Here is a 40,951-nt window from a genome sequence, read left to right as displayed (position 1 = left end):
CAGCGCGACTCGCGGAAGCCCACAGCGCGACTCGCGGAAGCCCACAGCGCGACTCGCGGGTGGGTCAGGTGTCCCAGCCGTAGAAGACGCGCTCGACCACGGCGCGGGCGCGGCGGGTGGTGCGGCGGTAGTCGTCGAGGAACTGCCCGGGATCGCCGCCGGCCGGGTAACCGAGGGCCGCGGCGACGGCCGCCAGCTCCCGGCCCGAGCGGGGCAGCTGGTCCCCCGGTTTGCCCTTGACCAGCATGATCGCGTTCCGCGCCCGGGTCGCGGTCTCCCAGCCGGCCTTCAGCTCCGCGGCGTCCTCCCCGGTGATCAGGCCCGCCTCGGTGGCCTCGCGCAGCCCCTCGAGCGTGGAGGTGGTGCGCAGCTCCGGGAGGTCGCCGGCGTGCTGCAGCTGCAGCAGCTGGACGGTCCACTCGACGTCGGCGAGCCCGCCGTGGCCGAGCTTGGTGTGGGTGGAGCGGTCGGCCCCGCGCGGGAGCCGCTCGTCGTCGACCCGGGCCTTGATCCGCCGGATCTCGGTCACCTGCGCCGGGGTCAGTCCGTCGGCCGGGTAGCGGATCGGCTCGATCAGCTCCGTGAACCGCCGGCCCAGCTCGGGATCGCCGGCGACCGGCCGGGCCCGCAGCAGCGCCTGCGCCTCCCACACCTCGGCCCAGCGGGCGTAGTACTCCCGGTAGGAGTGCAGGGTCCGCACCAGCGGGCCGGAGCGCCCCTCGGGCCGCAGGTCCGCGTCGACCTGCAGCGCCGGGTCCGGGCTCGGGGCGCCGAGCCGACGCCGCACGACCTCGACGACGGTCGTCGCGAACCTGACCGCCTCGGCGTCCGGGATCGACTCGTCGGCCGGCTCGCACACGAACAGCACGTCCGCGTCCGAGGAGTAGGCGAGCTCGGCGCCGCCGAGCCGGCCCATCCCGATCACCGCGATCCGGGCCTTCGGCGGCTCGCCCGCGGCGATCTCCCTGACCGTGGCGTCGAGCGTCGCGCGCAGCACCGCGACCCACACCGTGGACAGCGCCTCGCACACCTCGGCGACGGTGAGCGCGCCGAGCAGGTCGGCGCACGCCACCCGCAACATCTCGTGCCGGCGCATCGAGCGCGCGGAGGCCACCGCGGAGGTCAGGTCCGGCTGGCGGGCGACGGCGGCGAGCAGCCACTGCCCGACGGCGGCCGGGTCGCGCTGCAGCTCGTCGCGTTGACCGGGATTGGGTGCGGCGAGCACGCGCAGGATCTCCGGCGCGCGCACGAGCAGGTCCGGCACCAGCGCGGACGTCCCCAGCAGGCGCATGAGCCGGTCGGCGACGAGGCCCTCGTCGCGCAGCAGCCGCAGGTACCACGGCGTGTTCGCGAGCGCCTCGGACACCTGCCGGTAGGCCAGCAGGCCGCGGTCCGGGTCCGGCGTGGCCGCCAGCACCTCCAGCAGCACCGGGAGCAGCGTCTGCTGGATCGACGCCGCCCGGGACACCCCGCCGGTCAACGCGCGCAGGTGCCCGAGCGCACCCTCCGGCGACGCCCAGCCCAGCGCCTTGAGCCGGGCCGCCGCGGCCTTCTCCGACAGCCGGGTGGCCTCGGCCGGCAGCCGCGACACGGTCTCCAGCAGCGGCCGGTAGAACAGCTTCTCGTGCAGCCGGCGAACCCGCCGGGCGTTGCGCGACCACTCCGCCAGCAGCACCCCGACGACGTCGTGCCGGCCGTCCGGCCGTAGCCGCGCGGCCCGGGCGAGCCGGCGCAGCGCATCCGTGTCGTCCTTCGCCGGGAGCAGGTGGGTGCGGCGCATCCGCTGCAGCTGCAGGCGGTGCTCCAGCAGCCGCAGGAAGCGGTAGGAGGCGGCGAGGTTGGCGCCGTCGTCCCGCCCGACGTACCCGCCGTCGGCGAGCGCGGCCAGCGCCTCGAGCGTCGACGGCGAGCGCAGCGACTCGTCCGTCCGGCCGTGCACCAGCTGCAACAGCTGCACCGCGAACTCCACGTCCCTCAGCCCGCCGCGGCCCAGCTTGAGCTCCCGCTCGGCGTGGTCCGGCCGCACGTGCTCCTCGACGCGGCGGCGCATCGCCTGCACGTCCTGCACGAAGTCGTCCCGGCTGGCCGCGTTCCACACCATCGGCGCGACGGCCTCGGCGTACGCGGCGCCCAGCTGCTCGTCGCCGGCGATCGGCCGCGCCTTGAGCAGCGCCTGGAACTCCCAGGTCTTGGCCCAGCGCTTGTAGTAGGTGACGTGCCCGTCGAGCGTGCGGACCAGCGCGCCCTGCCGCCCCTCCGGCCGCAGGTTGGCGTCGACCTGGAAGCAGGCCTCCCCCGCGATCCGCATCAGCCGGCTCGCCAGCCGGGACGCGGCCTGCGTGTCCCCCTCGGCCACGAAGATCACGTCGACGTCGCTGACGTAGTTGAGCTCGTGCCCGCCGCACTTGCCCATGCCGATCACGGCGAGCCGGACGTCGTCGGGCGGGTCCACCTCCTCCAGCGCGACGGCCAGCGCGGCGCGGAGGGCGGCGGCGGCCAGGTCGGCGAGCTGGGCGGCGACCTCGTCGACCTCCATCACGGGCAGGGAGGTCTCCCCGACGGCGGCGAGATCGGCGCCGGCGAGCCCGAGCAGCTCGTCGCGGTACGCCGTGCGCAGCGCGGTGACCGCGGCCGCCCCGGTGATCTGGGCGCGGGCCCCGCCCGGGCCGCCCGACGCGGGCGCGTCGGGATCGGCGCCGACGGCGCGGAGCAGGTTGGCGGTGCGGCGGGCGAGATCCGGCGGCGGGTTCCCGCGGTCCGGACCGTCGGCGAGCAGCTGCCAGCGGTCGGGGTGGGTGACGAGGTGGTCGCCGAGCGCCGTCGAGGCGCCGAGCAGCGCCAGCATCCGGCCGCGCAGCCCGAGGTCGGTGCGCAGCTCGGCGTCGACGGTCTTCCAGTCCCCCGCGGCCTTGGCGAACCGCTCGACCTGGCGCAACGCCAGATCGGGGTCGGGCGAGCGGGCCAGCGCCCACATGATCGGCTCGGCGCCCTCCACCGGCCGGTCCTCGGCCCACCAGCCGAGTTCGGCGAGGGTCAGTTCCGCCCACGGCTCGGTCAGACCGAGGCGGGCGAGCGAGGTCCGGGTGCGTTCCGCCACGGCCACCGATCCTGCCCTATCGCGGCCCGGTTCCGGGCACCGTGCCCGTCGGTCAGGCGTCGGGGTAGAGATCGGGATCGTCGAGCGGCGCGCCGAGCCAGCCGAGCAGGGCCGCGATCTCCCGGTAGGCCGCGAGGCGCGCCTCGTCCGTCCCCTCCGCCTCGGCGCGGCGGACGGGCTCGCGCAGCCGCTGGACCATCGCCGGGCCGAGTTCGAGCAGCCCGCCCGACCCCGTCGTCGCGAAGCGGGCGAGGACATACCGGGCCAGCGCGCCGATCGGGATCCCCGTGTGCGTGCTGAGCCCCTGGAGCGTGCGCAGCGGGTCGAGGCGGCCGTAGTCGGCCACCTCGGCCTTGAAGTTGGCATCCGGGTCGTCCGGTTCCCAGGGCCCGTCGTAGCGATCGAGCCGGACCCAGTCCGATCGCATCAGGGAACCATGACGTCGAGATCGACCCTCGACGTCGTCGTCATGGTTCCCTGAGGCGTCATCGCCGGTCAGAGGACGGGCAGGTAGGTCGCCAGCTCGTACGGGGTGACGTTGCGCCGGTAGTTGTCCCACTCCGCCCGCTTGTTGCGCAGGAAGAAGTCGAACACGTGCTCGCCGAGGATCTCGGCGACGAGCTCGGAGTGCTCCATGGCGCCGAGGGCCTCGGTGAGGTTCTGCGGCAGGGCCTCGTAGCCGAGGGCCCGGCGCTCGGTGTCGGTCAGCGACCAGACGTCGTCCTCGGTGGCCGCGGGCAGCTCGTAGCCCTTCTGCACGCCCTGCAGGCCGGCGCCGAGGATCACCGCGAACGCCAGGTACGGGTTGCAGGCGCTGTCGAGCGTGCGGATCTCCACCCGCCGGGTCGACGACTTGCCCGGCGAGTACATCGGCACCCGGACCAGCGCGGACCGGTTCGCGTGTCCCCAGGACACGGCCGTGGGCGCCTCGCCGCCGGTGATCAGCCGCTTGTAGGAGTTGACCCACTGGTTGGTGACGGCGCTCATCTCGCGCGCATGCCGCAGCACCCCGGCGACGAACGCCTTGCCCGTCTCGGACAGCTCGTAGGGGTCGTCCGGGTCGTGGAAGGCGTTGCGGTCGCCCTCGAAGAGCGAGAAGTGGGTGTGCATGGCCGACCCGGGGTGGTCGGTGAAGGGCTTGGGCATGAACGACGCCCGCACGCCCTGGGTCAGCGCCACCTCCTTCACCACGTACCGGAAGGTCATGATGTTGTCGGCCATGGTCAGCGCGTCGGCGTAGCGCAGGTCGATCTCCTGCTGGCCGGGCCCGCCCTCGTGGTGGCTGAACTCCACCGAGATGCCCATCGACTCCAGCGTCTCGATCGCGTTGCGCCGGAAGTGCGGGGCCACGTCGTGGCTGGCCTGGTCGAAGTAGCCGCCGGAGTCCGCGGCGACCGGCGGCGAGCCGTCCGCCGGCAGGTCGCGCAGCAGGTAGAACTCGATCTCGGGGTGGACGTAGCAGGTGAAGCCGGCCTCGCCGGCGCGGGACAGGGCACGCCGCAGGACGTGCCGCGGGTCGGCCCACGAGGGCGAGCCGTCCGGCATCGCGATGTCGCAGAACATGCGCGCCGAGTAGTGCTCGCCGTTGGCGGTCTCCCAGGGCAGCACCTGGAAGGTGGAGGGGTCGGGGCGGGCGACCATGTCCGACTCGTAGACCCGCGCGAAGCCCTCGATCGCCGAGCCGTCGAACCCGATGCCCTCCGCGAACGCCCCCTCGAGCTCGGCGGGGGCCACCGCCACCGACTTGAGATAGCCGAGCACGTCGGTGAACCACAGCCGCACGAAGCGGATGTCGCGTTCCTCGAGCGTGCGCAGCACGAATTCCTGCTGGCGGTCCATGGCGGTCAGGCTAGGAACAGCGTGTTACGCGGATGTTTCGTGGCTGCTCATGGTGTGCGACACCCCACCGCGAACGGGTGACGTCACTCCCCACCGCCCCTGGCCTCACTGGGCCGGCAGCGTGCACTCCGCGCCCTCCTCCGGCAGCGTGCCGTCGACCAGGTACGCCGTGAGCTTGTCGTCGATGCACGCGTTGCCCTGGTAGCCGGCCGTGTGCTGGTTGCCCTCGACCTTCAGCAGCCGCCCGTTCAGGTCCTCGGCCAGGTCGACGCCGGCCTGGTACGGCGTGGCCGGGTCGCCCGTCACCGAGACGACGACGACCGGCGCCAGGCCGTCGACCTGCGGCCGGTGCGGCTCCATCGTGGGCGGGACGGGCCAGAACGCGCAGGTGTCCTTGGCGTTGACCGCGCCGCGGCCGGTCGCGGTGAACGGGGCCGCGCCGACCACGCCCTCGTTGAGCTTCGCGACCTGCGCCGGGTCCGTGATCCGCACGTTGTCCATGCAGGTGATGGCCTGGAACGCCTCGAGCGAGTTGTCGTAGGAGCCGTCGACGCGCTTGTAGTAGAAGTCCGCCAGCGTCAGCAGCACCGAGCCGTCCCCGGTGGCCAGCCGGGAGATGCCCAGCGACAGCGCCGGCCACAGCGTGCGCAGGTACAGGGCCTGCTGCACCCCGGTGATCGCGTCGGAGAAGGACAGCGTGCGGGTCGGGTCCGCGGTGGGGACGGGGTCGTCGATCAACGGCTGCACGATCTTCTGCCAGGTCGCGGTGACGGCGCTCGGGTCCGTCCCGAGCGGGCAGTTCGGCTGGGTGGTGCACCAGGCGCCGTAGGCGTCGAAGGCCTGCTGGAAGCCCGCGCTCTGCTCGATGTTGCTCTCGACCGTGTCCTGGGTCGGGTCGACCGCGCCGTCGAGCACCATCGCCCGGACGCGGGCGGGGAAGGTCTCGGCGTAGGTCGAGCCGATCGACGTCCCGTACGAGTAGCCGTAGTAGGTCAGCTCGTCGTCGCCGAGGGCGGCGCGCAGCACGTCGAGGTCCCGCACCACCTCGCGGGTGCCCAAGTGGGCGAGCACGTCCGCACCCATGCGGGCGGTGCAGCGGTCCGCGTACTCCTTGTTGTGCGCCTCCAGCGCGGCCACCCCGGCCGGTGAGGGGTCGGCGTAGACGGTGGCCCGGTACTGGTCCTGCTCGGCGTCGGTCAGGCAGTCGATCGCGGGCTCGCTCACCCCGACCCCGCGCGGGTCGAAGCCGACGATGTCGAAGCGGGCCTGGACCGGGGAGTTCTCCGTGGAGGTGACGGTGGCCGGCACGAGCTGGGTGCCGGAGACCCCGGGGCCGCCGGGGTTGAGCACCAGCGAGCCGATCCGGTTCGCCTGGTCCGTCGCCCTCGACCGCATGACGGCGACCCTGACCGTCCCGCCGTCGGGCTGCGCGTAGTCGAGCGGGACCTCGAGCGTGGCGCACTCGTACCGCGGGTCGGCGTAGCTCGGGGCGACGTCGGGCGAGGCCGCGTAGCCGTCGCAGGAACCCCACTGCAGGCGTTGGTCGTAGAACCGGGCCAGGGCCGGATCCTGCGCGGGATCCCCCGCCGGGGTGGTCGTGGCGGCGGTCGGCGTCGTCGTGGCCGGGGCCGAGCAGGCGACGAGGGCGACCGCGACCGGAACCGCGAGCAGCGCGCCCAGCGCGCGGCCGGGCCGCCCTGCCGACGGGAACGGAGAGCGACGGCGCGACGACACGGAGCCAGACACCGGCTCAGCATGACACCGGCGCCGCCCGGCGCCACCGGGGGTGCGGCGAGCGGGACCCGGGCCGTGCCGCGCCCCACCGTGTGAGGTGCGTCGCCGGGCCGTGCGCGCAGCGCTCGCCGGGTGACACGCTCTCCACGCCAGACCCAGACGACCCGGGGACCTGCCACGCAGGCCTCGAGGGAGGACGGACGACGATGTCCCGCGACACCACCGACACGCCTGCGCAGGCCCCCGCGGGTTCCGGCCCGACGAGCCCCACCGGTTCCGCCCCCGCGGCGCAGGGCGAGGTGCAGGCGCCCTACCGCAGCGCCGCCCCGCCGAAGCGCACCCGCGTGCACCATCTCGCCGAGATGAAGCGCCGCGGCGAGCGCTGGCCGATGCTGACCGCCTACGACGTCTACTCCGCGGAGATCTTCGACGAGGCCGGTATCCCGGTCCTGCTCGTCGGCGACTCCGCCGGGAACAACGTCCTCGGCTACGACAACACCCTGCCCGTCACCGTCGACGAGCTGATGCCGCTGGTCAAGGCGGTGGTCCGGGGCGCGCCGCACGCCCTCGTGGTGGCCGACCTGCCCTTCGGCAGCTACCAGATCTCCCCGGCGCAGGCCCTGGAGACCTCCTTCCGCTTCATGAAGGAGGGCGGCGCGCACGCCGTGAAGCTCGAGGGCGGCGCCCGCTACGCGCCGCAGGTCGAGGCGCTCACCGCCGCCGGCATCCCGGTCATGGCGCACCTCGGCTTCACCCCGCAGAGCGAGCACGCCCTCGGCGGGTTCCGGATCCAGGGCCGGGGCCAGTCCGCCGAGCAGCGCCTGGTCGACGACGCTCTGGCCCTGCAGGAGGCGGGCGCGTTCGCCGTGGTGCTGGAGATGGTGCCCGGCGAGGTCGCGAAGCGGGTCACCGCGGAACTCACGATCCCGACCGTCGGGATCGGCGCGGGTCCGGACTGCGACGCGCAGGTGCTCGTCTGGTCGGACATGGCGGGGATGAACCGGGGCCGCAAGCCGCGCTTCGTCAAGCCCTACGCCGATCTCGGCGGGATGCTGCTCGAGGCGGCCCGCGCCTACGCCGACGACGTCCGGGGCGGGGCCTACCCCGACGAGGCGCACACCTACCACTGAGGTCCACCTCGGCACGCCTCCGGGCCTCGGTGTGCGTACCGTCCCGGGGCGACGCAGATCGGCGCCCGGAGGGGTACATGGCCGAGATCGGCACGACCCCGCCGGCAGGCAGGTTCCCGGAGCCCGTCCCGGTCCGGCCCGACGCCGCGGAGCTCACCCCGGGCCGCCGCGCAGTGCGGGCGGATCAGCTCAGGAGGGCGTGCCGGGCGAGCATCGCGGCGGCCGGGCACTCGCGCGCCCGCCACCGCTCCCGCAGTGATCCGAGCCGGGCCAGGTCCGCCGGCCGGTCGGCCAGCGCACGCTCGGCCGCGTCGAGCAGGGCCCCGGTGCCCGCGTGCGTCTCCGGGTCCGCCAGCCCCTCCACGGCGACGTGCCGGTGCAGGGCCGCGTCGGGCGTGCGGCGGCGGCCGGGCAGCGAGTCGTCGAGGACCAGGCCGGTGAGCAGGCTGAGCAGCTCGCCGTAGAGCGTCGGGTCCGGGCAGGCGTCGAACGCCTTGAACTCGATCCGCCCGACCTCCGCCGCCAACCGCGCGGGCTGGGTGAGGGAGGGATCGGAGGCGAACGCGTGCGGCGAGCCCGGCTCGAGGAACACCATCGCCGCCGGGCGCAGCCCCGTGCGGACGGCGGTCCGGGCCGACAGCCCGCCCCAGGGAGCGCCGTCGCGGAACGGCGAGGAGAAGGACAGCGGCACGAGCCACGGGCTGTAGTGGGTGAGCTTCGCCCCGGCGTCGACCAGCGCCGCGCCGCCGAGCCCCGCGACCGACAGGTTGAGGTCCGGTCCGTGCGTGACCATGTGCAGGTGCGCGGTCCGCTCCTCGGGCGAGCCGGTGCGATGGGCCCGCTCCCAGGCGTTGAGCTCCGGGACGATCGGGTAGCTGGACCGGTCCGGGTTGAACGCGATCGGGCACGGCTCCAGGCCGCGCGACCGGGCCTCCCGCTCCAGCGCCGCGAGGTCGTCGGCGAGCGCGCGCACGGCCGCCTCGACCGAGCCGTGGATCCGGGTGCGGATCTCGACGCCCTTGGGGTCGCACCGGACCAGCGCGCCCGCCTCGTCGAAGCGCTCGAAGCCCTCGACGTACCACCGCTTGCGTTTGATGCCCTGGTCCCCGATCCGGAGGTCGGGGTAGTCGGCGGGGTCCTCGGGCAGAGCGTCGACGATCCCCTGCAGCTCGTCGAAGGCCGTGTTCGTGAAGTCGGCGAACGCGCCGTCCGGGCGGCGGAACGCCACCTCGTGCTCGATCCCGTACCTGACCTGCGCCACCGTCGACCTCCACCCCGGCGTTCGTGCCGCCGGACGACGCTAGTCCCGCGGCGGCCGTCGCGGTGCGTGTCGGTGCGGACACTCGATCGGGGTTGAGCGGTCGCGGTCAGTCGGGTAAGGCGAACCTGACCCGGCCGGTCGCGGGGTCGGCCTCGACGAGCCGGGCGCGGACGACCGCACCGGGCCGGAGCGCGCCGGCGCACCGCGCGAGGACGGGCGGGTCGGCGAGAAACACCTCGCCCGGCTCCCGGCGCAGCGCGACGACCTCGAACTCCTCCCCCACCCGACCGGCGAGCACCGCCGCCTCGGTCCGATCCGTACAGGCCCGGTCCACCCGCGCCGCCAGCGTGTCCGACGCGCTCATCAGTCCGGGCAGGGCCGGGAGCGCCTCGGCCAGCCAACCCGGCACCTCGCGCCCGGCGGCGAGGGCCAGGCAGACCTCGCTGCCGAACCGGTCGACCAGCCGCCGCAGGGGCGCCGTGACGTGCGTGTACGGCGCGCCGATCCCGCCGTGGCCCGGGTCCTCCGGCGGAGGCCTCCCCGGGCCGAAGGCCTCGTAGGCGGCACCGCGCAGCATGGTCGTGGCGGCCCGCCGCACGGCCAGCACCCGCGGGTCGGCCGCCTCGGTCGCGCCGGCGGGACGCGGCAGCGCGGCGAGCACCCGGGCGGGCGAGTCCCCCTCCGGCCAGTGCAGACCGAGCTCGAGCGCGGTCGCGCGCAGCGCGGTGACCGCCCCGGGATCGGGTGCCGGGAGCGTGCGCAGCAGACCGATCCCGGCGTCGAGCATCATCCGCGCCGCGACCTGCCCGGTGAGCAGCGAGATCTCCGCGTTCCAGTCCTCGACCGGCGTCCGCCGGCGGACCCGCACGGTCCATCCCGCGCCGTTCGGCACGACCTCCTGCTCCGGCAGCTCCAGCTCGATCGCCCCGCGCGCGACGGCCCGGGCCCGGCGCAGCGGGCCGAGCTCGGCCAGGGCGGCGATCGCCGGGTGCGGCCGGCCGGCGTCGACCGCGGCCTGCACGCCGGCGTAGTCCAGCCGGGCCGCCGAGCGCACGAGGGCGCGCCGGACGTCGCCGGAGCGCACCGCGCCGTCGGCGTCGAGCTCGATCCGCCACAGCACGGCCGCGCGGGGCCCGTCGGGGAGCAGGCTCGCGGCGTCCTCGGAGAGGACCGGCGGGTGCAGCGGCACGACGCCGTCCGGCAGGTACAGGGTCTGGCCGCGGCGGCGGACCTCGGAGTCGAGCGGGCCGCCGGGTGCGACGACGGCGCCGAGATCGGCGATGGCGTAGTGCACGGTGAAGCCACGGGACGTGCGGGTGATGCCGACCGCCTGGTCCAGGTCCCTCGACCCGGGCGGATCGATCGTGACCAGCGGGACGTCCGTCGCGTCCACCCGCGGACCCTCCGGACCGACGACGGCGGCCCGCTCGGCCTCCGCCAGCACCGCCGCCGGGAAGCCCGTGCCGTCGGCGGGCAGGCCGAACTCGGCGCGGACGGCGGCGAAGTCCGGGCCCGGGTGGACGGTGGGGCTCACGCGCGCACCCTACGGTCGGCCGGGGCCGACGTGCGCGGCACGGCGTGGGCCGGTGCCGTAGCGTTCGGGGCCCCGGCCCGGACGGAGCCGCCCGTGCGCACTGCGCACTCCAGGCCCTCCGGGTCCACCGGCCCTGCGGTGCCCGGGCCACTTCGCGGACGGACCGGCTCGGCCGGGGGCCCACGGCCGCCTGCCCCCGGGCTGCGCGCCGCGACGGCGGTCCTCGTGGTCGTCGGGCTGGTGTTCGGGCTCTACGCCGCGGTCAGCGGCGCCTCCCTGCGCTCCGCGACCGCGCCCGCGGGAGCGCCGCCCGCCCCGACCCCTGCTGACCCCGCGCACCTCACCTCGAACGGGCGAAGTGGCCGGCCCGCCGCGCAACCCCGCGCAGGCACCGGTGCCGCCGTCCGGGCGAGGCGAAACACGGTCGTCACTCCCCCCACTGGACAACTTCGCGGCGAAGGATCAGCCTGGTACGCAAGCGTTCACCGCTACCACCGGGAGGCGTCATGAGGTTGGGCAGGAAGCTGGCGGAGGGTGTCGCGATCGACCGAGAGGCCGAGCGCCTCGCCGAGACGCGGGAACCCGCACCGCAGGACCACGAGACGGTTCCGATCGTCACCGCCGCCCTGGCGGAGGACGCCCCTGCCGAGCGTCCCGCCCGGGTCTGACACCGGGCCGGATCGGTGGGCGGTCCCTTCGCCCGCAGTCCGCGCGAACACTCCGACGAGCCCCTGCCGGGGTTCAAGCTCGCGTACCCGATGCTCGCCGCCGATGGCGCGAGCTGCGGGTTCAGCGGTGTGACCCTCGGCAGGGCGCACGTCTACCGCGCGGTGGACGACGCCATCTGCGCGCACGGCTCGCGGCACGCCTGCCCGTCGCGCTGGTGCGACTGCGGGTTCTACTGCTTCCACGAACTGGGTGCGGCACGCGATCTGGCCTGCGAGCCGGACCATCGCAGCGCGGTGCTGCTGGAGATCGCCGCGTCCGGCCGGTACCGGCGCTACGAGCGCGGCCTGCGGTACGCGCGCCAGCGTGTCAAGACCGTCCGCATCGGGCGCTGCGACTGTGGCCGCCCGGCCGAGCTGCTGGCCGACTCCGGGGCGGGCAGCGTGGGGTGGCGGCGGCTCCTCCCGGTGTGCCGCAACTGCGCCGCCGACCGCCCCGTGCTCGTCCCGGATCGGTTCGCCGAGCTCGCGGGCGGCGTGCAGGTGCTGCTCGAGGGCCACCCGACCGGCCTCGGCGCCGACGCCGAACCGGCCCCCGGCCTCGCGGTCGCCGCGCCCGCGGCACCCGCCGACGACCCGGGCACGGTCGCCGTCCTCTCCGCGGAGGTCGCGGTGCTGCACGCCCGCCTCGACGAGACCCTCTCCCGGCTGGAGGAGGTGCAGACGCGGCTCGACGAGCTCACCCGCCGCGACCGGCCCTGACCGCCGGGAGGCACGCCCCCGCGGACCGGGGCCACCCGCGAGCCGCCTCGCGCCGGCGCTCGGAGCGTCACAGCCAGGCGGGCAGCTCCGGGACCTGGGTGGGCTCGCCGTCCGGCGTGACCGCCCGGAGGCGGCGCGAGCGGCCGCGCCCCGACACCCACGCCGCCAGGTCGGCGACGGGCGCCCCGACCGAGACGGCGGGCGAGGCGTCGCCGGCCGCCGTCGACCACACCGTGTTCCGATCGCTCGCGACCAGCCGCACGGCCGGCACCCCGGGCCGGGCCGCGAGGTTCGCCGCGACGTCGGCCACGAGCTCGCACAGCATCGGCTGCGGAAAGTCCTCGAAGGAGGCGCCGACGTCGAGGTCCACGGAGTGGATCCACATCTCCCGTGCGCGCATCCACGCGATCTCGGTCGCCGGCACCTCCTGACCCTGCCGGCCGCGGATGGTGCGCGACCAGGCATCCTCGGGCATCGCCTTCACGACCTGGGCGAGCTTGTCCGAGGTCGCGACCACGTCCTCCCGGATCGCGGCGGGTTCCCGCTCGGCCCCCTCGGCGATGTCGGCGTCCCGCCGGGCGTCGTCGGCGTACGCCGGGGTCTCCTCCCCCGTGCGGGCCCAGTGCAGCAGGTTGATCATCGCGTCGGCGTTGCGGGCGACGTGGCTGAGCACGTGCGCGCGGGTCCAGCCGGGAAGCGCCGACGGGGCGCGGAAGGCATCGTCGCCCATGCGGTCCATCAACCCGCGTAGGTGCGCGGCACCGTCGCCGGCCCACGCCAGCGACAGCTCGAGCGTGCGGGTCATTTCGCCGGCCTGCAGACGTTGCGACACTCGCCGATGCCGGCGATCGCGGTGACGAGCTCGGCACCGTCGGTCAGGTAGCGCGGGGGGCGGCGGGCGTGGCCGACGCCGCCCGGTGTGCCGGTGGCGATGACGTCGCCCGGGTTCAGCGTGAGGATCGAGGACAGGTAGACGACCAGGTCGACGGCACCGAAGACGAGCTGGTCGGTGGTCGAGTCCTGCATGACCTCGCCGTCGAGCGTCGAGGAGATCGCCCAGCCGCCCTCGGGCAGCTCGTCCGGCGTGACGAGCTCGGGGCCCAGCGGCGTGGTGTGCTCGAACGTCTTGCCCTGCAGGAACTGCGTGGTGCGGTTCTGGTAGTCCCGCACGCTGACGTCGTTGAGGATGGTGTAGCCGGCGATCGCGGCCGCGGCGGAGGCCTCGTCGGCGTGCCGCACCGGCCGCCCGATCACCACGGCCAGCTCGGCCTCGTAGTCGACCTGCTCGGAGACCGCGGGCAGCTCGATCTCGTCGTGGGCCCCGACGAGCGCGGGCGCGAACTTCGCGAACACCGTCGGGTACTCGGGCAGCTCGTTGCCCATCTCGAGGACGTGGTCGCGGTAGTTCAGCCCGACGCAGATGATCTTCTCCGGCGAGGGCACCAGGGGCGCGTGGTCGAGCCCCTCGACGGGGTGCGACGGGCCGGCCGCGGCGGCCGCGTGCTCGGCCCAGTCCGGGCGGGACAGCAGGGCCCGCAGGTCCGCGTCGCCGGTCTCGGTCGCGGTGGTCGCGTCGACCCGGACGGCACGGGTCCCCGCGGCCGTCCGGATGGTGGCCAGCCTCATCGCGTGCGCTCCACGCTCGCTCCTCGCGTCACGGGCAAGAGTCTGCGCCACCGCCGGCCGCTTTTCAGCCCCGGGGGTGGGTGCCCGGCGCACCCACCCCCGGACGGCCGAACCGGCCCGCCGATCACGCGGCCGTCCGGCCGCCGATCCGGGTTCCGGTCAGATCGCGCCGGACTCGTCCGGCGAGTCACCGCCCCGCAGGGGCAGCCCGCCGAAGACGTCCGCGGGCTCCCGCCAGGGGTCTGCGCCACCCGCTCGGATCGCCCGCCAGATGCGCTCCGGCGTGCACGGCAGGTCGACGTGCCGCACCCCGTAGGGCCGCAGCGCGTCGACGATCGCGTTCTGCACGGCCGGGGTGGACCCGATCGTCGCGGACTCCCCGATCCCCTTCGCACCGAGGACGTTGCGCGGGGTGGGCGTCTCGGTCGTGACGGCCTGGAACGGGAACAGGTCCGCCGCGGTGGGGACGTGGTAGTCGGCCAGGGTCGCGGTGGTCGGGTTGCCGTCCTCGTCGTACAGCACCTCCTCGTAGAGGGCCTGGGCGATGCCCTGGGCGAGCCCGCCGTGCTGCTGCCCCTCCACGAGCAGCGGGTTGAGCACCCGCCCGCAGTCGTCGACCGCGATGTGCGCCCGCGGCCGGACCCGCCCGGTCAGGGTGTCCACCTCGACCACGGACAGGTGCGCGCCGAAGGGGTAGGTCGCGTCGGACTGCTGCTCGTCGACGCCGGCGAAGATCTCGCCCTCGGCCGCGACCTGCTCCCAGGTCACGGTGGCCGACGGCACGCCGGCGACGCCGAACTCCCCGTCGTCGGTCAGCGTGACGTCGTCGGGGTTCGCCTCGAGCAGCGCCGCGGCCCGACGGGTGGCCTCCTCGAGCACGTCGTCCGCCGCGACCCGGACCGCCGACCCGCCCATCTGCAGCGAGCGCGAACCGCCGGTCCCGCCGCCCCGCGGCACGCTGGCGGTGTCGGACTGCTCGTAGGTGATCTTCTCCATCGGGATCCCGAGCCGGTCCGACACGAGCATCGCGAACGACGTCGCGTGCCCCTGCCCGTGCGCCGAGGTCCCCGCCTGCACCGTGGCCGTGCCGTCCGGGTGCACCCGCACCGATCCGTACTCGCTGCCCCCGCCGCCCGCGGTGATCTCCACGTAGACCGACATGCCGATGCCGAGCTGCACCGGGTCGTCGGACTCCCGGCGGGAGGCCTGCTCCTCGCGGAGCTTCTCGTAGTCGGCCAGCCGCAGCGCCTCGCGCAGCGGCAGGTCGTAGTCCCCGACGTCGTAGTTCGCGCCGACCGGCGTGGTCAGCGGGAACGCGGCGGGGTCGAGGAAGTTGCGCCGGCGCAGCTCGGCCGGGTCGAGGTCGAGCTCGGCCGCGGCGATGTCGACCAGGCGCTCCAGGTGCGCCGCCGCCTCCGGCCGGCCCGCCCCGCGGAACGCGCCCATCGGCGTGGTGTTGGTCAGCGCGGCGACGGCGTCGTACCCCACCTTCGGGATGGCGTAGACGCCCGGCGCCATCACGTAGGTCATGTGCAACGGCAACGCGCCGCCGAACCCGGCGTAGGCGCCCGCGTCGCCGACGACCCGGCAGCGCAGCCCGGTCATCCGGCCCTCGCGGGTGAGCCCGAGCTCGTAGTAGGCGACCTGGCCGCGGCCGTGCGGCATCGAGACGAGGTTCTCCGAGCGCGTCTCGACCCACGCGACCGGGCGGCCCAGCGCCCGCGCGGCGCCCACCGTGGCGGTGTGCTCGGCGATCATCCCGGCCTTGCCGCCGAACCCGCCGCCGACGTTGGGCGCGATCACCCGCACCGTGTCGGCCTCCAGTCCGAACAGCCCGGCGAGCTGCGCGCGGAAGCCGTGCGGCATCTGGGTGGAGACGTGCACGACGAGCGCGTGGTCGGAGTCCGTCGGGTCGACGAGAATCGCGTTGCCCTCGAGCGGCACGACCGCGACGCGCTGGTTGACCATGCGCGCGCGGACCACGACCTCGGCGCCGTCGAGCACCGCGGCGCCCTCGGCCGAGCGGAGGCCGCCCGCCACGTTGGACCCGGCGTCGGGGAACTGCAGCGGCGCGTCGGCGGCGAGTGCCGCCTCGGGGTCGACGACGGCGGGCAGCGGGTCGTAGTCGACCTCGACCAGCTCGGCGGCGTCGACCGCCGCGGCCTTGGTCTCGGCGACGACGAGCGCCACGGCCTCCCCGACGAACCGGACCCGGTCCGTGGCCAGCGGGGGGCGGGGCATGTCGGGGTTGAGCACCATCAGCCCGTGGTGCGCGGGGAGCCCGAGGTCCGCGGCGGTGTAGACGGCCACGACGCCCTCGGCCGCCGCGGCCCCGGAGGTGTCGATCCCGGTGACGAGCGCGTGCGCCAGCGGGGAGCGGACGAACGCGGCGTGCAGCACGTCCGTGCGACCGGCGACGACGTTGCCGACGTAGGTGGTGGCTCCGGTGATCAGGTCTGGGTCCTCGATCCGCCGCACGGCGGTCCCGAGAATGGAATGAGGCATGTGACTCACATTACGACGTGCGGGTGGAGAAGCGAGCCCGATCTGTGACGCGGGCCGCCCGGCTCGGGGAGGCTCGCCCGTGCCCCCTCCCACCCGCACCGCGGCCGCCGGTCCGCCCGGCACGCCGTCGGTGTCGCCCGGGTGGCCGGACCGGACGGGGGCCGGTCCGGTCACCCGACCAGCTCCCGGTCGCTCACTGGTGCACCTCAGGCGGCCTCGAGGGCGGCGCTCGCGCCGCGCAGCGGGGCGCGGACGTTGCGCCGCACCCACACCGGGTTCGCGGAGGCGCGCGCCGACTTGCGGGCGACCTCGGAGACGTGCGCCAGCCAGCCCAGCACGGTCAGCACCCGGCCGTCGAGCGGGTCGCCGCCCAGCCGGCGCTGCACACCGGCCCACCGCTGCCCGGCCGTCGCGGGCGGCGCGGCCAGGGTGTCGAGCACCAGCGACCCGAGCTCCCGCCCGCCGCCGTGCATCGCGGCGAACTGGTGCAGGGCGACGACGTCGAGCACCTGCAGCCCCGCCGGGCGCGCCTCGCACCAGTCGACGATCCCGCTGACCCGGCCGTCGGCGTCGGCGAGCAGGTTCACCGGGCTGAAGTCCCCGTGCGCCCAGCCGACGGACACGCTGCGCCCGAGGAGGGCGGCATCGAGCCGGGCGGCGAGGCTGCGGACGTCGTCGTGCAGCGCGCGCGGGACCAGGGTGCGCACCCGGGCCAGCGGCTCGTGCACCCACTCGGCCAGGTCCTCGGGGCCGATCAGGCGGACCCGGCCGGTGTGCCGGTGCAACTCCCCGATCACCTCCCCGGCGTGGTCGACGAGGGTGCGGCCGCGCGCGGGATCGCGCAGCATCGTGAGCCCGCTCTGCCCCGGGAGCAGCGACTCGATCACGCAGTAGCAGTGGCCGATGTCCCCCGCCCCGAGCACGCGTGGCATCAGCGGGTGCAGGTGGCTGATCCGGGGATCGGCGTGCAGCCGGTCGAGGACCTCGGTCTGCCAGACGAGTCCGGCGCGGCTGCGCGGGGTGTCGCAGGCCTTGAGCAGTGCGCCCTCGTCCCGGGCCTGGTCGCGGGCGCCCCGGGGGGCCGTGCCCTGCTCGAGCGCGTCCTGCTCGAGCGCGCCCTGCACGAGGGCGCCCTGGTCGCGCCGGCCGACGGCGTCCTGCTCGGGTGGTCCCGGCTCGCGCAGTCCCTGCCGGGCCGGGCCCGGCTCGGGTGCGTCCTGATCGGGCGTGCCGTGCCGGCGCGTCCCGCCCTCGGGGCCGACCCGGACGATCACCGACTCGGAGCCGCCCTTCAGGCGCTCGCCGACCGTCCAGCCCGCGCTGCCGGGAACGCGCCGCAGCAGCGAACCGGCACCGCCGATCCGGCGGAGCAGCCCGGCCGACCGCAGCGCGTCGACCCGGCGGGCCAGGACCGGCGGCAGCCACCGCGCGGTCACGACCACGATCACGAGCGCCACCAGCGACTGCCCGAGCAGCCACGCCAGACCGGCCCCGAGGATGCCGAGCACCGGCAGCAGCAGCCAGGAGCCGCCGATCACCAGCACGGCGGCCGTCGCGGGCACCGCGAACTGCACGGCCCCGCGGCGCCGGACCCGTGCGGCGCTGACGGTCGCCGAGGTCACGGCGTACGGCACGGCCGCCAGCGCGGTGAGGGCCAGCGCGGCGGCCCCCTCGCGGGCGTACCCGACGCCGAACACGGACAGGATCAGCGGAGCGCCCGCGGCGACGACCAGTGCCCCCGGCAGCACGAGGGTCAGGGAGCGGCGGATCGTCGCGCGGCGTGCCGACTCGACCGCGTCGGGCGCGGCGGCGTCGGCCGCGGAGTGGGCGACCATCGACTGGTTCATCCCGGACGACACCACGAACAGCGCCTGCGCCACCTGCCAGACGATGCCGTAGGCCCCGTTGGCCTCCGGTCCGAGCCGGCCGAGCACCAGGACGGGCATGCCGAACATCGCGGCCTGCTGGAAGATCGCGCCCGCGTAGTCGGCGCGCACGAAGCCCGCGAGGTCGCGCACGGTGACCCGCTCGACGGTGCCCCCGGTCGCCTCCTGCTCGCCGGCGAAGCGCGGCAACGCGCGGGCGAGCAGCCACACGTTCACGACCAGGACCAGCAGCGCCGTCGCGACCATCCAGGAGACGGCGATGGCCCCGGTCACGGCGGCGAGCAGCGCGGCCACCAGCAACCCGACCTTGAGCAGGGCGAACACGCCGTTCTCCAGCGGCACGACGCGCGCGCGGCGGATCCCGGTCAGCACGTGGTCCTGCACGGTGAACAGCGCCCAGACCGGCGTGGCGAGCACGAAGAACACCGTCAGCCGGTCCTGACCCACCGCCGCCACCAGGTCCGGCGCCCACCACCGTGCGCCGGACGCGAAGGCCAGCCCGGCGAGCGCGGCGATCCCGCCGGCGGCCAGGTACCCGCCGATCACCATGCGCCGCGCCGCCCGGCCCGCGACGGGGACGAACCGCAACAACGCGTAGGTCATGTTCAGGTGCGCGACGCCGCCCAGCAACATCACCGCGGACAGTGCCGCCTGGTTCAGGCCGACGACGTCGGCCGGGAACAGTCGCGCGGCGAGCACCCAGTAGACGAGCCCGACGGCCGCCGTGAGGCCGGAGCCGAGGACGAGGGCGAGCCCGTCGCGGTGGGCGGCGCTGCGGGTCGCGTCCCCGCCGATCCGGGGTCGCGGGACCCGGACGTGCGCCCGGGCCCCGGGACGGCCGCGGGACGCGGGTTTCGGCGGGTCATCAGGCGGCCGTGCGCCCCGGCTCTCCACCGGCGGCACGCTAGCAACACGATCGGGTGGCGGCCGGATGGATCCGAGGTGAACGCCGCTCGAACGCCGTGCGGCGCGGGACGGGAGGCGGGCGGTGCCGGCCACTCGCCCGGCGGTGGGAGTTCCCGGTCACACCCGACGAACCGGACGGTGTGATCCGGGCCGGGCGGTCGAGCATCACGCCCGCGCCGTGCCGGTCGCGCGGCGCCACGGAGGTAGCGTCCCCCCATGCCCGAGTTCCACCACACCGACGTGCTCCCGCTCGGGGACGACCAGACCGAGTACCGCGAGCTGGACCTTCCCGCCGGGAAGCTCGTCGACGCGGCCGGCCGGACGTTCCTCGAGGTCGCCCCCACCACGATCACCGGCCTGGTCCGCGAGGCCGTCAAGGACATCCAGCACCACCTGCGCCCGAGCCACCTCGCCCAGCTCCGCGCGATCATCGACGACCCGGAGGCCTCCGGCAACGACCGGTTCGTCGCCACCGACCTGCTGCGCAACGCCTGCGTCTCCGCGGGCGGCGTGCTGCCGATGTGCCAGGACACCGGCACCGCCGTCGTCATCGGCAAGAAGACCGAGACGGTCCTGACCGGCGGGGACGACGAGGAGGCGATCTCGCGCGGCGTCTTCCAGGCCTACGACGAGCTCAACCTGCGGTACTCGCAGATGGCGCCGCTGTCGTTCTGGGACGAGAAGAACACCGGGACGAACCTGCCGGCGCAGGTGGAGCTGTACTCGAAGCCGGGGCAGAAGCCGTCCTACGAGTTCCTCGTCATGGCGAAGGGCGGCGGCTCGGCCAACAAGACCTTCCTCTACCAGGAGACCAAGGCGCTGTTGAACCCGAAGCGGCTCGCCGCCTTCCTCGACGAGAAGCTGCGCTCGCTGGGCACCGCAGCCTGCCCGCCGTACCACCTCGCGGTCGTCGTGGGCGGGATGTCGGCCGAGTACACGCTCAAGGTCGCGAAGCTGGCCTCGGCGCGCTACCTCGACGGGCTGCCCACGCACGGCTCGGAGCTCGGGCACGCCATCCGGGACCCCGAGCTGGAGCAGCAGGTCCTGGAGCTGACCCGGAACTTCGGCATCGGCGCCCAGTTCGGCGGCAAGTACTTCTGCCACGACGTGCGGGTGATCCGGCTGCCGCGCCACGGCGCCTCGCTGCCGGTCGGGATCGCGGTGTCCTGCTCCGCGGACCGGCAGGCCAAGGCGAAGATCACCGCGAACGGCGTCTATCTCGAGCAGCTCGAGCGTGACCCCGCCAGGTACCTGCCGGACGTCACCGAGGAGCAGCTCGCCGGGTCCGGCGCGGACGAGGTCGTCAGGATCGACCTCACCCGCCCGATGTCCGAGATCCGGGCGACGCTGTCGCAGCTGCCGGTGAAGACCTGCGTCTCGCTGACCGGTCCACTGGTCGTGGCCCGCGACATCGCGCACGCGAAGATCGCCGAGCGGCTCGACCGCGGCGAGGAGATGCCGCAGTACCTGAAGGACCACCCCGTGTACTACGCCGGCCCCGCCAAGACGCCGGAGGGCTATGCGTCGGGTTCCTTCGGTCCCACCACCGCCGGGCGCATGGACTCCTACGTACGGCAGTTCCAGGAGGCCGGCGGCTCGCTGGTGATGCTGGCCAAGGGCAACCGGTCGACGCAGGTCACCGACTCCTGCGCGGCCAACGGCGGGTTCTACCTGGGCTCGATCGGCGGCCCCGCCGCCCGGCTCGCCCAGGACTGCATCCGCAAGGTCGACGTCCTGGAGTACCCCGAGCTGGGCATGGAGGCGGTCTGGAAGATCGAGGTGGAGGACTTCCCCGCGTTCGTCGTGGTCGACGACAAGGGCAACGACTTCTTCGCCGAGACCAGCACCCCGACCCTGCAGGTCACCTTCCGCAGCTGACCGACCCGCACCATGGAACCATGATGCGCGACATCCCCGTCTTCTCGCGCATTATGGCTCCATCACGCGGTCCACGGGGGCGGAAGCGCGCATCATGGTTCCATGGTGCGGCGGGTCAGCCGAGGCGGCGGGGACCGTGGTCGTCGCGGGTCGGGGGCGGGCCCAGGACGACCCGCGCGCCGGTCACGTAGGCGCCCTCGGCCGAGGCCAGCACCGGGTCGAGCGCGAGCGAGCGCACCTCCGGCAGCGCCTCGGCCATCGCCCCGACCCGCAGCGCCAGATCCTCCAACGCCGCCAGGTCGGCCGGCTCGGAGCCCCGGTACCCGGTGAGCAGCGGCGCGGCCCGCGGCGCCCGGATCAGCGCGGCCGCGTCCTCGGTCGACAGCGGCACCACCCGGAAGGCACGGTCGTCGAGCAGCTGGGTGGCCATGCCCGAGATGCCGAAGGACAGCAGCGAGCCGAAGGACGGGTCCTCCGCCACCTCCAGCACGCAGGAGGTGCCCTTGGGCGACATCCGCTGCACGTAGACCTCGTCCTTGCCGGTCACCCGCTGGAGGTCGGCGAACGCCCGGCGGACCGCCGCCACCGAACCGAGGTCGAGGCGCACCCCGACCAGGTCGGTGCGGTGCCGCCACCGGTCCCCCACCGCCTTGAGCGCGATCGGGTAGCCGAGCTCCTCCGCGGCGGCCTCCGTGTCCTCGACGCCGCGGACCCGGCGGAACGCCGTGACGCTGATGCCGAAGCAGCCCAGCAGCTCGACGGCCTCGTCGTCGGTGAGCGGGCGGGTCGCCGGCGCGGCCACCTCCGTGGAGGCCGTGTCCACGGCGTCCGCCGCCACTCCGAGCCGCTCGACCATCGCCCGCGCCCGGTCGAGGTCGATGCCGTCGGGCTGCACGAACTCCCCGACCGGCATCTCCCGCCACTGGGCGTACCGGGCGACCCGGGACAGCGCCTGCACCGCCCGCTCGGGGCTGGCGTACGAGGGCACCGAACCCGGCCCCGGCGTGCCGTCGGGCAGCGGGACGGCCAGTTCGTCCGGCACGCCCTCCATGGCGAGGAAGACCGCCGCCACCGGCTTGTCCGCACCCGCGCCGCCCCCCGCGGTCTCCCGCAGCACCCGCGCGTACTCCGCGCCCGGCGTGGCGATCGGCGGCACGAACACGACGACGATCGAGTCCGCCTCGGCCGCGCCGTCGGCCTCCAGCGCCCGGCCGACGGCGGCGGCGAACTCCTCCGGCGAGGCGGCCGCGCCGACGTCGACCGGATCCCCCGCGGTCTCCAGTCCGGCGTCGCGCAGAGCGTCCGTGACGAGCACGTTCAGTGCGCTCGAGTTGCCGACGACCGCGACCCGTCTCCCCTTCGGCAACGGCTGGTAGGCCAGTAGCAGGGCGGTGTCGAAGAGCTGGGCGATGGTCTCGACCCGGATCACGCCGGACTGCTCGAACAGCGCCCGCACGCTCGCGTCGTCGATCGGGACGGCGCTCTCCCGCAGCCGCTCCGGCCGGGCGTGCCGGCCGCTCTTCACGGCCACCACCGGCTTGGTGCGGGCGAGCCGGCGGGCGAGCCGGCCGAACTTGCGCGGGTTGCCGAAGGTCTCCAGGTAGAGCAGCACGACGTCCGTCGCCGGGTCGGTCTGCCAGTACTGCAGCAGGTCGTTGCCCGAGACGTCGGCGCGGTTGCCGGCGGAGACGAAGGTCGACAGCCCGAGGCCACGCGACTTGGCCGTCGCCAGGATCGCCGTGCCCAGCGCGCCGGACTGGCTGAAGAAGCCGACCCGCCCGCGCGGCGGCAGGTCCGGCGCGAGGCTGGCGTTGAGCCGCACCTCGTCCGCCAGGTTGGCCACGCCGAGCGCGTTCGGCCCGATCACCCGCATGCCGTGCGCCCGGGCCTCGGCGACGAGCCTGCGCTCGGCGATCACGCCGTGCCCGCCGGCGTCGGCGAACCCGGAGCTGACCACGACCAGCGTCTTGACGCCCTTCTCCAGGCAGGAGTCCATGACCTCGTCGATCCCCGCCGCGGGGATGGCGACGACGGCCAGGTCGACCGGGTCCGGGATGTCGGTGACCGACGCGTAGGCCCGCACGCCGCGCACCGAGCGCGCGTCGGGGTTCACGGGGTAGACGGGCCCGGTGAAGTTGGCGCGCAGCAGGTTCGACAGCACCGCGTGCCCGATCTTCGACGGGTCCGTGGAGGCTCCGATGACGGCCACCGACGTCGGGTTGAGCGCGTTCGCCACGCTACGGGCCTCGGCGGCCTGCTCCCGGGAGTCCCGCACGGCGAGCGAGCGCTCCGTGGGGTCGATGTCGAACTCGAGGTGCAGCACGCCCTCGGCGAACGCCCGCCGGACCTGGTAGCCCGCCTCGCGGAAGACGCGGACCATCGCGTGGTTCTCGACCAGCACCTCGGCCTCGAAGCGGTCCAGTCCGTTCTCCCGGGCCGCCGCGGCGAGGTGCTCCAGCAGGATCGACCCGAGCCCGCGGCCCTGGTGGTCGTCCCGCACCACGAAGGCGACCTCGGCCGAGGTCACCGGCTCGTCCGGCTTGTCCGGGTCGCTCAGCCCCTCGTACCGGCCGACCGCGATGATCTCGTCGCCGAGCAGCGCGACGAAGGCGACCCGCTTGTGGTGGTCGACGGTGACGAACCGTTCCAGGTCGCGCGGGGGGATGCGCGGGTAGGGCCCGAAGTAGCGCAGGTAGCGGGTGCGGTCGGACAGCCGCTGGTGGAAGGCCAGCAGCGCGTCGGCGTCGGTGGGCTGGATCGGGCGCAGGTGCACGATCCGGCCGTCCGAGGCGACGATGTCCGCCTCCCAGTGCCGCGGATAGGCCGGCCCCGCGGCGGGCTCGCCGGGCGGGACCGGTGCGGTCGCCTCCGGGGAGCCGTCGGGTCCGGGGGGTTCGACGGTCGCGGTGCCGGAGGGGGTACCGGGCACCGTGCCGGGGGTCGTGCTGGTCCGGTCGGGGGTGCGTTCAGCCATGTACTCAGTCCCGGGGGTCGTCGGGGTCGAGGCCGTGCAGGGGGAAGACGGCCCGCCGGGTGTCGACGAGGCCGCCGTCGACCCGGTCCGCCACGCCGTCCCCCCAGGGGGAGTACGAGGGGTCGGCGTCGTCGGTCATGGCGACCGGCAACGGCATCCGGGTGAGCGAGGTGGCGTGGGCGGTCCAGTCCGCGGGAACGGAGGCCGCCGGGTCCAGGTCGCGGTCGAGCACGGTCGCCAGCAGGTGCGTCCAGGCCCGCGGGACCACGCGGAACAGCGCGTACCCGCCGCCACCGAGGACGAGCCACTTCCCGCCGGCGGTGGTCTCGGCCAGCTCGCGCATGGCCTGGTAGGTGGCCCGCTGCCCGTCGACCGACATCTCCAGGTTGGCCAGCGGGTCCTCCGCGTGGGCGTCGGCGCCGCACTCGCTGACCAGGATCTGCGGGCGGAAGTCCGCGAGCAGCGAGGGCACGATCGCGTGGAAGGCGCGGCGCCAGCCGGCGTCGCCGGTGCCGGGCGGAAGCGGGATGTTCACCGCGTAGCCCTCGCCCTTCCCCTTGCCCAGCTCGGCCGGCCAGCCGGTGCCCGGCCACAGCGTGAGCGGGTGCTGGTGCAGCGAGATGGTCATGACCCGTGGGTCGTCGTAGAAGCAGGCCTGCACGCCGTCGCCGTGGTGCACGTCGACGTCGACGTAGGCGATCCGTTCGTAGCCCTGCTCGAGCAGCCAGGCGATGGCGACCGCGCAGTCGTTGTAGACGCAGAACCCGGCGGCCCGCCCGGGCATGGCGTGGTGCAGCCCGCCGGCGATGTTCACGGCCCGGTCGGCGCGGCCCTCGGCGATCTCCCGGGCGGCGAGCAGCGAGCCCCCGCAGATGAGCGAACTGGCCTCGTGCATGCCGAAGAAGATCGGGTTGTCCTCCGTGCCGAGCCCGTGGCCGACGTCGAAGGGCATCTCCGGCGCGGACTTCACGGCCGTGAGGTAACCGGGCTCGTGGACGCGCAGCAGGTCCTGCTCCGTGGCGGGCTCCGGGGCGAGCAGCTCGACGCCGTCGAACACGCCGAGCAGGCGGGCCAGCCGCATGGTCAGGTCGAGCCGCACCGGGTTGAGCGGATGGTCGTCCGAGAGCTGGTAGGTGAGGAACTCCGGTGTCCAGACCACCGAGGTGCGCGGGCTCATGACGCGGACCGTAGGCGAATCGGGCCCGGGCGGCCACGTGCCGGAGGTCCCGCCGGAGGGGCCGCCGCGCGACCCGGACCCGGAATGCTGCGGCCGGTCACAGCTGCCCCGGGTCGCCCGGCTCCTCGCCGGTCGCGACGGGCCGGCGCGGGTCGGAGCTCCAGTCCGACCAGGATCCCGCGTAGAGCACCGCCGGCCGCTCGGGCGGGCGCAGCCCGGCCACCTCGAGCGCCAGGACCACCGACGCCGCGGTGACCCCCGACCCGCAGTACGCCCCCACCGGTCCGCGCCCCACCCCCAGCCGGCGGAACCGCTCGGCCAGCTCCTCGGGCGGGAGCCAGCGCCCGTCCGCCCCCACGTGCCCGGTGAACGGCGCGTTGACGGCGCCCGGGACGTGGCCGGCCCGCCGGTCGACCGGCTCCTGCTCGCCGCGGTAGCGCACGGCCGCTCGCGCGTCGAGCAGCACGCCGGCCCCGGCGATCGCCGCGGCGCCCTCCGCATCGACGACCGGCATGCCGCCGGGCCGGACCACGACCGTGCCGTTCTGCGGGGCCAGCGGCCCGGTCTCCTCGGGCAGTCCGGCGGCCCGCCAGGCCTTCCACCCGCCGTCGAGCACGGCGACCCGGTCGGCGGGCAGCCCCGCCCAGCGCAGCAGCCACCACGCGCGGGCGGCCACCGAACCGTCGCCGTCGTCGTAGGCGACCACGCGGGAACCGGCGCGCACCCCGCACAGTCGCAGCGCCCGCTCGAGCCGGGCCACCGACGGCAGCGGGTGCCGCCCGCCCAGCCCTCGGGCGCCCTGCGGGTCCGCGAGCTCGGAGTCCAGGTCGATGAAGCCGGCGCCCGGGACGTGCCCGGCGAGGTGGTCGGCGCGCCCGTGCGGGCCGCCCAGCCGCCACCGGACGTCGAGCACGACCGGCCGGTCCGGTGCCCCGAGGACGGCCGCGAGGCCGGCGGAGCTGATCAGCGGCGCGCTCCAGCCGGCCTGCGCACCGGCCGGGGTGCCCGGCCCACCGGTCGCCTCGGCCGCCGCGGACGGCTCCGGGGCAGGGTCGGGCTCGGGATCCGGTTCGCGGTTCGGCGGGGACACGAGCACCATCCTGCACGGTCTATCCTCGAGCAGAAGCGTCCGCCGCCCCTGGATGTCGCCGAATCCGCGCTGCCCGCGACGGCGTCCCGAGCGGACGGAGGGCGTCGCGGGGCACCGGTCGGGCGTAGTCCGGGGCCGCGGTCCGGCCCACCCTCTCCCACCACGCAGCGTCCACCCACCGACCGGTTCGAGCACCGCCGACGACGCTGCGACGACGATGCGACCGGCGCAGCTAGACTGGTCAGACGAACGAAGGGGCCGGCCGTGAACGATCTCATCGACACCACCGAGATGTACCTCCGGACCATCTACGAGCTCGAGGAGGAGGGGGTCGTCCCGCTGCGCGCGCGCATCGCAGAACGCCTCGGACAGAGCGGTCCGACCGTCAGCCAGACGGTGGCGCGCATGGAGCGCGACGGCCTCGTGGTCGTCGCCGGCGACCGACACCTGGAGCTGACGGAGGACGGCCGCTCCCGCGCCGTGGCCGTCATGCGCAAGCACCGCCTCGCCGAGCGCCTGCTGATCGACGTCATCGGCCTCGAGTGGGAGCTCGTGCACGCCGAGGCCTGCCGCTGGGAGCACGTGATGAGCGACGCGGTGGAGCGCAAGCTCGTCGCGCTGCTCGACGACCCGCAGGTCTCGCCCTACGGCAACCCGATCCCGGGGCTGGACGAGCTGCGCGCCAGCGGGAACACGGAGAACACGTCGCGCTCCTCGGCCCCGCCCACGCTCGAGGTCGGCCTGCAGCGGCTCGACGAGTTCGCCCGCCGCGGCGGCGGCCGGGTCGAGGTGCGCCGGATCGCCGAACACGTGCAGGTCGACGCGGACCTGATGGGCGAGCTGAAGCTGGCCGGGATCGTGCCGGGCGGCGACGTCGAGGTCGGCGGTATCCCGCGCTTCGGCGACCCGGTGCCCGTCACCGTGGGCGGCGAGACCGCCACCGTCGCCCCGCTCATCGCGCACGCGGTCCTCGTCCGCGCCGTCTGAGCCGGGCGACGCTTCCCGTCCGTGCCGGGTCGACCGCCGGGAACCGGATGCGGCGTGAGACCGTTCCGCTGCAGGAGTGCGGACCCAGGGAGGACCTCGTGAAGCTGCTCGTCACCGGAGGCGCGGGCTACGTCGGCAGCGTCAACGCGGCCCACCTGGTGGAGGCCGGGCACGAGGTCGTGGTGCTCGACGACCTGTCCACCGGGCACGCGGACGCGGTGCCGGAGGGCGCGCGCTTCGTGGAGGGTGAGCTGTCCGAGGCCGCGGGCCCGCTGCTCGCCGAAGGCTTCGACGGGGTGCTGCACTTCGCCGCCCGCTCGCTGGTCGGCGAGTCGGTGGAGAAGCCGGAGCTGTACTGGGACAACAACGTGGTCCGCACCTTCCGGCTGCTGGAGGCGATGCGCGAGCACGGCACCCCGCGGCTCGTCTTCTCCTCCACCGCCGCGGTGTACGGCGAGCCGGAGCAGGTGCCGATCCGGGAGGACGCCCCGACCCGGCCGACCAATCCGTACGGCGCCAGCAAGCTCGCCATCGACACCATGATCACCTCGTACGCGGCGGCGTACGGGCTGGCCGCGGTCAGCCTGCGCTACTTCAACGTGGCCGGCGCGCACGGCCGCTTCGGCGAGCGGCACGCGGTGGAGACGCACCTGATCCCGATCGTGCTGCAGGTCGCCGCGGGCACCCGGGAGTCCGTCGCGATCTACGGCGACGACTGGGACACCCCGGACGGCACCTGCCTGCGCGACTACATCCACGTCGACGACCTCGCCGACGCCCACCTGCTGGCCCTCCGGCACGCGCGGCCGGGGCGGCACGGGATCTACAACCTCGGCAGCGGCCGGGGATTCTCGGTCCTCGAGGTGGTCGAGGCCTGCCGCGCGGTGACCGGGCACCCGATCCCCGCCCGGGTGGCCCCGCGCCGGGCCGGCGACCCCGCGGTCCTCATCGCATCCAGCGAGCGCGCGACCGCCGAGCTGGGCTGGAACCCCACCCGCACGGCTCTGGAGGTCATGGTCGGCGACGCCTGGCGCTTCACCCAGGAGCGGATGCCCGTCTGACCCCCGTCGCCGGCGGGCGCCGAGGCGGGCGATACGCCGGCCCGGTACCGCCCCGGTCGTGGGCCGCTCACGGAACCTCCTCCAGCCAGGCCCGGACCTCGGCCGGTCCCCAGCCGGCGTCGAGCGCCACCCGGAGCGTTCCGGCGAGGCGATGGCCGGGGTCGGCGTCGAGGGCCCGGTCGAGGGCCACGTTGGCCAGGGCCCCGTCGCCGCGCAGCAGCGCCGAGACGGCGAGCAACGCGGCCGGGGTCGCGGCGTCGGCCCCCGGGCTGGTGCGGGCCAGGGCCGCCCAGAGCTGCTCGGCCTCCGCCGCCGACGGCCCGGCGCAGGTCGCGAGCGCCTCGTCGCGGAACCACGGCCGGCGCAGCGCCGATGCCATCGCGCTCGTGAGGCGCCGTCCGACGACCAGCCGGCCGGCCGCGGCGGCGGCCAGGGCCTCGCGCAGCAGGCGTCGCGGGTCGGCCGCGCCCGACGCTCCGCTCCGCCCGCTCGCCCCGGCGGCCCGCTCCGGGCCGGTCGGCTCCACCACCTTCCGCAGGTCCTCGCGGGAGTCGCGGAGTACTGCGCCCCGGGCGACGGCGGTGGCGGCGAGCACGGAGGCCCCCGGGTCCGGCAGCGTTCCCGCGCAGCGGCAGTCGTGCAGCGGGTAGCAGCGCCAGGCCGCGCCGGCCGCGATCTCCGCGGCCCACGCGACGGTGTGCACGGCGATCTCCCGCTCGAGCAGGGCGAGGGTGGCCGCACCCGCCACGTCCGCCCGCGGCGGCCACCCCGGCTCCCCCGGCGGCGGTGCCGCCGGCTCGCCCCCGCCCACGACCAGCACGGCCGCGCCCTCCGGATCGTCCCGGCACAGCGCCGCGGCGGCGGACTCGCAGAGTGCGACCACCAGCTCCGGGTCGTCCGACGGCGGCAGGTCCACCCGCAGCGTCAGGCCGACGCGGCGGCTGTGCGGCCCTCCGGTCGCGATCATGACCAGCGAGTCCCGTGGGCGGAACCCGATCAGCACCGGCACGGCGGCGAGGAGGCCCTCGGTGCCGACCCGCACCGGAGACTCCGGGTCGCCCGGCAGCACCGGGGCGGCGGGACCGGCGGGACCGGCGGGATCGGGGGGATCGGGGGGACCAGCGGGATCGGGGGGATCGGCCGGACCCACGGGGTCGGTGGGGCCGGTGGAGTGCGGGGACGGCGGGACCGGAGGCGGCACGAAGCTCATGCCGGGCAGCGTCACCCGGCTCGCCGGCCCGTGGCGGGGCCGGCGCCGCGGCGGTGGACAACCCCGGCGCCGGGCACGGGCGACCGCGGCCCTGACCGCACCGTGTGGACGACCGGCGCCGGCGGGCCGGCGGTCCGGTCGCCGTGTCGTCCCACCGTCGTAACGTCCCGTGGTTGCCCCTGTGCACCTGCCCGGGAACCCTGACCGGGACGCAGGGCACGGGAGGACCGCCGGTGTACGACGACCTCCTGGTGATCGGTTCGGGACCGGGCGACCGGAAGGCCGCGATCGCGGCGGCGGGCCGCCTCAGGTGTAGCCGATGCCCTGCTCGTCGAGCCAGGGCTTCGGATTGATCTTGGTGCCGGCCGGGGTGGTGACCTCGACGTGCAGGTGCGGGCCGGTGGACTGGCCGCGGTTGCCGACCTCCGCGATCTGCTGCCCGGCCTCCACCCGCTCGCCCACGCTCACCAGTGAGCGGTTGATGTGGCCGTACGTGGTGATCGTGCCGTCCGCGTGCTGCACCCGCACCCACAACCCGAAGCCGCTCGCCGGGCCGGAGCTGATCACGGTGCCGGCCAGCGGGACGTGGATCGGGGTGCCGATCGGCGCGGCGATGTCCATGCCCTGGTGCGGGACGCCGCCGCGGATGCCGAAGCCCGAGGACACCCGGCCGATCACCATCTGGATCCCGCCGGCCGCGGCGAGGGATGCGCCCGGCTCCGCCGGCTTCGCGGCCTCCGAGACCCGCGCGGCCTCGGCCGCCTTCCGCGCGGCCTCCGCCTCCTCGGCCGCCTTGCGGGCGGCGTCGGCCGCGGCCCGGTGCAGGTCCGCGGCCTTGACCACGTCGGCCACGACGTCGGCGCCGGTCACCGGGCCGGCCACGGTGCCGGGGGCGGCCACCGCGGGCGGGGTCGCGACCGGCGCGAGCGGCACCCGGACCTGCCGACCGGCGAGGTCGGCGATCGAGTCGACGTCGACGGTGCCCGTGGTGTCGGTGGCGTGGAGGTCGCCGGTGAGGGCGGACGCCCCGGCGGTCAGCTCCACGAGGCCCGCGCGCAGGGCGTTGGCCCCGGTCTCCAGGTCGGGGAGCGCGCCCGAGTAGGCGGCCTGCCCGGCCGCCGCGACGACGCCGCCGACGGCGACGACCGCCGCCATGCGCGCCTGCAGCGACGTGAGACCCACGGACGGGGACGACAGGGACAGCGACGGGGAGCCGCTGGGGAGCGGGAGGCTCGTTCGCAGGCCGCCGGGCCCCGCTGCCGCCACGGGGGCGACGGGCAGCGGAGGCCCGGCGATCGCGCGACGGCCCTGGGGGGAGCGATGCCGTGCCACGATCTTCCTTCCGGATCGGGACGGGCCGGACATCCGGTGGGGGGCCGGAACGGAGCGGCTCGGGGTTGCCGCTCCGGAGTCCTCTTCGTGACCTCGTCGTGATCCGCGGACGACGCTAGCGGGGCGGGTGTCGTGTTGTCCCGGTCCGGTTGCCCCCGGAGGGATCACCGGATCGGGTGGCGCGCCGAGCGGCCGGATCGGCACCCGTCCGGCGTGTCGCCGCGACACGCGGGGTGTTCGCCTGCCGTTCACCGCATCGACGGGCCCCACGCCCCGCTCGTCGTCACCAGCCCGCTCCTGACCGCACGAACGGCACTCTCGTGCGGACCTACCGCACGAACGGCACTCTCGTGCGGTAGGTACGTGACCGCGACCGGGGCGCCGGGGAGGATGGACGGCGAACTCGCCCGAGGAGGACCCCATGCCCGTGCCGGACGCGGCGGCGAAGGCCAGGGCGCTCTACGACGCCCGGCGCAGCCGCACGCCGATCCCGCCCTTCACCGACGCCGACCCCACGCTCGGGATGGCCGACGGGTACGCCGTGCAGCGCGCGCTGCTCGACCTGCTGCTCGCCGACGGCGACCGGATCGTCGGGTACAAGGTCGGCCTGACCTCCGAGCCGATGCAGAAGATGATCGGCGTGGACTCCCCCGACCACGGACCCGTCCTCGCCTCCACCGTCTACCGGGACGGCGACGAGATCCCGCTCGACCGGTTCATCGCCCCCAAGATCGAGGCCGAGATCGTGTTCGTGCTCGCCGAACGCCTGACCGGCCCCGGCGTCACCGTCACGCGAGCCCGGGCCGCGCTCGCCGGCGCCGTGGCCGGGATGGAGATCGTCGACTCCCGTATCGCGGACTGGCGGATCATGGTCGCCGACACCGTGGCCGACCTGGCCTCCCACGGCGCCGTCGCCACGTCGAGCCGGATCGTCCCGGTGGCCGACCTCGACACCCGGCTCGTCGGCATGACGCTGACCCGCAACGGCGAGCTGATCGACACCGGGGCCGGTGCCGCGGCGTGGGGCGACCCCGTCGCCGTCGTCGCCTGGCTGGCGAACGTCCTGGGCGAGAACGGCGTCGCCCTCGAACCCGGACACCTGATCATGACGGGCGCGCTGCACGCGGCCGTCCCGATGACCCCGGGCGAGGTGTTCCGGGCCGAGTTCGACCGGCTCGGGCCGGTGACCGTGAGGGTGGGCGCATGATCAACGTGAGCGAGCTGGCGGCCCGGCTGGGCAAGGCCGTCGCCGACCGCACCGCGATCGGCCCGCTGTCCGACGAGTTCCCGGAGCTCGACATCCCCACCGCCTACCAGGTGCAACGCGAGCTGCGCGGCGCCGCGGGGCCGCTCGCCGGCTGGAAGCTCGGGCTGACCTCGCGCGCCAAGCAGATGCAGGTCGACGTCAGGGAGCCGATCTACGGGTTCCTGCCCGCCGCGGGCGCCCTGGACCTCGGCGAACCGCTCGACACCGGCGCGCAGATCCAGCCGCGCTGCGAGCCCGAGATCGTGTTCACCCTCGGCCGCGACCTCGCCGGGCCGCACGTCACCGCGGCCGACGTGATGGCGGCGGCGTCCGGCGTCGCCGTGGGGATCGAGGTCCTCGACTCCCGCTACGCCGACTACGGCTTCACCATGGCCGACGTCGTGGCGGACAACACCTCCGCCGCCCGGTACGTCGTCGGCACGCCGGTCCCGCCGGCGGGCATCGACCTGCGGCTCGTCGGCGTGGTCCTGGAGAAGAACGGCACGCTGGTCGCCACGGCGTCGGGTGCGGCGTCGCTCGGCCACCCCGCCGCCGCCGTCGCCTGGCTGGTCCGCGCGCTCGCCGCCGAGGGCGAGGGCCTGCACGCGGGTGAGATCGTCCTGTCCGGCGGTCTGACGGCGGCGGTGCCGGTCGGGCCGGGCGACGTCGTCGTCGCGTCGGTCGACCGACTCGGGACGCTGGAGCTGGGATGCCGCTGATCCAGGAGACGACGCTGCCGCGGCTCACCGGGCCCGGCTGCCGCCCGCCCCGCGCCGGTGGTCCGAGCGGCTCCGCCCACGCCCACGGGGACCGGTTCACCGGCGGGTGACCGCCCCGAGCACCTCCTCCAGCGCCGCGTCGGCGAGCGCGCGCATCTCCTCGTCGGTCCGGTCCTGGATCGGGTGCGGCACGAACACCGACGGCACCTCCCGGTAGCCGAACGCCCTCGCCTGGGCGTCCGCGGCGACCACGAACTCGGTCGACGCGAGGAAGGCCGCGATCACGCCCCGGCCCTCGAGGGCGGCGATGTCGTGCACACTGCACGACGTGCACGAGCCTCAATCGGCGAGGGCCTCGATCACGACGTCGCACCGGGTGGTGATCTCTCGGCGCAGGTCGGCCGGCATCGGCTTGGCGAAGGTCGGCTTGGCGTAGCGGCGCACGGTGACCCCCCGCGCGGCGAGGAGCTCGGCGAGCCGGTCGAGGAAGACGTCACCCCGCGGCTTGGAGATGTCGAGCAGACCGACCCGCAGCCCGTCGAGCGAGGCCGGCCGCGCGAGCGCGGTGCGCGCGGCCGGCGCGGTCTCGTCCGTCGGGTCCAGGATCACCAGCGACCCCGTCGATCCCGCCCCGCTCATCGCCACGGGTCCACCTCCCTGGTCACGGGCGCACTGCCGCCCGGTCCGCCGGCCCAGCCGCCGATCACGGCCGAGAACATCCCCGCACCACCGCCGGCGTGCACGATCATCAGCCCGCCCGGCCGGAACTTGGCCAGCGGCCGTTCGGAGTCACCGGCCGGCACGCCCTCCTCGACGCCGCCGGCGCCGCGGGTGATCTCGGCCCGGTCCAGCAGCAGCGCCTCGTCGAGCGCCGCGGCCAGTCGCGCCCGGTCCCAGCCGGCCTCGGCGAACACCCGGGCGTGCTCCGGGCACACGACGAGGGTCGCGTCGAAGCCACGGACCAGCTTCGGGTGGCACACCCCGCGCAGCCCGAGGGCGAGCGACCGGGCCAGTGACTCCGGCCGCCGGGAGATCTGGTCGACGACGCCCCGCGGGCCCTCCGCCGCGAACACGGTGACCGCCGATCGGCCCGCCGGGACCCCGCGGCTCTGCGCGAGCGGCTCGAACGGCGAGCCCTCCTCGTCCTCCGCGAAACAGAAGCCGACCTTGCCGGGATGCCCCAGGGCGGCCCGGTCCACCTCCTGCGGGCGTCCGCCGCCGACGTTGCGGACCACCAGTTGCAGGGCGCGGCCGATCGTGGAGTTGGCGCGGTTGCCCTGGCCGAGGGCGTTGCCGGCCCAGTTCATCCCGATCTCGGCGCGGACCGGCCCGTTGACGACGATCGCCGGCCCGGCGCCCCAGGTGGTCGCGAGCAGCCCGTGCGCGTTGAACTCGTCCGTGCAGGCGGCCTCGACCGCGGCGAGGACGACGGGCAGGTACTCGGGCCGGCACCCCGCGAGGACGGCGTTGATCGCCACCTTCTCCACGGTCGCCTCGACCAGGTTCGGCGGGACCACCGCCACCACCTCGTCGGGCTTGCGCGAGGTGCCCTCGAGCATCCGCAGCACGCGCGCCGGGGTCGGGGCGACGACCGGCAGTCCGTCGGTGAAGCCGCGGTCGAAGAGAGCCTCGGCCTCGTCCTCCAGGGCGGCGATCTCCAGCCGGCGGCTGTGCAGCAGGTGGCCGCGGGTGCGGACCAGCAGCTCCTCGGCCACGTCCGGGTCCTGGGTGCGGGAGCCGCAACCGGGCCGGTGCTCCGGCAGGCCCTCCCCGAGGTCCGCGACGCCGGTGAGCTCGGCCCACTGCGCACGGCCCCACCCGACGACCCGGCCGGCCTCCACCCCGCCGGTGAACCGGACGAGGGTCGGCACGGTCTCGACGTCGAGGGCGACGCTGGCCGTGAGCTGCGTGTCGTCGCGCCGGTCGGCGACCCCCTGCGGGAACCCGGGATCGTCCTGGGTGAACACGGTGACCCGCGGCAGCGCCGCCAGCACCGGCTCCACCAGCCGGCAGGTCGGGCAGTCCTGCCGGACGACGGCGACGAACCCGTCCGCGGGCCACGTCACCCGCTCCCGCTCCTCCGTCGGCACCGACACGTCCGCACCGTAACCCGAGGCACCCGCGCAGCGGCACCCCTTCCGATCATCTCCGGTCCCGCGTCCGTCGGACACGGGCCGTGCGGCTCCGATCCGTGGATCGTGGCGCCCGGCGGTCAGGGTGCCTTCACCCGGCGGCCACCGGGTACGACCGCGGCTCCGGGCCGGCGCTGTCCGCCGTCCTCCCGAGCTGACCGGGTCTACGGGCCGGGCCCGGTCAGACGGTACGCGGCCGACCGGCGAGCACCCCGGCCACCAGTTGCACCGCCAGCGCGCCGAGCAGCACGAACAGCGAGGCCGTCCAGGCCCCGGTGGCCTCGTGCAGCAGACCGAAGACCATCGGTCCGACCGAGGCGATGAGGTAGCCGAAGCACTGGGCCATGGCGGACAGGCCGGCCGCGGTCTCCCGGTCCGCCGCGCGCAACGAGATCACCGTCAGCGCCAGCGAGAACACCGTCATCCCCATACCGAGCAGCACGGCCCACAGCCAGGGGGCCGCCGCTGGGGCCAGCGCGAGCCCGACCACGCCGGCCATCGAGACGACGGTCAGCGCGGCGATCCAGCCGGACTGGCTGCGCGCCCGCGCCGCAACGGGCGGGATCACGATGGACAGCGGGACCGGGATCAGGGTCGCGACGCTCAGCATGAGTCCCGCGGTGCTCTTGTCCAGCCCCGCGCCGAGGTACACCTGCGGCAGCCAGCCCATGACGACGTAGGCGGCGAAGGACTGCAGTCCCATGAAGCCGGTGAGCGCCCAGGCGACGGGGCTGCGCAGCAGTGGCCCGAACGACGCGCGCCGGGGCTGCGACCGCTCCGGGGTGGCGCCGTGCCGCGCCCCCACCGCCCACACCAGCAGCGCGACGACCGCGGCGGCGGACCAGACGGCGAGCGCGCCCCGCCAGCCTCCCACCGGACCCTCGAGCAGCGGGGTGAACGCCGACCCGACGGCGCCGGAACCCTGCAGCGCGGCGGTGTAGATGCCCGTCATCAGGCCGATGCGCAGCGGGAAGGACTCCTTGACCACCACCGGGACCAGGACGTTGGCGACGGCGATGCCCGCGCAGGCCACGAACGTCCCGCCGATCATCACCCCCGGCCCGTCGAACGGGCGCAGGAGCAGCCCGGCGGCGAGCACCGCCAGCGCGGTGCCGAGCGCCCGGGCCAGCCCGACCCGGCGGGCCAGCCACGGCGCCGCCGTTCCGGCCACCGCGAAGCACAGGGTCGGCGCCGCGGTCAGCAGGCTGATCCCCGCGGGGGACATCCCGAGCCCGTCGCGGACGTCGCCGAGCACGGACGACACGCTGGTCACCGCGGCGCGCAGGTTCAGCGCGGCGAGCACGACCCCGGCCGCGAGCAGGACCGTGCCGCGGAGCGGCCCCCTCGGCACGCCGGGCCGTGGACCCCGGAGTCCTCCCCCGGCGGACGCCACGGCGCGCCCGTCCTCCCCGACCGTCATGCCGGCTATCCTCACAGACATCCGATGTCCGGATGAAGGGATGTGCACGTGCCGCTCGCCACCACCACGCGCACCGGGTTGGTCGACCAGGTCATCGAGCAGGTCCGGGCGGCCGTCGCCGCCGGCGAGTGGTCGGTCGGGACCCGGATCCCGACCGAGGCCGGGCTCGCCGCGACGCTGGGGGTCGGACGCAACACCGTGCGGGAGGCGGTGCGCGCGCTCGCCCATGCCGGCCTGCTCGAGGTCCGGCAGGGCGACGGCACGTTCGTCCGTGCGACGAGCGAGCTCTCCGGGGCGATCCGCCGCCTCGCCGGGGCCGAGCTGCGGGAGTTGCTGCAGGTGCGCCGGCTGCTGGAGGCCGAGGGCGCCCGGCTCGCGGCCGCCCGCCGCACCGCGGCGGACCTCGTCGAGCTGGACCGCGCGATGGCGGCCTGCGAGGAGGCCGAGCGGGCCGCGGACCTCGACGCCTTCGTCCGCGCCGACCTGGCCTTCCACCAGCTCGTCCTGCGCTGCGCCCACAACGCGGTGCTGGCCGGGCTCTACCGCGGGTTGACCGAGGTCGTGCAGGCCAGCGTCGCGACCGCGGTGGCCGCCGGGCGCTGCGAGAGCCACACCGGCCTGCTGGCGGCGATCCGGTCGGGCGACCCGGCCGCGGCGGCCGTGGAGGCCGAGGACTTCCTCGACTCCCTGCTGCAGGACCCGCTGCCGGCGCCGGGCTCCGCCGCTACACCGTGAGGACGATCTTCCCGGTCGTGTGGCCCTGCTCGCTCAGCCGGTGGGCGTCGGCGGCGCGCTCGAGCGGGAAGGTCCCGGCGACGAGCACCCGCAACCGCCCGTCGGCGTGCAGCCGGAGCAGCTCGGTGAGCCCGGACCCACCCGCGCGGACGTAGGCGCCCGAGGCCTTCACCCCGCGCTGCTCGGCCGCCCGCACCGCGGCCTCGACCGCGATCGTCGGCAGGCAGATGAGCATGCCGCCGGGCCGTACGAGGTCGAACGAGCGCACGGCCGTCTCGCCGCCGACCAGGTCGTAGACCAGGTCGACGGGCTCGACGACCTCCTCGAACCGCTCGGTGCGGTAGTCCACGACCTGGTCGCAGCCCAGCGAGCGGAGCAGATCGTGCTTCGCCGCCGACGCGGTGCCGATCACGTGCGCGCCACGGGCCTTCGCGATCTGCACGGCGAGGTGCCCGACGCCGCCGGCGGCGGCGTGGATCAGCACGCGCTGCCCCGCCTCCAGGTGGCCGACGTCGACCAGGCTCTGCCAGGCCGTCATCCCCGCCAGCGGCAGCGCGGCCGCCTCGACCACGGGCAGGTCCGACGGACGTGCCCGGAAGTGGCCGACCGGCGCGGTGACGTACTCCGCGTAGGCTCCGTCCGGGCTCGGGAAGCGGGCCATGCCCAGGACGGGATCCCCGACGACGAACCCGCGGGCGCCTTCCGGCTCGGCATCCTCGGCGGGCACGTCGGGCCCGAGGGCGTCGACCACCCCGGCCACGTCCCAGCCCACGACGAAGGGCCGGCCGCCGAAGGACCTCGCCGGACCCAGCCCGGACCGGGTCTTCCAGTCGATCGGGTTGACCCCCGCGGCCTCCACCCGGACCCGGACCTCGCCGGGCCCGGGCTCGGGCGTCGGGATGTCCCGGAGGCTCAGGGCCTCCGGGCCGCCGGGCTGCTCGCAGACGATCGCACGCACATCCGATGTCTAGCAGGCGCCGGTCAGCCTGGAGAGCAGCCGGCGACCGCCGCGACGTCGCGACCGAGTACGGCCATGCCGAGCTCCTCGGCCGTGGCCTCGACGTCGTCAAAGAGCCGCCGGGCGGCCGTCCTGCGGCCGGTGTCGTCGAGCAGGCGAGCGAGCTCCAGGCGGGTCCGTGCGATCCACGGCCGGGCGCCGAGCCGGCGGTGGAGGGCCAGACCTTCGGTCAGGTGGGTCCCGGCCTCGTCGAACCGGCCCAGCAGTCGCTCCAGCGCGCCGAGCCAGTGCGCGAACGAGCCGAGGAATGCCACACCGCCACCCCAGATCGCGGCCTGGCCGCGGTAGGGCGCGATCAGCTCGGTGAGCTGGATCGCGCGTTCGCGGTGCCCCAGCCGGGCGGTCGCGTAGGCGAGACTCGCCATGTCGAACCCCCAGTAGAGGTCACGCAGGACCCGACGCGGGTCCAGCAGCGGGTCGGAGAGCGCCTGCACGAACGACTCGTCGGAGGCCTCGCCGGAGGTGATGTGCAGCAGCAACGTGCTGCACCGCAGCGTCGTGGTCTGGGTGTTCGTGGCTCCCAGCGCCGCCTCCACCTCGGCCAGCCGCGCGTCCTCCGCGGCGAGATGGCCCGGCTCGGGACGTTCGAGCCGCAGCGCGTAGACGTTGCCGGTCCAGACGTTCGCGGCATCGGGTTCGCCGGCGTGCTCGGCGATCACCCGCGCCTCGGACGCGAGGCGCGCCGCCTCGTCGTACGCCCCGGACAGCATGGCGAGCGTCGCGCGCCTGCTGGTGACGTACCACCGGTAGCGGGGCTGGCGCAGCTCCTCGGCCAGCTCGCCGTAGGCGCCCAGCGCCGCCTCGAGCCCCGGGCGGTCGCCGAGCTCGAAGGCCGTCGTGATCCGCCAGGCGTGCCCGGAGAGCTGCAGCTCGGGCTCTCCCGCCGCGCGCCCGAGGTCGACGATCTCCCCTCCTGTGTCGCGGCGGAGCCCGACGCCGTCCGGTCCCCATCGCGCGCAGTTCTCGGCCTCGAGACACCGGGCGAGCGTCGCGGGGTCCTCCGCCCTCCTGGCCAGCGCGACCGCGCGCGTGGCCAGCCGGACCCGTTCCCCGGCGTCGGGCTCCCACTGCCGCGCGGCGGCGAGCCGCGCCAGCAGCAGCGCCTGCAACCGCAGGTTGCGCTCCCCGAGCGCACGGACGGCCTCGTCGAGCAGGTCGAGGAGCTCCTCGCGAACCGCGCCGCTCCAGGTCCAGCTCGCGGCCGCACCGAGTGCGGCACGGGCGAGCAGCTCGACATCGTGGGCGGCGCGGGCCGCCGCCGCCGCCGCGCGGAACGCGGCCGCCGCCGCCTCCGGCCGGCCGGCGCGGGCCTCGGCCTCGCCGAGCGCCAGGCTGAGCCGACCGCGCCGGTCCGGTCCGACGTCGTCGTGGAGCATGGCGATCGCGGAGCCGTAGTGGCGGGCGGCCTCCTCGTGGGCGAGCTGAGCGGAGGCGGCCTCGGCCGCGCGGATCGTGTAGCCGACGGCGCGTTCGGCCTGCGCAGGTCCGGCCGCCTGGAAGTGCCGGGCGAGTGCGGTGACCGCGGCGGGATCGGCGGCCTCGTACGCCCGGCCCACATCCCGGTGCAGGAGGGCACGCCGACAGGGGCCGAGCCGGCCGTAGACGGCCTCGCGCACGACGTCGTGCACGAACGCGAACGAGCCGGGCACGACGGACTCCGTGATCAGTCGGGCCGTGGCCGCCTCCTCCAGGCCCGCCAGGGTCGCTGCGTCGGGATGGTCGATCGCCGCGGCCAGCACGTCGAGGCGGAACTGCCTGCCCATCACCGCGGCCGTGCGGAGACACTCCTGGGCGACCGCGGGAAGGGCGGCGACGCGCCGGCGGACGATCTCGGCGACCCCCGTCGGGACACCGGCCGTCGCGAGGTCGGCCGCCCCCGTCTCCTCCAGGTGGCGGGCCATGGCACGGACGAACAACGGGTTCCCGGCGGTCGCCCGGTGCACCGCCGGGGCCAGTCGCGCGCGCTCGCCCAGCATCGCCGCCACCTCGGCCAGGTCGAGCCGCCCCAGGTGCAGGGGCATGACCATCTCGTCGCGATACAGATCGGCCAGGAGCGCGGTCAGCGGGTGACCCGCTCCGACCTCGCCGTCGCGACACGTCCCGATCACCAGCACTCCGGCGGTGTCCTCGTGCCGCAGCAGGTGCGAGAGCATCAACAGCGTCGCGTGGTCGGCCCACTGGAGATCGTCCACCAGCAGGACGAGCGGCCCGTCGCGGGCGAGGTGGCCGAGCGTGGCGGCGACCCCCTCGAAGAGCCGGTACCGCTCGGTGTGGGCACCGGCGGCCTGCCGTCCGACCGGGTCGGGGAGCTGGTCGCCCAGCTCCGGGACCAGGCGCGCCAGCTCCGCGGTCCAGGTCCCGAGGAGGCTGCTCAGGGCCTCCGGCGACGAGTGCGTGACGACGCGCCGCAGCGCGAGTACGAACGGCTGGAACGGGACGATGCGCTCGGCATCGCACCTGCCCGCGAGCACCGTCGCGCCGCGCGCGTGGGCGCGGACCCCGAACTCCGTGGCCAGCCGGGTCTTCCCGATCCCGGGCTCACCCGTCACGAGGCCGAGATGGGCCGGCCCACCGCGGGCCACGAGCGCGTCCAGCCGGTCGAGCTCGGCAGACCGTCCGACGAACGCGCCGCGTTCCGGGCCGGTGAGCGGCGGCGGGGGCGGGAGGCGGCCGGACGGCGTGGGACCGGCGGAGGCTGCCCGGGCGGTGAGCCGGAGCGCCTCGAGGTAGCAGGCCTCGGTGTCCGGGGACGGGTCCACGCCGAGCTCGGCGGCGAGGGTCTCGCGGCACCGCCCGTAGGCCCGCAGCGCCTCGGCCCGGTTGCCGTCCGCGACGTGCGCGCGAATCAGCAGCCGGTGTGCGGTCTCCCGGAAGGGTTCCAGGGCGAGCACGGCCTCGGCCGCCTTCCGCGATCCGCCCGGGTCCCCGCACTCACGGCAGGCTCGGGACAAGGCCTCCAGCGCCCGGATGCGGAGATCGCGCAGCGCGCTCCGCTGTGCGTCGAGCCAGGACGACTCCAGCCCCGGC

The 40,951-nt window shown here is 75.4% G+C and carries 29 protein-coding genes (1 of these 29 cut by a window edge); 9 read left to right on the top strand and 20 right to left on the bottom strand.

Translation table 11 applies throughout. The features are described 5' to 3' along the window. Positions 1-64 precede the first annotated feature (64 nt). From ACL02T_RS09585 to ACL02T_RS09570, 4 genes are all read right to left on the bottom strand, one after another. Complete coding sequence (locus tag ACL02T_RS09585; RefSeq protein ID WP_412830266.1) at positions 65-3,097, bottom strand: bifunctional [glutamine synthetase] adenylyltransferase/[glutamine synthetase]-adenylyl-L-tyrosine phosphorylase; 3,033 nt, start codon at positions 3,095-3,097, stop codon at positions 65-67. 52 nt (positions 3,098-3,149) lie between these two features. Beyond that, entirely contained in the window at positions 3,150-3,524 is a 375-nt protein-coding gene (locus ACL02T_RS09580; RefSeq protein WP_412830265.1) for a DUF6027 family protein, read from the bottom strand. Between the two features lie 68 nt (positions 3,525-3,592). Beyond that, positions 3,593-4,936 (bottom strand): type I glutamate--ammonia ligase, encoded by a 1,344-nt coding sequence (gene glnA, locus ACL02T_RS09575; RefSeq protein ID WP_412830264.1) that lies wholly within the window; start codon positions 4,934-4,936, stop codon positions 3,593-3,595. Positions 4,937-5,041: 105 nt separating this feature from the next. Then, the gene (locus ACL02T_RS09570; protein ID WP_412830263.1) at positions 5,042-6,682 is read right to left on the bottom strand and encodes an alpha/beta hydrolase; all 1,641 of its coding nucleotides are present in this window, start codon (positions 6,680-6,682) and stop codon (positions 5,042-5,044) included. A gap of 194 nt (positions 6,683-6,876) precedes the next feature. On the opposite strand from ACL02T_RS09570, the gene panB reads away from it, so the two are divergent. After that, positions 6,877-7,800, top strand: coding sequence for a 3-methyl-2-oxobutanoate hydroxymethyltransferase (gene panB, locus ACL02T_RS09565; protein WP_412830262.1), 924 nt, complete (start codon positions 6,877-6,879; stop codon positions 7,798-7,800). Between the two features lie 184 nt (positions 7,801-7,984). On the opposite strand, the gene ACL02T_RS09560 is transcribed toward panB, so the two are convergent. Together ACL02T_RS09560 and ACL02T_RS09555 are read right to left on the bottom strand one after the other, a co-directional pair. Further along, complete coding sequence (locus ACL02T_RS09560) at positions 7,985-9,061, bottom strand: glutamate-cysteine ligase family protein (protein WP_412830261.1); 1,077 nt, start codon at positions 9,059-9,061, stop codon at positions 7,985-7,987. A 106-nt stretch (positions 9,062-9,167) separates the two neighbouring features. Next, complete coding sequence (locus ACL02T_RS09555; RefSeq protein ID WP_412830260.1) at positions 9,168-10,595, bottom strand: RNB domain-containing ribonuclease; 1,428 nt, start codon at positions 10,593-10,595, stop codon at positions 9,168-9,170. A gap of 506 nt (positions 10,596-11,101) precedes the next feature. Here ACL02T_RS09555 and ACL02T_RS09550 point away from each other — a divergent pair. Beyond that, positions 11,102-11,263 carry a hypothetical protein gene (locus ACL02T_RS09550; protein WP_412830259.1) on the top strand — a complete coding sequence of 54 codons (162 nt, stop codon included), beginning with the start codon at positions 11,102-11,104 and terminating at the stop codon, positions 11,261-11,263. A gap of 15 nt (positions 11,264-11,278) precedes the next feature. Further along, positions 11,279-12,022 (top strand): hypothetical protein, encoded by a 744-nt coding sequence (locus ACL02T_RS09545; protein WP_412830258.1) that lies wholly within the window; start codon positions 11,279-11,281, stop codon positions 12,020-12,022. A 67-nt stretch (positions 12,023-12,089) separates the two neighbouring features. On the opposite strand, the gene ACL02T_RS09540 is transcribed toward ACL02T_RS09545, so the two are convergent. The 4 genes from ACL02T_RS09540 to ACL02T_RS09525 all read right to left on the bottom strand — a co-directional run bounded on the left by ACL02T_RS09540 (position 12,090) and on the right by ACL02T_RS09525 (position 18,933). Then, positions 12,090-12,827, bottom strand: a complete 738-nt coding sequence (locus tag ACL02T_RS09540) for a maleylpyruvate isomerase family mycothiol-dependent enzyme (protein WP_412830257.1) — start codon at positions 12,825-12,827, stop codon at positions 12,090-12,092. Next, the gene (locus ACL02T_RS09535; protein ID WP_412830256.1) at positions 12,824-13,648 is read right to left on the bottom strand and encodes a fumarylacetoacetate hydrolase family protein; all 825 of its coding nucleotides are present in this window, start codon (positions 13,646-13,648) and stop codon (positions 12,824-12,826) included. Before ACL02T_RS09535 ends, ACL02T_RS09540 begins: the two co-directional genes overlap by 4 nt. A 159-nt stretch (positions 13,649-13,807) precedes the next feature. Beyond that, on the bottom strand, positions 13,808-16,153 hold the full coding sequence (locus ACL02T_RS09530) for a xanthine dehydrogenase family protein molybdopterin-binding subunit (RefSeq protein ID WP_412830255.1): 2,346 nt from the start codon (positions 16,151-16,153) through the stop codon (positions 13,808-13,810). A gap of 206 nt (positions 16,154-16,359) precedes the next feature. Next, positions 16,360-18,933, bottom strand: a complete 2,574-nt coding sequence (locus tag ACL02T_RS09525) for a phosphotransferase (RefSeq protein ID WP_412830254.1) — start codon at positions 18,931-18,933, stop codon at positions 16,360-16,362. Between the two features lie 228 nt (positions 18,934-19,161). Between ACL02T_RS09525 and ACL02T_RS09520 the strand changes: the two genes are divergently transcribed. After that, positions 19,162-20,823, top strand: coding sequence for a fumarate hydratase (locus ACL02T_RS09520; RefSeq protein WP_412830253.1), 1,662 nt, complete (start codon positions 19,162-19,164; stop codon positions 20,821-20,823). A gap of 115 nt (positions 20,824-20,938) precedes the next feature. Here ACL02T_RS09520 and ACL02T_RS09515 read toward each other — a convergent pair whose 3' ends face one another. The 3 genes from ACL02T_RS09515 to ACL02T_RS09505 form a co-directional block, all read right to left on the bottom strand. Then, positions 20,939-23,797, bottom strand: coding sequence for a bifunctional acetate--CoA ligase family protein/GNAT family N-acetyltransferase (locus tag ACL02T_RS09515; protein WP_412830252.1), 2,859 nt, complete (start codon positions 23,795-23,797; stop codon positions 20,939-20,941). Positions 23,798-23,801: 4 nt separating this feature from the next. Beyond that, positions 23,802-24,974, bottom strand: a complete 1,173-nt coding sequence (locus ACL02T_RS09510; protein ID WP_412830251.1) for an acetoin utilization protein AcuC — start codon at positions 24,972-24,974, stop codon at positions 23,802-23,804. Between the two features lie 97 nt (positions 24,975-25,071). After that, entirely contained in the window at positions 25,072-26,073 is a 1,002-nt protein-coding gene (locus tag ACL02T_RS09505) for a sulfurtransferase (RefSeq protein ID WP_412830250.1), read from the bottom strand. A 255-nt stretch (positions 26,074-26,328) separates the two neighbouring features. Between ACL02T_RS09505 and ACL02T_RS09500 the strand changes: the two genes are divergently transcribed. Together ACL02T_RS09500 and galE are read left to right on the top strand one after the other, a co-directional pair. Beyond that, complete coding sequence (locus ACL02T_RS09500; protein WP_412830249.1) at positions 26,329-27,051, top strand: iron-dependent transcriptional repressor DtxR; 723 nt, start codon at positions 26,329-26,331, stop codon at positions 27,049-27,051. A 98-nt stretch (positions 27,052-27,149) separates the two neighbouring features. Beyond that, the gene (galE, locus tag ACL02T_RS09495) at positions 27,150-28,112 is read left to right on the top strand and encodes a UDP-glucose 4-epimerase GalE (protein WP_412830248.1); all 963 of its coding nucleotides are present in this window, start codon (positions 27,150-27,152) and stop codon (positions 28,110-28,112) included. Positions 28,113-28,179: 67 nt separating this feature from the next. Here the strand turns inward: galE and ACL02T_RS09490 are convergent, their stop codons facing one another. After that, on the bottom strand, positions 28,180-29,322 hold the full coding sequence (locus tag ACL02T_RS09490) for a DUF4192 domain-containing protein (RefSeq protein WP_412830247.1): 1,143 nt from the start codon (positions 29,320-29,322) through the stop codon (positions 28,180-28,182). A gap of 306 nt (positions 29,323-29,628) precedes the next feature. Beyond that, on the bottom strand, positions 29,629-30,504 hold the full coding sequence (locus ACL02T_RS09485; protein WP_412830246.1) for a M23 family metallopeptidase: 876 nt from the start codon (positions 30,502-30,504) through the stop codon (positions 29,629-29,631). Between the two features lie 571 nt (positions 30,505-31,075). On the opposite strand from ACL02T_RS09485, the gene ACL02T_RS09480 reads away from it, so the two are divergent. Both ACL02T_RS09480 and ACL02T_RS09475 read left to right on the top strand, forming a co-directional pair. Beyond that, positions 31,076-31,861, top strand: a complete 786-nt coding sequence (locus ACL02T_RS09480; protein WP_412830245.1) for a 2-keto-4-pentenoate hydratase — start codon at positions 31,076-31,078, stop codon at positions 31,859-31,861. Then, complete coding sequence (locus ACL02T_RS09475) at positions 31,858-32,619, top strand: 2-keto-4-pentenoate hydratase (protein ID WP_412830244.1); 762 nt, start codon at positions 31,858-31,860, stop codon at positions 32,617-32,619. The genes ACL02T_RS09480 and ACL02T_RS09475 overlap by 4 nt, the downstream gene beginning before the upstream one ends. A 96-nt stretch (positions 32,620-32,715) precedes the next feature. Here the strand turns inward: ACL02T_RS09475 and ACL02T_RS09470 are convergent, their stop codons facing one another. The 3 genes from ACL02T_RS09470 to ACL02T_RS09460 all read right to left on the bottom strand — a co-directional run bounded on the left by ACL02T_RS09470 (position 32,716) and on the right by ACL02T_RS09460 (position 36,171). Further along, a complete protein-coding gene (locus ACL02T_RS09470; protein WP_503129083.1) occupies positions 32,716-33,231 on the bottom strand; it encodes a UGSC family (seleno)protein in 516 nt (171 codons plus the stop codon). Between the two features lie 23 nt (positions 33,232-33,254). After that, positions 33,255-34,715 (bottom strand): thioredoxin family protein, encoded by a 1,461-nt coding sequence (locus ACL02T_RS09465; RefSeq protein WP_412830242.1) that lies wholly within the window; start codon positions 34,713-34,715, stop codon positions 33,255-33,257. Between the two features lie 217 nt (positions 34,716-34,932). Continuing rightward, positions 34,933-36,171 carry an MFS transporter gene (locus ACL02T_RS09460; RefSeq protein ID WP_412830241.1) on the bottom strand — a complete coding sequence of 413 codons (1,239 nt, stop codon included), beginning with the start codon at positions 36,169-36,171 and terminating at the stop codon, positions 34,933-34,935. Positions 36,172-36,219: 48 nt separating this feature from the next. On the opposite strand from ACL02T_RS09460, the gene ACL02T_RS09455 reads away from it, so the two are divergent. Further along, positions 36,220-36,906: a FadR/GntR family transcriptional regulator gene (locus tag ACL02T_RS09455; protein WP_412830240.1), complete on the top strand. Its 687-nt coding sequence runs from the start codon at positions 36,220-36,222 to the stop codon at positions 36,904-36,906. Here ACL02T_RS09455 and ACL02T_RS09450 read toward each other — a convergent pair. Beyond that, complete coding sequence (locus ACL02T_RS09450) at positions 36,896-37,864, bottom strand: NADP-dependent oxidoreductase (protein ID WP_412830239.1); 969 nt, start codon at positions 37,862-37,864, stop codon at positions 36,896-36,898. The genes ACL02T_RS09455 and ACL02T_RS09450 overlap by 11 nt on opposite strands. 23 nt (positions 37,865-37,887) lie before the next feature. Then, a protein-coding gene (locus ACL02T_RS09445; RefSeq protein WP_412830238.1) for an ATP-binding protein crosses the window boundary here: on the bottom strand, positions 37,888-40,951 show its 3' portion. It continues 437 nt past the right edge of the window; 3,064 of the gene's 3,501 nt are visible here — the last part of the coding sequence; its start codon lies off the right edge, out of view; its stop codon occupies positions 37,888-37,890.

It is taken from the genome of Pseudonocardia oceanicola (assembly GCF_047200735.1).
GTDB lineage: Bacteria > Actinomycetota > Actinomycetes > Mycobacteriales > Pseudonocardiaceae > Pseudonocardia.
The sequence above is the reverse complement of the archived record's forward strand: the minus strand, read 5'-3'. Positions and strand labels throughout refer to the sequence as shown.

What these genes read in the sequence shown, in the direction of transcription:
- ACL02T_RS09580 (WP_412830265.1), bottom strand. Translation starts at nt 3,524, where the DNA reads ATGCGATCGGACTGGGTCCGGCTCGATCGCTACGACGGGCCCTGGGAA.
- glnA (WP_412830264.1), bottom strand. Translation starts at nt 4,936, where the DNA reads ATGGACCGCCAGCAGGAATTCGTGCTGCGCACGCTCGAGGAACGCGAC.
- panB (WP_412830262.1), top strand. Translation starts at nt 6,877, where the DNA reads ATGTCCCGCGACACCACCGACACGCCTGCGCAGGCCCCCGCGGGTTCC.
- ACL02T_RS09550 (WP_412830259.1), top strand. Translation starts at nt 11,102, where the DNA reads ATGAGGTTGGGCAGGAAGCTGGCGGAGGGTGTCGCGATCGACCGAGAG.
- ACL02T_RS09540 (WP_412830257.1), bottom strand. Translation starts at nt 12,827, where the DNA reads ATGACCCGCACGCTCGAGCTGTCGCTGGCGTGGGCCGGCGACGGTGCC.
- ACL02T_RS09535 (WP_412830256.1), bottom strand. Translation starts at nt 13,648, where the DNA reads ATGAGGCTGGCCACCATCCGGACGGCCGCGGGGACCCGTGCCGTCCGG.
- ACL02T_RS09530 (WP_412830255.1), bottom strand. Translation starts at nt 16,153, where the DNA reads ATGCCTCATTCCATTCTCGGGACCGCCGTGCGGCGGATCGAGGACCCA.
- ACL02T_RS09520 (WP_412830253.1), top strand. Translation starts at nt 19,162, where the DNA reads ATGCCCGAGTTCCACCACACCGACGTGCTCCCGCTCGGGGACGACCAG.
- ACL02T_RS09515 (WP_412830252.1), bottom strand. Translation starts at nt 23,797, where the DNA reads ATGGCTGAACGCACCCCCGACCGGACCAGCACGACCCCCGGCACGGTG.
- ACL02T_RS09510 (WP_412830251.1), bottom strand. Translation starts at nt 24,974, where the DNA reads ATGAGCCCGCGCACCTCGGTGGTCTGGACACCGGAGTTCCTCACCTAC.
- ACL02T_RS09505 (WP_412830250.1), bottom strand. Translation starts at nt 26,073, where the DNA reads ATGGTGCTCGTGTCCCCGCCGAACCGCGAACCGGATCCCGAGCCCGAC.
- ACL02T_RS09490 (WP_412830247.1), bottom strand. Translation starts at nt 29,322, where the DNA reads ATGAGCTTCGTGCCGCCTCCGGTCCCGCCGTCCCCGCACTCCACCGGC.
- ACL02T_RS09480 (WP_412830245.1), top strand. Translation starts at nt 31,076, where the DNA reads ATGCCCGTGCCGGACGCGGCGGCGAAGGCCAGGGCGCTCTACGACGCC.
- ACL02T_RS09475 (WP_412830244.1), top strand. Translation starts at nt 31,858, where the DNA reads ATGATCAACGTGAGCGAGCTGGCGGCCCGGCTGGGCAAGGCCGTCGCC.
- ACL02T_RS09460 (WP_412830241.1), bottom strand. Translation starts at nt 36,171, where the DNA reads ATGACGGTCGGGGAGGACGGGCGCGCCGTGGCGTCCGCCGGGGGAGGA.